The sequence below is a fragment of the Streptomyces sp. NPDC047971 genome (assembly GCF_040653355.1).
GTDB lineage: Bacteria > Actinomycetota > Actinomycetes > Streptomycetales > Streptomycetaceae > Streptomyces.
On sequence record NZ_JBEZNW010000048.1, the window covers coordinates 1 to 46,848 of the forward strand.

The window sequence follows — 46,848 nt, forward strand, 5'->3', positions numbered from 1 at the left end:
GGCGGGGGCGGCCGGGCCCGCCCCCCGCGCCGGGCCCCCCCCGACGCGCCGCGCCTGAGCCGCGCGCCCCCCCCGGCCCGCTACGGCCCCGCCGGGCGATGCCGTGCTGCGCCTTCGCGCGTCAGGAGCGACAATCACCGCGTGCACCCGAAGCCGCCGACGCCCGGCGTCACCGAAGAACCCGCCCGGAGCCCCGATGCGGCCGCCGAGGCCGCCCGGCCCGTCGCGGGCACCGTGCCCGGCACGGCGAGCCCGCCCGCGGCACCCGCCCACCCGGAGCGCGCGGGGGCGTCCCCCACGGCGATGTGGCCCCCCGGCCCCGCGGCCCCCTCGCCCCGGCCCCGGTCGCTCGCCCGGCGGCTTCTCGCCCCCCTCGGCACCCTCGTCGGGGTCGGCGCCGCGTTCGCCTACGTCGGCAGCGTCGATCCCAACGAGCCCGGGCACTATCCGGTCTGCCCGATGCTGCGCTTCACCGGGATCTTCTGCCCCGGCTGTGGCGGGCTCCGCAGCGCCCACGCCTTCGTGCACGGCGAACTCGGCACCGCCCTCGGAGCCAACGCGCTCGCCGTCGTCGGCTACGGGATCTTCGCCGTCGTGATGGCCCTCTGGCTGATTCGCGCCGTCCGTGGCGTCCCCATGCGGATCGCTATCGCCCCCGTCTGGTGGTGGGGGATCGGGGCCGTCCTCGCCCTCTTCACGCTGGTGCGGAACCTGCCGTTCGGCTCCGCGCTGGCCCCGTGACGGCTTCCGGGAAGTCCCAGCAGGTGGGACGCATGTCGGGTGGATGCGAGTCCGGCGCCCTCCTGCGGATACCATCGACATGGCTGAACCTGGTTCATCTTCACGAACGTCACCATCACCGTCCCGGAAGGGGGCCTCTCGCGTGAGTGTGCTCGACGAGATCATCGAAGGCGTGCGCGCCGACCTCGCAGAGCGGCAGGCGCGGGTCTCCCTCGACGAGCTCAAGGAGCGCGCCGCCAAGGCGCCGCAGGCCAAGGACGGCGTCGCCGCGCTGCGCGGCGAGGGCGTCACGGTGATCTGCGAGGTCAAGCGCTCCAGCCCGTCCAAGGGCGCGCTCGCCGCCATCGCCGACCCGGCCGGCCTCGCCGCCGACTACGAGGCGGGCGGCGCCGCCGTCATCTCCGTGCTCACCGAGGAGCGCCGCTTCGGCGGCTCCCTCGCCGACCTGGAGGCCGTCCGCGCCCGGGTCGACATCCCCGTCCTGCGCAAGGACTTCATCGTCACGGCCTACCAGCTGTGGGAGGCCCGGGCCTACGGGGCCGACCTCGCCCTCCTGATCGTCGCCGCCCTGGAGCAGGAGGCCCTGGTCTCCCTCATCGAGCGCGCCGAGTCCATCGGCCTGACGCCGCTGGTCGAGGTCCACGACGAAGAGGAGGTCGAGCGCGCCGTCGACGCCGGCGCCCGGATCATCGGCGTGAACGCGCGGAACCTCAAGACCCTCAAGGTCGACCGCTCCACCTTCGAGCGCGTCGCCCCGGAGATCCCGGCCGGCATCGTCAAGGTCGCCGAGTCCGGCGTCCGCGGGCCGCACGACCTCATCGCGTACGCCAACGCCGGCGCCGACGCGGTCCTGGTCGGCGAGTCCCTCGTGACCGGCCGCGACCCGAAGGCCGCCGTCGCCGACCTCGTCGCCGCCGGCGCCCACCCGGCCCTGCGCCACGGGCGGGGCTGACCCCCACCGTGACCTCGTACCGCGTCACCACGCCGATCACCCAGGGCCCCGCGGCCCCGGGTGCCTTCGGCGCGGCCGCGGTGACCCGCGCGATGCGCACCCGGCTCCGTACCGCCGCCGCCCCCGCGCACGCCCCGCTGGCCCGGGGCTGCCGCCCGCGCGGTTGCCGGGCGCCCGCTCGGCGTGTCCACGGGCGTCGGGTCCGGTACGTGATCGGCAGCGAGCCCGGCCAGGTCAACGGGATGCGATGGCGCCCGCGCCCCGCGCGCACCCTCACGACGACCGCCGCCTGACGGCCCGGCCGCCCCGGCCCCGTGCGGGCCATCGTCCCGCTGGGCGGGACGGGACGGCGCCCCTGCGGGCGCGTCCGCTCCCTGTGCCCGGCCACCACGCGTCGCCGCACCCGTGGGCGCCGGAGGGACCGGGAGACCGGCCCGGCAAGGGTGCCGTTCCGTTGTGCCCACCCTCCCCCGGACTCCGTCCGGGGGACGCCGGCCCGGCGGAGCGGGCGGGCACAACGGAGTGAGTTCGTCGCGCGCACAACGTGACCACCAGACCGCATGTCACACGGGGCGTCCGCCCCGCGAGGAGCAGCCGCATGTCCAGCGAGTTCTTCATCCCGGACCCGGAGGGTCAGGTTCCGAACGCCGAGGGTTACTTCGGCGCTTTCGGCGGCAAGTTCATCCCGGAGGCGCTCGTCGCCGCCGTGGACGAGGTCGCCGTCGAGTACGACAAGGCCAAGGCGGACCCCGAGTTCGCCCGTGAGCTCAACGACCTCATGGTCGACTACACCGGCCGCCCGAGCGCCCTCACCGAGGTCCCCCGGTTCGCCGAGCACGCCGGCGGCGCCCGGGTCTTCCTCAAGCGCGAGGACCTCAACCACACCGGCTCGCACAAGATCAACAATGTCCTCGGCCAGGCCCTGCTCACCAAGCGCATGGGCAAGACCCGGGTCATCGCCGAGACCGGTGCCGGTCAGCACGGCGTCGCCACCGCCACCGCCTGCGCCCTCTTCGGGCTCGAATGCACCATCTACATGGGCGAGATCGACACCCAGCGCCAGGCGCTGAACGTCGCCCGGATGCGCATCCTCGGTGCCGAGGTCATCCCGGTGAAGTCCGGCAGCCGCACCCTCAAGGACGCCATCAACGAGGCGTTCCGCGACTGGGTGGCCAACGTCGACCGGACCCACTACCTCTTCGGGACCGTCGCCGGACCGCACCCGTTCCCCGCCATGGTCCGCGACTTCCACCGCGTCATCGGCGTCGAGGCCCGCCGCCAGATCCTGGAGCGCGCCGGCCGCCTCCCCGACGCGGCCATCGCCTGCGTCGGCGGCGGATCCAACGCCATCGGCCTCTTCCACGCCTTCATCCCCGACACCGACGTGCGCCTCATCGGCTGCGAGCCGGCCGGACACGGCGTCGAGACCGGCGAGCACGCCGCCACCCTCACCGCCGGTGAGCCCGGCATCCTGCACGGTTCGCGGTCGTACGTCCTCCAGGACGACGAGGGCCAGATCACCGAGCCGTACTCCATCTCGGCCGGCCTGGACTACCCCGGCATCGGCCCGGAGCACTCGTACCTCAAGGACACCGGCCGCGGCGAGTACCGCGCCGTCACCGACGACGCGGCCATGCAGGCGTTGCGGCTGCTCTCGCGTACCGAGGGCATCATCCCGGCCATCGAGTCGGCACACGCCCTCGCGGGCGCGCTGGAGGTCGGCAAGGAGCTGGGGCCCGAGGGCCTGCTCGTCGTCAACCTCTCCGGCCGCGGCGACAAGGACATGGACACCGCCGCCCGCTACTTCGGGCTCTACGACACCGACGCGGCCCCCGTCGAGGCCGACGCCGCCGCCGAGGACGGCGCGGGCGAGATCCGGAGGGACACCAAGTGAGCGGCAACATCCAGCTCCTCAGCGACACCCTGGCCAAGGCGAAGGCCGAGAACCGCGCGGCCCTCATCGCCTACCTCCCGGCCGGGTTCCCGACCGTGGACGGCGGCATCGAGGCGATCAAGGCCGTCTTCGACGGCGGCGCCGACATCGTCGAGGTCGGGCTCCCGCACAGCGACCCGGTCCTGGACGGCCCCGTCATCCAGACGGCCGACGACATCGCCCTGCGCGGCGGCGTCCGGATCGCCGACGTCATGCGCACGGTCCGCGAGGCGTCCGCCGCCACCGGCAAGCCGGTGCTGGTCATGACCTACTGGAACCCGATCGACCGCTACGGCGTCGAGCGGTTCACCGAGGAGCTGGCCGCGGCCGGCGGCGCGGGCTGCATCCTGCCCGACCTGCCGGTCCAGGAGTCCGCGAGCTGGCGCGAGCACGCCGAGAAGCACGGTCTCGCCACCGTCTTCGTCGTCGCTCCGAGCAGCAAGGACGAGCGGCTCGCCACCATCACGGCCGCCGGCTCCGGCTTCGTCTACGCCGCCTCGCTGATGGGGGTCACCGGCACCCGCGAGTCGGTGGGCGCCGAGGCCGCCGACCTCGTCCGCCGCACCCGCGCCACCTCCGACCTGCCGGTCTGCGTCGGACTCGGCGTCTCCAACGCCGAGCAGGCCAACGAGGTCGCCGCCTTCGCCGACGGCGTCATCGTCGGATCGGCGTTCGTCAAGCGGATGCTCGACGCCGACGACGAGGCCGCGGGACTCGCCGCCGTAAGGGAACTGGCTGGCGAACTCGCCGAGGGCGTGCGCCGCGTTTCGTAACCCGAATGGGTGGATCTGTGACCGGGGAGGCGCGTACGCGCCTCCCCGGTTCGTTGCTGAGGGCGTGAGCCAGAAGAACAGTGACGGAAAAGGGAGCGCGCGGGAGCGCCTCCAGCAGCAGCGCGAGCGAGAGAAGGCCCGGGAGAAGCAGCGGCGCGTCCTGATCGTGTCGGCCGCGGTCGTCGGCGTCCTCGGCCTGGCCGCGGTCGTCGGAGTGATCGCCGCCAACAGCGGGGACAAGGACAGCGGCTCGGACAAGGCGGGACCGGTCGTCGCCCCGACCGGCGCGACCGACGGCGACAAGCCGGCCATCCCGACGGGGAAGACGGACGCCCCCTCGACCCTGGCGATCTGGGAGGACTTCCGCTGCCCGGCCTGCGCGTCCTTCGAGAACGCCTTCCGGGACACCATCCACGAGCTGGAGGCCTCCGGCGCGCTGAAGACGGAGTACCACCTCGCCACCCTCATCGACGGGAACATGGGCGGCAGCGGCTCCCTGCGCGCGGCGAACGCCGCCGCGTGCGCCCAGGACGCGGGAAAGTTCACCCCGTACCACGACGTCCTGTACATCAACCAGCCGCAGGAGACCGACGACGCCTTCGGCTCGAACGACAAGCTGATCGAGCTCGCCGCGAAGGTGCCCGGGCTCGACACGCCGGCCTTCCGCAGCTGTGTCGAGGACGGCACGCACGACAGCTGGGTGGGCAAGTCGAACGACGCCTTCCGCAACAGCGACTTCCGGGGCACGCCGTCCGTCCTGCTCAACGGAGAATCGATCTTCCCGAACAAGGGGGAGGAGCAGATCTCCCCGGAGAACCTGAAGAAGTGGGTCGCCGAGGCGAACGCGGGCAAGAAGCCGGGCACGGCCTCGCCCACCGGCTGACGCCCTCCGGCGTGCCGCCGATCGGAGCCTTAGTTACGCAGACGTTGTCGGGTGGGCTGCCGCGTCACCCGCCCGGCAAGGTAGCGTCGGTTCTGCCATGGACCTTGCCTACATTCCCAGCCCGTCGACCGGAGTCCTGAACCTCGGACCGGTTCCGCTGCGCGGCTATGCCTTCTGCATCATCATCGGTGTCTTCGTCGCCGTCTGGTACGGCAACAAGCGCTGGATCGCCCGGGGCGGCAAAGCCGGCACCGTGGCCGACATCGCCGTCTGGGCGGTGCCCTTCGGCCTCGTCGGCGGCCGGCTCTACCACGTGATCACCGACTACCAGCTGTACTTCAGCGAGGGTGAGAACTGGGTCGACGCCTTCAAGATCTGGGAGGGCGGCCTCGGCATCTGGGGTGCCATCGCGTTCGGCGCGGTGGGTGCCTGGATCGGCTGCCGCAGGCGCGGCATCCCGCTGCCGGCCTACGCGGACGCCATCGCGCCCGGCATCGCCTTCGCCCAGGCCATCGGCCGCTGGGGCAACTGGTTCAACCAGGAGCTGTACGGCAAGCCGACCACCCTGCCCTGGGGCCTGGAGATCTCCGCCGGAGCCAACCGCGAGGAAGGGATCTACCACCCGACCTTCCTGTACGAGTCGCTGTGGTGCGTCGGCGTCGCGTTCCTGGTCATCTGGGCGGACCGCCGCTTCAAGCTGGGCCACGGACGCGCCTTCGCCCTGTACGTCGCCGCGTACTGCACCGGCCGCGCGTGGATCGAGTACATGCGGGTCGACGAGGCGCACCACGTCCTCGGCCTGCGGCTGAACGTCTGGACCGCGATCGTCGTCTTCGTCCTGGCCGTCGCCTACATCGTGATCTCGTCGCGGGTCCGCCCGGGACGGGAGGAGATCGTGGAGCCGGACCGGGACAAGGCCGCCGTCGTGAAGCGCGGGACCGAGGAGGACGGTGACGGCTCCGAGGCCGACGCCGTCTCGGAGGAGCCCGAGGACGCTCCCGGGACCCTCACCGGGGAATCGACCGACGAGCCGGCCGGGAACGGCGCGGGCAAGGGCTGACCGGCCCGCCGGCATCGCACACACCAGGGGGCCGCCCCGGACCGAGTGTCCGGGGCGGCCCCCTGGCGTTGCGCCGCCCCTCAGGCCCTGGCCGCCAGGGTCAGGACGCGGCGGGCGCCCTCCACGACCGCGGCGTCGATGAAGCGGCCGTCCGGGAGGGCGAGGGCGCCCTCCGTCGTCTCCGCGGCCTTGACGACCTCCTCGGCCGCGGCGACCTCGTCGGGGTTCGGCAGGTACGCCTGCTCGATGACCGGGAGCTGGCGGGGGTGGATCGCCGCGCGGCCCATGAACCCCAGGGCACGGCCGCGCGCGCAGCTCGCCGCCAGGCTGTCCAGGTCGCGGATGTCGGGGTGGACCGACTGGGCGGGGGGCGGGAGGGCCGCCGCCCGGGCGGCGACCACCAGACGGCTGCGCGGCCAGTCGAGGCCGCATTCGTCCCGTACCCCCAGATCGGCGCGGAGGTCCGCCTCGCCGAGGGCGATGCCGCGGACGGCGGGGTCGGCCGACGCGATGGCGTAGGCGTGTTCGAGCGCCAGGGCGTTCTCCAGCAGCGGGAAGAGGGGGATGCCGGGGACCGCCTCGGCGATCCGGTGGATGTCGGTGGCGTGTGTCACCTTGGGAACACGGAAGCCGCTGAGCCCGGGAAGGGGCGCCAGAGGGGGGATGTCGTCGTGCGCGTGGATGCGGACATGCACCGGGACGGGGTGCGGGTCCGTCAGCAGGTCGACGGTGGCGTCCAGGGCGTACGCCTTGCGTTCGGGAGCGACCGCGTCCTCCAGATCGACGATCACCACGTCGGCGCCCGAGGCCAGGGCCTTCTGGACGACGGCCGGGCGGTCACCGGGGACGTACAGCCAGGTGAGGGGGAAGGCCGTACCGCTCATACGGCTCCTTCCCTGCGCAGGGCGCCGATCTCGGCCGGGGAGAGACCGAGCTCGGCGAGGACCTCCGCCGTGTCCGCGCCGTGCGGCCGGCCGGCCCAGCGGATCCCCCCGGGAGTCTCGGAGAGCCGGAAGAGGACGTTCTGCATACGGATCGGGCCCAGCTCGGGGTCCGGGACCTCGGTGACGGTGTCCAGGGCGCGGTACTGCGGATCCTCCATCACGTCCCGGATGTCGTAGACGGGCGCGATCGCCGCCTCCGCCTTCTCGAAGGCGGCCATGGCCTCCTCGCGGGTGTGGCGGGCGATCCAGGAGCCGACCGCCTCGTCGAGCACCTCCGCGTGTTCGGCGCGGCTCGCGCCGTCGCCGAACCAGGGCTCGTCGATCAGCTCGGGGCGGCCGACGAGCCGCATCACGCGTTCGGCGATCGACTGGGCGGAGGTGGAGACGGCGACCCAGGAGTCGTCGCGGGTGCGGTAGGTGTTGCGCGGGGCGTTGTTGCGGGAGCGGTTGCCGGTGCGGGGCTGGACGTAGCCGAGCTGGTCGTACCAGAGGGGGTGGGGTCCGATGACGGAGAGCATCGGTTCGATGATCGCCATGTCGACGACCTGGCCGCGGCCGGTCGCGGCCCTGGCGGTGAGCGCGGTCATCACCGCGTACGCCGTGGCCAGGGCGGCGATCGAGTCGGCCAGACCGAAGGGGGGAAGGGTGGGCGGGCCGTCCGGCTCGCCGGTGATCGAGGCGAAGCCGCTCATCGCCTCGGCGAGGGTGCCGAAGCCGGGGCGGTGGGAGTACGGCCCGAACTGGCCGAAGCCGGTGACCCGGGCCAGGATCAACTCCGGTTTGACGGCGGACAGTTCCTCCCAGCCCAGACCCCAGCGCTCCAGGGTGCCGGGGCGGAAGTTCTCGATGATCACGTCGGCGTCGGCGGCGAGTCTGAGGAGGGTGTCACGGCCACCGGGGGAGGAGAGATCGAGGGTGACGGTCCGCTTGTTGCGGCCGAGGACCTTCCACCACAGACCGATGCCGTCCTTGGCCGGGCCGTGACCACGGGAGGGATCGGGCTTGCGGGGGTGCTCGATCTTGATGACGTCCGCGCCGAAGTCGCCGAGCATCATCGCCGCGAGAGGCCCGGCGAAGAGGGTGGCGAGGTCGAGGACCCGCAGGCCCTGCAGCGGGGGAGGGGTGGCGGAGCCGGTCATACGGCGTCGACCTCCTGGCCGGTGAGAGTGCCGTGCGCCGCGTCGATCTCGGAGCGGTACGGCATCGAGGACGAGGCGCCTTCGTGCTGGACCGAGAGCGCGGCGGCGCTCGACGCCCAGGCCAGCGCCTCGCGCACCGCGCGTCCCTCGCCGAGGGCGACGGCGAGCGCGCCGACGAAGGTGTCCCCGGCGGCGGTCGTGTCCACGGCTCGGACCCGGGGGGCGGGCACGGTGAAGGGCTTGCTGTCACGAGCGGCATGCAGGCTGCCGGCCGCGCCCAGGGTGATGACCACCTCGGGGACGAGGGTGAGCAGCGCCGCGGCGGCCGCATGCGGGTCCGCGACCCCGGTGAGAGCGGCGGCCTCGTGCTCGTTGGGGACCAAAAGGTCGGTGACGGCGAGGAGTTCGGGGGGCAGAGGCTGGGCGGGAGCGGGGGTGAGGACGGTGCGCACGCCGAGCCGGCGGGCGGTGGTGGCGCCCTCCGTCACGACGGAGAGGGGGAGTTCGAGCTGGAGGAGCAGGGCGTCGGCGGTGGCGATGAGCGCCTCGTCGCCGTGGTCGAGGGAGGTGACCGTGCCGTTGGCGCCGGGGACGACGACGATCGCGTTGCCGCCCTCGTCGTCGACGACGATGTGGGCCGTGCCGGAGGCGCCCTCGACGGTCCTGAGCAGGTCGGTGTCGACCCCGGACGCTTCCAGCGCGGCCCGGAGCCGTGGACCGAAGTCGTCGGCGCCGACCGCGCCGATCATCGACACGTCGGCGCCGGCCCGGGCGGCGGCGACGGCCTGGTTGGCGCCCTTGCCGCCGGGGATCGTCCGGAACTCCCGGCCGGTGACGGTCTCTCCGCGGGCGGGGGCCTTCGGGACGAAGGCGACGAGGTCCATGTTGGTGCTGCCGAGCACCACGATGCTGGTCATGGGCGTACTGCCTCCAGACAGGTCAGTTCGGCCAGGGCGTCGAAACCGATGCCGTCGAAGGACGGGACCGAGGTCGAGAGCCGGTTCTTGAGGGGGGAGGTCCAGCGCTCGGGCAGCCGGTCGGGGTGGCCGGCGAGCAGACCGGCGACGGAACCGGCGGTGGCGCCGTTCGAGTCGGTGTCCCAGCCGCCGGAGACCGCCGCGCAGATGGAGCGCGAGAAGTCGCCGTCGGCGTGGGTGAGCGCGGCGGCGAGCAGGGCGGCGTTGGGCACGGCATGGACCCAGTGATACCCGCCGAGGGTGGTGTGGAGTCGGTCCACCACGGCGTCGAAGTCAGGTGTGTCGCGGGCGGATTCGATGCCGAGGCGGACGGCCGCGGCGAGCCGGGAGCGGGGCGGGACGACGGACAGACCGTCGGCGAGTGCCCGGTGGACGTCGGCCGTGCCGGTGGCGGCGGTGGCCATCGTCGCGGCGACGAACATCGCGCCGTAGATCCCGTTGCCGGTGTGGGTGAGCGCCGCGTCCCGGTACGCCTGGGCGGCGGCGCCGACCGGGTCGCCGGGGTGTGTCCAGCCGTGCACGTCGGCCCGGATCTGGGCGCCGATCCACTCGCGGAAGGGGTTGCGGTGGACGGCGGTCAGCGGGGGTTCGACGCCGTCGAGGAGGTTGCGGTAGGCGACGCGCTCGGCCGTGAAGGTGCGGCCGGCGGGGAGTTCGTCGAGCCAGAGGCGGGCGACGTCGGCGGTGGTGAAGTCGCGGCCGTACCGCTGGAGGAGGAGCAGGTCGAGCAGGGGGTAGTTGAGGTCGTCGTCCTCGGGCATTCCGTCGATGTTCTCGGCGAGGGAGGTCGCGGCGGAACGACGGTTCCAGGGGTGGGCGGCGAGGAGGTCGCGGGGGACGCCGACTTCGGTGAACCAGGTGGTGAGGGGCCAGTTGCCGGCGGCGCGGGCGAGGGCGCGGACGGCGTGGAGCGGGAGCTTCTCCACGGGCTTGCCGAGCAGGCATCCGGCGGCCCGGCCGAGCCAGGAGGCGTGGAGCCGGTCGCGCAGCGGGTCGTCCTCCCCCGGGGCCGCCGGCGCCGCGCACCGGGGAGGCGTGTGCGGGGTCAGTGCCCGGATGGCCGTCAGGGGGGTCGGTTCGGTCGTGGAGAGCGGGCTCGGGAGCCTGGACAGTTCGTCCAGGAGCCGCTCCGCGAGCGGGCGGAGGTCCGGGCGGGGAGTGGGGGAGGCGCCCGCCGCGGGCGGGGCGGGCGGGCCGCCGGCCGCGTACCAGCGGGAGGCGATCGCGGAGGCGTCCCGGCCGTCCTCCGCGGCCTGCCGGAGTTCATGGCCGACGAGGTCCTCCGGCTGCACCCAGGTGACGCGCAGGTTCATCGGGCCGTGCTCGTCAGCGCCGCGTACGCCGACTCGTGAGCCCGGCGGCGTGCCGTGTCGCGGGCGAAGACCTCGCGCGCGACCGCCGCCAGCGCCTGCGCCGGAGCGTGCAGATCCAGCCGGCTCGCCTCCGCCACCTGCTTGGACCAGTCGGACGGCACGGCCGACTCTCCCCGCAGGGCGCCGACGACCGCACCCGCCATCGTGGCGATCGAGTCGCAGTCGCGGCCGTAGTTGACCGAGCCCAGGACCGTACGGCGATAGTCGCCCTCCCCGACCAGCAGCATCCCCAGCGCGATCGGGAGTTCCTCGATCGCGTGGAGCCGCGACGGGCGGCGCGCGCCCAGTGACGGCGCCCGGTACTCCGGGCCCACCGTGTCGAAGGGCGCCACCGCCTTGCGGAGGGGGACGAGAGCCGTCTCGAAGTCCGTGTGCCGGGACGCGACTTCGCACACCGCCTCGATGGCCGCTCGGGTGCCGTCCTTCGCCAGGGAGAGCGCGGCGCTCACGACCGACTCCGGGGTCGCGCCCGGCAGGCAGGCCGCCGCCACGGAGGCGGCGAACACGCCCGCCGCCTCCCGTCCGTACGACGACTGGTGCGGTGCGGAGACGTCGAGCGCCTCCGCGTACGCGCCCGTCGGGTTCGCGGCGTTGACCAGGCCGACCGGCGCCATGTACATCGCGGCACCGCAGTTGACGATGTTTCCGCTGCCGGCCTCGCGCGGGTCGACATGGCCGTAGTGGAGACGTGCCACGAGCCACTTCTCGGCGAGGAAGATCCGCTGGAGCGGCAGGGCCTCGGCCTCCAGCTCCGGGATCCAGCGCGGGGTGGTGAGCAGATCGGGGACCAGGTGCTCGGCGACGGCGTAGGCGTCGAGGTGGTCGCGGACCTTCTCGTACACCCTGATGAGGGCGTGGGTCATCAAGGTGTCGTCGGTGACGTGCCCGTCGCCCTTGTGGTACGGCGCGATGGGCCGTGCCGTGCGCCAGGCGTCGCCGTTCCAGGGGCCGACGATGCCGGCGACCCGGCCGCCGTGACGCTCCAGGATCTGTTCGGGGGTGTAGCCCTCGACGGGGCCACCGAGGGCGTCGCCGACGGCGGCCCCGAGGAGACTTCCGGTGATCCGGTCATCCAGTGTGGGTGTCATGTCGGAATTGTCCACCCGGGGTGGCCAGTTCCGTGTCTCCCAGCAGCCCGGCGAGTTCGACGAGGTCCGTACCGGCGAGGCGGGGGAGCGCACAGCCCGCGAGGGTGCGGCAGGCGTCGCGCCAGGCGGCGGGGAGGGAGGCGGCGCCGCCGAGGGTGCCGGTGAGGGCGCCCACCAGTGCCGGGGCGGAGTCCGCGACACGCGAGAGGCAGGCGGCGGCGGGGATCGCCGCTGCCGCCTCGCCGCGCGCCGCGACGGTGAGGGCGAGGGCGACCGGGACGGTCTCGGCGGCGGCGATCCCGTAGCTGTAGACGTGGTCGACGATCTGGTGCTCCAGCAGGGGGACGAGGGCGAAGGCGCTCGTCGCGTCCTGAGCCATCCTCACGGCCTGCTGGGCGTTGCGGCCGATCTCGGTGGCGGGCGGCAGCTGGGCGAGGGCGGCCGCCACCGCCTCGTCGAAGCCGGCGCCACCGAGGGCGGCGGCGATCGCCGCCGCCATCGCACGGGCGCCGTGAACGCCGTCGCCGTCCTGGGTGTACCGGGCGTCGAACTCGGCGAGTTCGGCGGCGGCGGCCGGATCCCCGGGGTGGACGAGGGCGAGCACGGCTGCGCGGACGCAGGCGGCGTCGTCGAAGTAGTGCGGGTTGTCGTGGCCGGTGGCGGGCGGGCGCAGTCCGGTGGCGAGGTTGCCGAGGCCGGCGCGGACGGAGATCCGGGCGCGGAGGGGCAGGACGGCGGACTCGACCTCGGGGGCGCGGTCGGCGGCGGCGGCGACCTGGCTCGCCAGGGAGTTCCAGGCGAGGTCGACGGCGGCGCGGAGGCGGCGCTCCGGGGGGAGGGTGGTGAAGAGGGGGCCGCCGGCGGCGAGGACGGCCTCGGCGGTGAAGACCGCCCACTCGGCGTCGTCGGAGGGGCCGAGGCGGAGGGGCTCGGGGGGCTGGTTGAGGGCGATGGGGACGGGGAGGGTGGTGGTGGCGTTCTGTTCGGCGAAGGTGTCGAGTTCGCGGGTCAGGCGGCGCGTCCACTCGGGCATGCGGGCGGCGCGGTGTCGGGCGGCGGGCCAGCCCGCCGCGTCACCGGCGGCCAGGCCGAGCAGAAGCCCCTCGATCACCTCGCGCCGGACGGGCCCGGCGCCCCCGTGGGCGGCGTGCCCCTCCGGGGTGTCCGGACCGCTGGAGCGTGACCGGCCTTCCCCGAAGCCGCGGAGAGGAACCGCGTCCTGCCCGACAGGGCGATCGCCCACCGCTGTGGTGACCACGCTGCCCAGGGTGGTGGGGCCCGCCGCGCCCAGAACGGTGGTGGCGACCGACCCCCCGACCGCCCCCCCGGCCGACCACACGGCCGAGCCTCGGGTCGACCACGTGGCCGAGCCCCCTGCCGACCCCGCAGGCGACCACGTGGCCGAGCCGGCGGCCGAGGCCCCGGCCGACTCCGCGCCCGTCCCGCCGGCCGAGCCCGCGGTCGGCTCCCCGCCCGACTCCCCGCCCGACCCCACGGCGCTGTCCGTGGCGGGGGTGGCGGAGGCCGTCGGCGCGGGGGCGCCCGAGCCGTAGGCGTGGTGGGTCTCCGTCATGCCGCTTCCTCCTCGTCCGCCGTCAGGAGGTCCGCGATGTCCAGCACGTGGTAGCCGCGCATCGAGGGGAGGCAGCTGCCGGTCACCGGGGCGATCGCCGTCGCCCACTCCTCCGGGATCGCCGACACGCCCGAGGCCGCGCCCGCGAGCGCGCCCGCGACCGCCGCCGTGGTGTCCGCGTCCCGTCCCATGTTGACCGCCGTGAGGACCGCCGTACGGAAGTCGCCACGAGCCGCGGCGAAGGCGCCGAAGGCCAGCCCGACCGCCTCCGGGGCCAGGTCCGTCCACGGGTAGCCACCGATGACGACCGCCGAGCGGACCGTCCGTTCGCGTACGAGCGGGTCCGGTTCGAGGCGCTGTGCGGCGACGACGGCGCGGCGCATCGAGCGGGCGGTCCACGAGTCCATCGGGACGACCGAGAGCGCCGCCGCGATGACGGAGGTCACCGACGCGCCGCCCATCGCCGCCGCGACGCCCGCCGCGACGGCCTGGCCGCCGTAGATCCCCTCGCCGTCGTGGCTGACCGTGCCGTCGATGGCGACCAGCCGGGCGGCCTCCGCCGGGCGGCCGGCCGCGAAGACGCCGAACGGCGCGGCTCGCATGGCCAGTCCGTCCGACCAGGCGTGGCGGTGCTGGGCGGAGATCGGGGCCGCCAGGCCCCGGCGGAGGTTCTCCAGCGTGCCCCGCTCGCTGAACCCCGCGCCGCGGAAGGGGCCTTCGTCGAGGTCGGCGATCCAGTGGTGCCAGGCCCGTTCGACATGCTGGACGGTCAGCGCCGAGCCGTGCCGGGCGAGCAGCAGGCCCGAGAAGATCGCGTACTCGGTGTCGTCCGTGCCGGCCGGACTGTCCGTCACGAAGCCCTCGATCCGGCCCCATCGGCGACGGATCTCCGAGGGGCGCAGGTTCTCGGCGGGTGCGCCGAGCGCGTCACCGACCGCGAGGCCGAGCAGCGCGCCTCTCGCGCGCTCGCGCGTGTCGCATCCCGTCGTTCTTGTCCGGCTCACCATCTCGCACCCCTTTCACGTTCCTGGATCTGTGCCACGCGGGGGAGGTGATGACGTCGCAGAAACGTCTCTGTCACCCGGCTGACACCACGGAAAGGTGCGGCCGAAACGGTGAGGTGGGCCTTACTAAGTACGGCCTGCCTTGCTGGCGAGCCCCTTACATCGCGCGTATTTTCGAGGTGTTGGGGGCGGCGGGTGCAACCCGGCCCGCCGCGGAGAACAGGGGAGAAGCATGTCCATCATCGAAGTCCAGGCACCGCTGCACGAGGCCCACCGCGACAACCACACCCACCGTGATGTGAACGGCGGCTGGTTGCGTCCGGCGGTCTTCGGCGCGATGGACGGACTGGTCTCCAACCTCGCCCTGATGACCGGTGTCGCCGGCGGCGCGGTCTCCCAGCAGACCATCGTCATCACCGGGCTCGCCGGACTCGCCGCGGGCGCCTTCTCCATGGCGGCGGGCGAGTACACCTCCGTCGCCTCGCAGCGCGAACTCGTCCAGGCGGAACTGGACGTCGAGCGCCGCCAGTTGCGCAAGCACCCCGTCGACGAGATGGAGGAGCTCGCCGCGCTGTACGTCTCCCGGGGCGTCGAGCCCGCGCTCGCCCGCGAGGTCGCCATGCAGCTCTCCCGCGACCCGGAGCAGGCGCTGGAGATCCACGCCCGCGAGGAGCTGGGCATCGACCCCGACGACCTGCCGTCGCCGACGATCGCCGCGGTGTCCTCCTTCGCCTCCTTCGCGCTCGGCGCGCTGCTCCCCGTCCTGCCGTATCTGCTCGGCGCGACCGCGCTGTGGCCGGCCGTGCTGCTCGCGCTCGTCGGTCTCTTCGCCTGCGGGGCGCTGGTGGCCCGGGTGACGGCTCGCAGCTGGTGGTTCAGCGGGCTGCGCCAGCTCGTTCTCGGCGGTGCGGCCGCGGCGGTCACGTACGGACTCGGCATGGCCTTCGGCGCCGCGCTCTGACCGCGCGGCCGGACCCCGGGCCGCCGGCGCCGACGGCCGCCGCGCCCGCGCTCTGACCTGGTGGTCGTCCCCGGGAAGGCCCTCGCCCTGCGGCGAGGGCCTTCCGCGTGCATGCTGGCTGTGACGTATATCCCCTGGGCGGATCCGCCGCCCCGATGAGACACTATGCACAGCGCGACATACCTAGCCGTTACTCGGCGGTTTCGAATCCATGACCACCGGGCATGAGGCGTAAGCGCCGCGGGCAATGAGGCCCGCTCTGCGACGGGTCGCCGGAGACCCCCGGAAGATCGATCCGTCCCCTTGGGGCACTCGCTGTCCCCATGCCACACAGGTGAACCATCGGCACCGCTCCGTGTCAGCGGTGTCCGCATGTTGGAATGAGCTATCCACTTTCCGAGAAGCCAGCCATCATGTAACCTGCACGAAATTTCGCGGAGGGCCAACGTCGTCCCTCGGCTGCTGCATATGCCACGACGACGACGGGAGAGCCGATGCGTTCCGACGCCTGGTCGCCCATGGACGGTCGCCCCGCTCCGCAGGGGATGTACGACCCCCGTAACGAACACGACGCCTGTGGTGTCGGGTTCGTGGCCACCCTCACCGGTGTAGCCAGCCACGCGCTGGTCGAGCAGGCGCTGACCGTACTGCGCAATCTCGAGCACCGAGGCGCCACCGGCTCCGAGCCCGACTCCGGAGACGGCGCCGGCATCCTGTTCCAGGTCCCGGACGCGTTCCTGCGCGAGGTCACCGACTTCGACCTTCCCGCCGCCGGCGCCTACGCCGTCGGTATCGCCTTCCTCCCTGCCGACGGCTCCGCACAGGCCGTCTCGCAGATCGAGACGATCGCGTCCGAGGAGGGTCTGAACGTCCTCGGCTGGCGCGAGGTCCCCGTCGCCCCCGAGCTGCTCGGCGCCTCCGCCCGCTCCACCATGCCGGTCTTCCGTCAGCTCTTCGTCGCCGACGGCGGCAGCGAGGGCATCGTCCTCGACCGCAAGGCGTTCGTGCTGCGCAAGCGCGCCGAGCGCGAGGCCGGGACGTACTTCCCTTCGCTCTCCGCCCGCACCATCGTCTACAAGGGAATGCTGACCACCGGCCAGCTGGAGCCCTTCTTCCCGGACCTGTCGGACCGCCGCTGCGCCAGCGCCGTGGCCCTCGTCCACTCCCGGTTCTCCACCAACACCTTCCCGAGCTGGCCGCTCGCCCACCCGTACCGCTTCGTCGCGCACAACGGTGAGATCAACACCGTCAAGGGCAACCGCAACTGGATGACGGCCCGCGAGTCCCAGCTCGCCTCCGAGCTCTTCGGCGAGGCCACGCTCGACCGCATCTTCCCGGTCTGCACCCCGGACGCCTCCGACTCGGCCTCCTTCGACGAGGTGCTCGAACTGCTCCACCTCGGTGGCCGTTCCCTCCCGCACAGCGTCCTGATGATGGTCCCCGAGGCGTGGGAGAACCACGAGTCCATGGACCCGGCGCGGCGCGCCTTCTACCAGTACCACTCCACCCTGATGGAGCCCTGGGACGGCCCGGCCTGCGTCACCTTCACCGACGGCGTCCAGGTCGGCGCGGTCCTCGACCGCAACGGTCTGCGTCCCGGCCGCTACTGGGTCACCGACGAGGGCCTCGTCGTGCTCTCCTCCGAGGTCGGCGTCCTCGACATCGACCCCGCCAAGGTGGTCCGCAAGGGCCGCCTGCAGCCCGGCAAGATGTTCCTCGTCGACACCGCCGAGCACCGGATCATCGAGGACGACGAGATCAAGGCCGGTCTCGCCGCCGAGCACCCGTACGCCGACTGGCTGGAGAGCGGCGAGATCGAGCTCTCCGACCTGCCCGAGCGCGAGCACATCGTGCACACCCACGCCTCGGTCACCCGCCGCCAGCAGACCTTCGGCTACACCGAGGAAGAGCTGCGCGTCATCCTCGCCCCGATGGCCCGCACCGGCGGCGAGCCGCTCGGCTCCATGGGCACGGACTCGCCCATCGCGGCCCTGTCCGAGCGCCCCCGGCTGCTCTTCGACTACTTCACCCAGCTCTTCGCGCAGGTCACCAACCCGCCGCTGGACGCGATCCGCGAGGAGCTCGTCACCTCGCTGCGCTCCTCGCTCGGCCCGGGCAGCAACCTGCTCGACCCGACCGCGGCCTCCTGCCGCAGCGTCACGCTGCCCTTCCCGGTGATCGACAACGACGAGCTGGCCAAGCTCATCCACATCAACGCCGACGGCGACATGCCCGGCATGAAGGCCGCGACCCTGTCCGGCCTGTACCGGGTCTCCGGCGGCGGCGACGCGCTCGCCGCCCGCATCGAGGAGATCTGCGCCGAGACCGACGCGGCGATCGAGGCCGGCGCGCACCTGCTCGTCCTCTCGGACCGGCACTCCGACGCCGAGCACGCGCCGATCCCGTCGCTGCTGCTCACCGCGGCCGTCCACCACCACCTCATCCGTACCAAGCAGCGCACCAAGGTGGGTCTGCTGGTCGAGGCCGGCGACGTCCGCGAGGTCCACCACGTGGCCCTCCTGATCGGCTACGGCGCCGCCGCGGTCAACCCGTACCTGGCGATGGAGTCCGTCGAGGACCTGGTCCGCGCCGGCACCTTCATCGAGGGCCTGGAGCCCGAGCAGGCCATCCGGAACCTGATCTACGCCCTCGGCAAGGGCGTCCTCAAGGTCATGTCCAAGATGGGCATCTCGACCGTCGCCTCCTACCGCGGCGCCCAGGTCTTCGAGGCCGTCGGCCTCGACACGGCCTTCGTCGAGAAGTACTTCAACGGCACGGCCACCAAGATCGGCGGCGCCGGCCTCGACGTCGTCGCCAAGGAGGTCGCCGCCCGCCACGCCAAGGCGTACCCCGCCTCCGGCGTTCCCTCCGCGCACCGCGCGCTGGAGATCGGCGGCGAGTACCAGTGGCGCCGCGAGGGCGAGCCGCACCTGTTCGACCCGGAGACCGTCTTCCGCCTCCAGCACGCCACGCGCAACAAGCGGTACGACATCTTCAAGAAGTACACGGACCGGGTGAACGAGCAGTCCGAGCGCCTGATGACGCTCCGCGGCCTGTTCGGCTTCACCTCGGACCGCCCGTCGATCTCCATCGACGAGGTCGAGCCGGTCTCCGAGATCGTCAAGCGGTTCTCCACCGGCGCCATGTCGTACGGCTCCATCTCCCGCGAGGCGCACGAGACCCTCGCCATCGCCATGAACCAGCTGGGCGGCAAGTCCAACACCGGCGAGGGCGGCGAGGACCCCGAGCGCCTGTACGACCCGGCGCGCCGCTCCTCCATCAAGCAGGTCGCCTCCGGCCGCTTCGGTGTGACGAGCGAGTACCTGGTCAACGCGGACGACATCCAGATCAAGATGGCCCAGGGCGCCAAGCCCGGCGAGGGCGGCCAGCTGCCCGGCCACAAGGTCTACCCGTGGGTCGCCAAGACCCGGCACTCCACCCCGGGCGTCGGTCTGATCTCCCCGCCGCCGCACCACGACATCTACTCCATCGAGGACCTGGCTCAGCTGATCCACGACCTCAAGAACGCCAACCCGGTCGCGCGCATCCACGTGAAGCTGGTGTCGGAGGTCGGTGTCGGCACGGTCGCCGCCGGTGTCTCCAAGGCGCACGCGGACGTCGTCCTCATCTCCGGCCACGACGGCGGTACGGGCGCCTCGCCGCTCACGTCGCTGAAGCACGCGGGCGGCCCCTGGGAGCTCGGCCTCGCCGAGACCCAGCAGACGCTGCTGCTCAACGGCCTGCGCGACCGCATCGTCGTGCAGACCGACGGCCAGCTCAAGACCGGCCGTGACGTCGTCATCGCCGCGCTGCTCGGCGCCGAGGAGTTCGGTTTCGCGACCGCGCCGCTCGTCGTCTCCGGCTGCGTCATGATGCGCGTCTGCCACCTGGACACCTGCCCGGTCGGCATCGCCACGCAGAACCCGGTCCTGCGCGACCGGTTCTCCGGCAAGGCCGAGTTCGTCGTCAACTTCTTCGAGTTCATCGCCCAGGAGGTCCGTGAGCTCCTCGCCGAGCTGGGCTTCCGCACCCTGGAAGAGGCCGTCGGCCACGCCGAGCTGCTCGACACCAGCCGCGCCGTGACGCACTGGAAGGCGCAGGGCCTGGACCTGGCCCCGCTCTTCCACGTGCCCGAGCTGCCCGAGGGCGCGGTCCGCCACGCCCTGGTCGAGCAGGACCACGGTCTGGAGAAGGCCCTCGACAACGAGCTGATCGAGCTCGCCGCCGAGGCGCTGCGCGCCGCGAGCGCCGAGGAGGCGCAGCCGGTCCGCGCCCAGGTCGCGATCCGCAACATCAACCGGACGGTCGGCACCATGCTCGGCCACGAGGTGACCAAGCGGTTCGGCGGCGCGGGTCTGCCCGCCGACACCATCGACATCACCTTCACCGGCTCCGCCGGCCAGTCGTTCGGCGCCTTCCTGCCGGCCGGTGTCACGCTCCGTCTGGAGGGCGACGCCAACGACTACGTCGGCAAGGGCCTCTCCGGCGGCCGGGTCGTCGTCCGCCCGGACCGCGGCGCCGACCACCTGGCCGAGTACTCGACCATCGCGGGCAACACCATCGCCTACGGCGCGACCGGCGGCGAGCTGTTCCTGCGCGGCCGCACCGGTGAGCGCTTCTGCGTCCGCAACTCCGGCGCGCTGGTCGTCTCGGAGGGCGTGGGCGACCACGGCTGCGAGTACATGACCGGCGGCAGCGCGGTCGTCCTCGGCGAGACGGGCCGCAACTTCGCGGCCGGCATGTCGGGCGGCGTCGCGTACGTCGTCGACCTCGACCGGGACAACGTCAACTCCGGCAACATCTCCGCCGTCGAGGCGCTGACGGACTCCGACAAGCAGTGGCTGCACGACGTCGTGCGCCGCCACCATGAGGAGACCGGCTCGACGGTGGCGGAGAAGCTCCTCGCCGACTGGACCGTCAACGCGGACCGTTTCAGCAAGATCATCCCGTCCACGTACAAGGCAGTGCTCGCCGCCAAGGACGCCGCTGAGCTCGCCGGTCTCTCCGAGGCCGAGACCACCGAGAAGATGATGGAGGCGGCGACCAATGGCTGACCCCAAGGGCTTCCTGACCACCGGGCGCGAAGTCGCCAAGACCCGCCCGGTGGGCGAGCGCGTCAAGGACTTCAACGAGGTCTACGTCCCCGGCTCCCTGCTGCCGATCATCAGCAAGCAGGCCGGCCGCTGCATGGACTGCGGCATCCCGTTCTGCCACAACGGCTGCCCGCTCGGGAACCTGATCCCCGAGTGGAACGACTACGCCTACCGCGAGGACTGGGGCGCGGCCTCCGAGCGCCTCCACGCCACGAACAACTTCCCGGAGTTCACCGGCCGTCTGTGCCCGGCTCCGTGCGAGGCGGCGTGTGTGCTCGGCATCAACCAGCCGGCCGTCACCATCAAGAACGTCGAAGTCTCGATCATCGACAAGGCGTGGGACAGCAACGACGTCAAGCCGCAGGCGCCCGAGCGCCTCTCCGGCAAGACCGTCGCCGTCGTCGGCTCGGGCCCGGCGGGCCTCGCCGCCGCCCAGCAGCTGACCCGGGCCGGTCACACGGTCGCCGTCTTCGAGCGCGCCGACCGGATCGGCGGACTGCTGCGGTACGGCATCCCCGAGTTCAAGATGGAGAAGCGGCACATCAACCGCCGCATCGAGCAGATGCGCGCGGAGGGCACCAAGTTCCGCACGGGCGTCGAGATCGGCCGCGACATCACGGCGACGGACCTGCGCAAGCGGTACGACGCCGTGGTCATCGCCGCGGGCGCCACGACCGCGCGCGACCTGCCGGTCCCGGGCCGCGAGCTGTCCGGCATCCACCAGGCGATGGAGTACCTGCCGCTCGCCAACAAGGTCGTCGAGGGCGACTTCGTGACCGCGCCGATCACGGCCGAGGGCAAGCACGTGGTCGTCATCGGCGGCGGCGACACCGGCGCGGACTGCGTGGGCACCGCCCACCGCCAGGGGGCGGCCTCGGTCACGCAGCTGGAGATCATGCCGCGACCGGGCGAGGAGCGGGCGGCCGGCCAGCCGTGGCCGACCTTCCCGATGCTGTACAAGGTCACCTCGGCGCACGAGGAGGGCGGCGAGCGGGTCTACTCCGTCTCCACCACCCACTTCGAGGGCGACGAGGACGGCAACGTCCAGTTCCTGCACCTGGTCGAGGTCGAGTTCGTCGAGGGCAAGCTGACCCAGAAGCCGGGCACGGAGCGGAAGATCCCGGCGCAGCTGGTGACGCTCGCGATGGGCTTCACGGGCACGGACGTCGAGAACGGCCTGGTCGGACAGTTTGGTCTAGACCTCGATGAGCGGGGTAACATCGCTCGTGACGCGGACTTCGCCACCAACGTCGGTGGTGTGTTCGTGGCCGGTGACGCCGGCCGCGGCCAGTCGCTGATCGTCTGGGCGATCGCCGAGGGCCGCTCGGCCGCCCGCGGAGTCGACCGCTTCCTGACGGGCGCGAGCGACCTCCCGGCCCCGATCCGCCCGACGGACCGCGCCCTGACGGTCTGACCCGCGACGGCCCCCGAGGGGGCCGTCCCCCGAATGTCCCGTACAACGACGTACGGAACTGCACGGCGCTCGCCCTGTCCCCGACCGGACTCTGGGTGGGCGCCGTGGCGTTTCCCCTCTACTGCATGCTCATGCGGTGGGGGTGCGCCGGGTCGGCGGGGCAGACGAAGGCGCGGTACTCGCCGTCACGGCCGACCTTGATCCCGGTGGACGGCGCGACCAGCGGGTAGGGCCCCCAGCTGCCCCCGGAGTCGTACGAGTCGACGGTCAGCAGCAGGCGCATCTCCGTCCCGCACGCGTCGCAGTACACGCGGACCAGGTCGGTCTTGTGCCAGGAGTCCCAGCCGCCGATCTTCCAGCCGGGGGCCAGGGACAGGTCGTACTGGTACCCGGGCGCCGCCTCCCCGAGCCGCTCCTGGAACGCGTCCTCCCAGCCATCGATCCGCGCGGCCAGCTCCTCCGGGAGATAGTCCGCGAAGGGGTACTCGACGACCCGCTCGGGGGAGAGCTCGCAGGGCTCGGGCAGGTACCGGCCCTCGACGAGGGGCAGTTCGGGCCGGGCGGCGAGCGGCTCGGCGACATCGGCGGCCCGCCGCCAGTACAGCCGGGTGTACGGGCCGAATTCGTTGAAGGGCCCGTCCTCGTGGTCGGAGAACGGGCACCACAACACCTGGAGCAGGTCCGCGCCCGCCGGGGCGAACCGTGCGAGGTCCGGCACGTCACGGACGAAGAACTGGGCCAGGGCGAGAAGAGGCAGCGGCCCGCCGCCGTGCCGGTCGGGCCGGTGCCAGGGCGCGGCGGACAGCGCGTCGAGCTCGGCCCGCTCCTCCGCGCTGTAGGCGAGCCCGCCGTCCGGCGTGCGCGGCCGGTCGTACACCTCCCGCACGAGGCGGCGGTAGCGCCGCTCGCGCTCCGGCGCTATGCCCGGAGTCCCCGCGGCGTGCGCCCCGCACTCCGGCCACGCCTCGTCCGCCGGCCAGAGCAGCGGGCCGCCCACCGAACTGTCGGCCGTGCCGGGAGCGCCCGCGCGAGGGTGCAGGCGCGTCGCGGTGCGGGCCCAGCCCTTCAGCTCGGGGAACGGGACGGTGATGTCCAACGGGCGGTACGGCGTGCTCGGTCTCACTCGTACAGGCTAGCGAGCCACGGCCGGCGGCACGGAGCAAAACCCCCTGTGGGCAGGCCCCTTGCCGAGCGGCGGGCCGCCTGCGACGGGTGATCACGTACTCTCGACAGCAGTCCGTGCGGGAGGGGTCCGTACGGGAATCGGGGAGGGGAGCAGTCCGTGGCGATGAGTCTGCGCAAGGTCGAGGAGACCGCGCCCGCGCTGGTGAGTCTCTACAAGTCGGCGGGGGTCTCGCTCCAGAAGCACGGGATGGCCGGACAGCGCGTCGCCGTCTATCTCGTCGTGGACTACTCGGGCTCGATGAAGCCGTACTACCGGGACGGCAGCGTGCAGGCCCTGGCCGACCGGGTATTGGGGCTCTCCGCCAACCTCGACGACGACGGGCGGGTGCCGGTGGTCTTCTTCTCCACCGACATCGACGCCGAGACCGACATCGCGCTCGCCGATCACCAGGGGCGGATCGACCGGATCGTCGCCGGACTCGGCCACATGGGCAAGACCAGCTACCACCTGGCGATGGACGCGGTCATCGACCACTACCTCGACAGCGGCGCCACGGCCCCCGCCCTCGTCGTCTTCCAGACCGACGGCGGGCCGATCAACAAGCTCGCCGCCGAACGGTACTTGTGCAAGGCGGCGAAGCTGCCGATCTTCTGGCAGTTCATCGGCTTCGGCGACCCGGGCAGCCGACAGTTCGAATTCCTGCGGAAACTCGACGAGTTGGCCGTGCCGGACAAGCGGCCGGTGGACAACGCCGGCTTCTTCCACGCGGGGAAGGACCCGCGGAGGGTCCCGGACGCGGAGTTGTACGACCGGATCGTCGCCGAATTCCCCACCTGGCTCGCCGCCGCTCGGGCGCAGGCCATCGTCCGGCCGTGAGGTGGCGGAAAGCCGCTGGCCGGAGGGGTGTTGACCGGGTGATAGTGATCCCATGGCATCTCTTGTGCGACATGTGACGATCGATTGCGCCGACGCGTACACCCTGGCGAACTTCTGGGCCGGCGTGGTGGACGGGAAGCTGGGCGAGGGCGACGATGCGAGCGAGGTACTGGTCCTCACCGAGGGGGCGAACCTGCTCTTCATCGAGGTGCCGGAGAAGAAGTCGGTCAAGAACAGGGTTCATCTCGACATCCAGCCGCAGGACCGCAGCCGCGACGAGGAGGTCGAGCGCCTGCTCGCGCTCGGCGCGACGCTGGTCGGAGACCACCGGAACGCGGACGGGACCGGCTGGGCGACCCTGGCCGACCCCGAGGGCAACGAGTTCTGCGTGGAGCGCTCCAAGGCCGAGCGCACCACCCCGAGCACGGAGTAATCCAGACAGAAGATGTCGGGTATCCGGTGTTCCCTGGAGCCATGGGACACACCGGAACCGTCACCTGGGCCGCCTTCGAGGCCGCCGAACCCGAGTTCGCGACGACCGTGCGGGAGCGCTTCGGGGCGTTCACGCACCACGCGCTCGCCACCCTGAGGCGGGACGGCTCGCCCCGCCTCAGCGGGATCGAGGCGGACTTCCGCTTCGGCGAGCTGTGGCTCGGCATGATGCCGAACTCCCTCAAAGCGCTGGACCTGCGGCGCGACCCGCGCTTCTCGCTGCTCGCCAACCCGGGCGCGGGGACCGACATGGGGGGCGGCGACGTACGGATCTCCGGGCGGGCGGTCGAGGTCACGGACGCCGAGACGGTCGACCGGGTCGCGGAGGCGGCCGGCGCGCCGCTGCCGTTCCATCTCTTCCGGGTGGAGCCGGCGGAGGTCGTACGGACCTTCGTCGAGGGCGATGACCTGGTCGTCCGCGTCTGGGGGCCGGGGCGACCGGTGCGGACGATCCGGCGCGGCACCGACGACGCGCCGCCACGCGAGGAGCGGGAACCGGGCCGGTCCGGAGGATAGGACCCGGACGGACCCGGTGGCGTTCCACCGGGCCCGGAAGGACCCGGTGGCTTGCAAGGCCCGGACGGACCGGTGGCTTCCGCCGGGGTCCGGACGGGCCCGCGACGCCGTCCTCCTCCGGCCCGACCCGGAGGAGACCGTCAGCCGGTGACGCGCTGGGACTCGCGCAGCACGGACTTCACGTAGGCCTGCGTCTCGCGGTACGGCGGGACTCCGCCGTACCGCTTCACCGCCCCGACGCCGGCGTTCCACGCCGCCAGCATGTGGTCGTTCCTGGAGCCCACCTGCCGCTTGATCCCGGCCAGGTGCTTGGCCGCGGAGTTGGTCTGCGTCGTGGCGTTGCGGAAGTCGGCGCCGGTCGCCGGGAGCATCTGGAACAGTCCGCGTCCGCCGGTCGAGGACCGGACCGAGGTGCTGCACCCGGACTCCTGCCGCGCCATGGCGGAGAGCAGCTTCCACGGGACACCGTAGGTGCGGCCGGCCGCCTTGAAGGTGGAGACGTACTGCGGGCACCCGCCCGAGGCCGCCGGGGCGGCCGTGGCCGTTCCGGTCTGCGTCGCACCGGCGGCGGCGAGCGCCAGCGCGATCGCGCCCGTACGTACGGCCCAGCGGGAACCGAGGGGGGAGAGGGACATGAGGACACCCTTCTTCAGGAACCGATCATGAGGGTCGAGGTGTTTCAAGTCCCCCATGGTTGCCTGGGTTTGGGTGTGTGTGACCGAGCTCATGGACGAGCGCGCCGGCGTGTCGCACTCCTGGCAGGACCTGCCCCGGCAGGCCGGAGGGCCCCCGCTCCGACGACGTCAGGCCCTCCGCGGGCCGTCCGCCGTCGGCAGACGGCCCGCGGAGGACCAGAATGGACGTGTGCCGAACACTGCCAGCAAGAAGAAGACCCCGGCGGCCGCCTCGCCCGAGCGGCGCCGCGAGCTCCTCGACACCGCAGCCGAGGTGTTCGCGGCCCAGGGCTACAACGCCACGACCGTACGCAAGATCGCCGACGCCGCCGGAATGCTCGCCGGCAGCCTCTACTACCACTTCGACTCCAAGGAGTCGATGCTCGACGAGATCCTCTCGTCCTTCCTGACGGAGCTGTGGGAGGGGTACGACGCCGTCCTCGACTCCGGCCTCGGCCCCAGGGAGACCATCGAGGCCCTCGTCACCGAGTCCTTCCGGGAGATCGACCGGCACCGCTCCGCCGTCGCGATCTACCAGAAGGAGTCCCGGCACCTCAGCTCCCAGCAGCGCTTCCACTACCTCTCGGACTCGCAGGTGAAGTTCGAGAAGGCGTGGCTCGGCACGCTGGAGCGCGGGGTCGAGGCGGGGGTCTTCCGCGCCGACCTCGACATCCGGCTCACCTACCGCTTCGTGCGCGACACCGTGTGGGTCGCCGCCTCCTGGTACCGCCCGGGCGGTCGGCACAGCCCGGAGGAGATCGCCCGCCAGTACCTGTCGATGGTCCTGGACGGCATCGCCGTACGCGCCTAGGGAGCGGTCATCGCCGAGGCCCGGGGCGGAGGGTCCGGTCCGCTTCCCGGTGTGACGCTCGTCGCCGCCCCGCCCCTCCGGCGGGGCGGCGTGCTAAGGTTCCGGAGTTGCTAGTTTTGGTACCCATGAACTTTATGTGCGCCTGACGGGAATGCTCCTCAGGCGCGATTTTGTTTTCCGGAGTCTCCGGGATGGGACCCTTACCTATTCAGGAGAAATCATGGCCACCGGAACCGTGAAGTGGTTCAACTCGGAAAAGGGCTTCGGCTTCATCGAGCAGGACGGCGGCGGCGCCGACGTCTTCGCCCACTACTCCAACATCGCGACCTCCGGCTTCCGTGAGCTGCAGGAAGGCCAGAAGGTCACCTTCGACGTCACGCAGGGCCAGAAGGGCCCGCAGGCGGAGAACATCCTCCCGGCCTAATTGCCGGACGCGTTTCTCGCAGCCGGGGCCCGCACCGCGCAGGTGCGGGTCCCGGCTCGTGCTGTGCTCAGGCCAGGAAGGCATTTCCCATGACCCGCTCCGAAAGGCGGCCCCGTCGGGCCGCGGAATCCAGTTCCGGCACCCCGTCCGGAAACACCCGCCGCGGCTCCGCCGCCCCCCGGGGCAAGGCCAAGGGAGCCGGCCGCCGCGGACCGGCCACGCCTCCGCCGCCGCGTGAGTTCACCCTGCCCGAGACGCTGACGCCCGCGCTCCCGTCCGTCGAGTCCTTCGACGCTCTCGACATGCCCGCGGCCCTGGTCAAGACGCTGGGCGCCCAGGGCGTCACCGAGCCGTTCCCGATCCAGGGCGCCACGCTGCCGAACTCGCTGGCGGGCCGGGACATCCTCGGCCGCGGTCGCACCGGCTCCGGCAAGACGCTCGCCTTCGGCCTCGCGCTGCTCGCCCGCACCGCGGGCCGCCGCGCCGAGCCCAAGGCCCCGCTCGCCCTGGTCCTCGTGCCCACGCGTGAGCTCGCCCAGCAGGTGACCGACGCCCTCGCGCCGTACGCCACCTCGGTGCAGCTGCGGCTCGCCACCGTCGTCGGCGGCCTGTCGATCACCAAGCAGGCGAACTCGCTGCGCCGCGGCGCCGAGGTCCTCGTGGCCACGCCCGGACGCCTCAAGGACCTCATCGAGCGCGGTGACTGCCGACTCGACCAGGTCGCGATCACGGTCCTCGACGAGGCCGACCAGATGGCCGACATGGGCTTCATGCCGCAGGTCACGGCGCTGCTGAAGCAGGTCGAGCCGGACGGCCAGCGGATGCTGTTCTCGGCGACCCTCGACCAGAACATCGACCGGCTGGTGAAGATGTTCCTCACCGACCCGGTCGTGCACTCCGTCGACCCCTCGGCCGGAGCGGTCACGACGATGGAGCACCACCTGCTCTACATCGCCGACGAGACCGACAAGAAGGCCGTCACGATGAAGATCGCGGCCCGCGACGGCCGCACGATCCTCTTCCTGGACACCAAGCGGTCCGTGGACCGGCTGGTCAAGCGGCTGCTCGCCAACGGCGTACGGGCCTCGGGGCTGCACGGCGGCCGTTCGCAGCCGCAGCGCAACCGCACCCTGGACCAGTTCAAGAACGGCCAGGTCACCGCGCTCGTGGCGACCAATGTGGCGGCCCGCGGCATCCACGTCGACGACCTCGACCTCGTCGTCAACGTCGACCCGCCGATCGACCACAAGGACTATCTGCACCGGGGCGGCCGCACGGCGCGCGCCGGCGAGTCCGGCAGTGTCGTCACGCTCGTGCTGCCCGAGGAGAAGCGGGACATGAGCCGGCTGATGTCGAACGCCGGGATCACGCCCCGTACGGCACAGGTCAAGTCCAGCGACGAGGAGCTGACGCGGCTCACCGGCGCCCGGGAGCCCTCGGGCATACCGGTCGTCATCGAGGTCCCGCAGCCGACCCAGCCCGCGACGGCCCGCAACGGCGGTCAGCGCTCGCGCCGCGGTGGCGGCGGCCGTTCCCGTGCCCAGGCCAACAGCCGTACGGGAGCGTCCGGTTCGGCCGCGCCTCGCGCCGGAGCGGGCGGTTCGACCGCGCGCACCGGCGGAGCTTCGACCGCGCGTACGGGGACGGGCGGTTCCTCCGCGCGTACGGGTACGGGCGGTTCGGCCACCCGTACCCGCGGCGGTGGCGGTTCCGGCGGCAGGGGCCGCCGGGGCGGCGCAGCCTAGTCGACGAGCCGGTCCTGGAGCCGCGACAGCGTGCGCAGCTCCAGGCCCAGGCCGTCCGTGAGGTACCGGAAGAGACTGCCGTACGCGGCCCTCGCCTCGTCGAGCGCGGTGTTCAGGTACGCGGTCCGTACCTCCTGGAGGGGGATGATCAGGTCCGGGTTCTGCATGAGCCCGCCCTGCTTCAGCCCCTCCCGCACCTTCGCGTCGTACGCGGCACGGAAGGTGTTGGAGGCGAGATAGTCACCGACGGCCGTCGCCTCCGGCACGCCCAGGGCCGTCAGCAGGAGATAGCTCGTCCAGCCCGTGCGGTCCTTGCCCGAGGTGCAGTGGTACAGCGAGGGCGTCGAGCCGAGGCCGGCCAGCTCGCGCAGCGTGAGACCGAGTTGAGCGCGGTTGTCCGCGCTGGTGACGAACGAGCGGTACACCTCGGTCATGAACGCGGCCGCCCGCCCGCCGCCGAGCATCTGCTCCTGGAGCACGGGATCGCGGGAGCCGATCGCCGCCATCAGTCGGCCGAACAGGCCGTTGTCCGTGATCGGCCGCGACACCGCGGCGACCCCGGCCGGGAGCCGGTCCGCGCCGTCGTACTGGACCTCCAGCGGTATCCGGAAGTCGACGGCCCGCCCCAGGCGCAGCCCGGCGAGGGTCGTCACATCGGCGTCGGTGAGCTTGGCGAGCGCGTCGGCCCGGTACACCAGACCGTGCCGCACCCGGCCACCGGCGTAGGTGCGGTACCCGCCCAGATCACGGACGTTGACCGCGCCCTGGAGCGGGATGTGGCGGACGGACGTGGGGCGGATGCGGCGCCCGGTCGCCGCCACGGCCGGAGCGGTGGCCGCCGTGAAGGCCGCGGCGGTGGCGGTGCTCAGCAGTGCGCGTCTCGACAGTGGCATGGGGACTCCCGTGCGGGGATGAGGGTTTCACCCTGGTGTCGGCAGGGTGCGGAGCGCGTGCTCGGCCTCGGACCCGACCGAGGGACGCGGCCCCCGATCGGCGGTGAGGTGGTCCGGACGTCCATGGCGACGGAGGCGGTGCGGCCCTCGGTCATGGGCGCCGTGCGGAGCCGGCGGTTCTCGGCATGCCGGACCTGGTTCCACGGCAGGTCCGTGCCGTGGCCTGCCCGGGGTCGGGGCGGCGGCCATCTCGGGCGGGATGCCCTGGCCCGGGGTTGAGGCCGGGACACCCGTGAGCGGGAACAGCCCGCTTCCACCAAACGTTTGTTAGGTGGCGCTTGAGGGGGAAAGATAGCAGCCGACGGGGCCCGGCGGGAGGGTTGCCGTCGTCACCGACGGCATGCGCGGATCGGGAACGTGCCCACGGCGCCTCGTCTCAGGAGGCCGGCCTCGGGGAGATCTGGCCCGCGGCGATCGCGGCGAGCGCGAGGGCGAATCCGATCAGCTGGACCGGGCCGAGCGACTGGCCGAGCAGCAGCGCCCCCAGCAGGGCGGCCACGATCGGCGACAGCAGGACGAGGACGGCGACGGAGGTGACCGGCAGCGTGGTCACGCCGCGGACCCAGAGGACGTACGAGAGCAGGCCGCCGACCAGGCCCAGCCAGAGATAGCCGAGCACGGCGCTCGCGTCGACGGCGGGCGGGGCGCCCTCGAACAGGAGCGTCACCGGCACCAGGAACAGGCCGCCCGCGGCGAGTTGCCAGCCCGCGAACGCCGTCGGGCCCACGCCGTCCGGGAGTCCCCAGCGCTTGGTGAGCGTCACCCCGAGCGCCATCGAACCGGCGCCGCCGAGCCCGGCCAGCACCCCGACCGGGTCGAATCCCGCCTCGGGGCCGACCACCACGAGCGCCACGCCCACGATGCCGACGACCCCCCACAGGAAACTCCGCGGCGACGGGGGCTGGCGCAGCACCACCACCGCAAGGACCGCGACGATCAGGGGCTGTGCGGCGCTCAGCGGGGCGGCCACACCGCCGGGGAGGCGTTCGGCGGCCACGAACAGCAGCGGGAAGAGGGCGCCGATGTTGAGCACACCCAACGCGGCGGCCCTCGGCCACCACGCCCCGCGGGGCAGCGTGCGGGTGATCGCCAGCGCGATCAGGCCCGCCGGCAGGGCGCGGAGGAGCCCCGCGAACAACGGGTGGCCCGGCGGCAGGAGTTCGGTGGTGACCACGAACGTGGTCCCCCAGACCATGGGGGCGGACGCGGTCAGGGCGGTGCCGGCGACACCCGCCGGGCTCGATGACGTCACCAGGTTCTTCACGCGATCCAGCTTCCGCGTCGGTGATCAATGAGTCCAACACATGTTTGTCACGGCATCGATCGTGATTCACGATGGATCGATGGAGCTTCAGCAGATGCGGTACGTGATCGCCGTCGCGGAGACGAGCAGCTTCACCCGCGCCGCCGAGCGGTGCCTCGTGGTCCAGTCCGCCCTCAGCCATCAGATCGCCCGCCTGGAACGAGAGCTCGGCGCCCGGCTCTTCGACCGCACCAGCCGCCGTGTGCGGCCGACTCCGGCCGGCGAGGCGTTCCTGCCGGCGGCCCGGCAGGCCGTCAACGCCGCCGAGCGCGCCGCAGCCGAGGTCGCCGCGGCCGTCGGCGAGATCCGCGGCCGGCTCGCCATCGGCGTGATCCCCACCGTCGCGGCCTTCGACATCCCGGCCGCCCTGCACGCCTTTCGCCGGCGCCACCCCCAGGTCCGCGTCCGTCTGCACGTCGGCGCCAGCGAGACCCTCGTCGAGCTCGTGAAGGAAGGGGCGCTGGAGATCGCCTTCCTCGGACTGCCGTCGACGGCCACGCTCGAAGGGGTCGGATCCCGGCTGCTGGCCGACGACCGGCTGGTCGCCGTGGTGGCCCCCGACCATCCGCTCGCGGGGGAGGCCGAGGTCGACCTCGCCCGGCTCTCCTCGGAGGTGTTCGTGGACAAGCCGGCGGGATCGGCGGGCCGCCTCCAGTCCGACCGGGCGTTCGCCGCCGCGGGCGTCCCCCGCGAGGTCGCCTTCGAGGTGACGGACGCCGGGTTCGTGACACGGCTCATCCGCCAGAACCTCTGCGTCGCCCTCCTTCCCTCGGCCTACACCCCGCACCTCACGGGTGTCGCGACGGTCCCGGTCCGGGACGCGCCGACCCGGACCGAACACCTCGTCTGGAACCGCTCGACCCTCACCCCCGCGGCGACGGCCTTCCTCGCGGAACTCGACATCGTGATCGACCAGGAGACGGAGGGTTCCTGACCAGGTGACGGGTGGTCGCGACCGCCGCACCGCCGGCCCCCTGGCGGAGCGGCTGTTGGGCTGTCCGTAACCCCTCGGCCACCCGCGGCTGCGACCCTCCAGCAGAACGGAAGTTGTCTGTACAACTTGGAGATCCTTCGATGGTGTCACTCACCTCCGCACCGCCGTTCTGGCTGCGCGACAACTGCCCCTGCCCGGACTGCCGCGACCCCCGCAACGGCCAGAAGCTGTTCCAGATCACCGAACTCCCCGCCGCGCTCGCCGTCGACGCCGTCCACGACACCCGCACCCCCGACGGCGCCCCGGCCCGCGAGGTCGTCTGGGCCCCCGACGGCCACCGGTCCGTCTACCCCGAGACCTGGCTGGGCGCCCACCTCCCCGGCACCGGTACGGCACCCGGCGACGGCCGCACCGAGGACGACAAGGAACCGTGGGCCGCGAGCCGCTTCGACGGCGGGCTCCCCGAGGCCGACTGGGACGCGTACACCACCGACCCCGCCGTCCGCGCCGACACCCTCGAAGCCGTCCTCCGCCTCGGCTTCGCCCTGCTCCGGAACGTGCCCGTCCGCGACCGCCAGGTCCTCGCCGTGGCCCGTACCTTCGGCCACGTACGGGAGACCAACTACGGCGAGCTCTTCGAGGTACGGGTCGAGGCCGACCCCAACAACCTCGCCTTCACCGGCGCCCGCATCACCCCCCACACCGACAACCCCTACCGCGACCCCGTCCCCACCCTCCAGCTGCTGCACTGCCTCGCCAACGCGGCCCGCGGCGGCGACTCCGGCCTCGTCGACGGCTTCCACGCGGCGGCGCGGCTGCGCGCCGAGGCCCCGGAGGCGTACGAGATCCTCAGCCGCGTCCCCGTGCCCTTCGCCTTCTCCGACGAGCGCACCGAACTCCACGCCCACCGGCCGCTCATCGGCGTCGACCCGGCCGGCCGCATCCGAGAGATCCGCTTCAACAACCGGTCCATCGGCACGCTCCGGCAGCCCGCCGACCTTCTCGAAACCTTCTACGCCGCCTACCGGCGCTTCGCGGACCTGCTGCTGCGAACGGAGCTCCGCCTCGACTTCCGGCTCGCCCCCGGCGACTGCCTGATCTTCGACAACACCCGGCTGCTGCACGCCCGGACGGCCTTCGCCGAGTCCGGCGACCGCCACCTCCAAGGGGCCTACGCCGACATCGACGGCCTCGCCTCCACCCTGGCCGTCCTGCGCCGCGAGGTGAGCGCGAGGTGAACCCGCTCGACATCCTCGCCGCCCTCTTCGACGGCGAAGGCAGCGCCGCATACCTCGGCGAGGCCGTCACCCAGGCCCAGCACATGCTCCAGGCCGGCGCGCTCGCCGAGACCGCCGGCGCCCCGCCGCACCTGATCGCCGCCGCCCTGCTGCACGACGTCGGCCACTTCCGGGGCACGGTCACCGGCCGCGACCTGATGGAGCACGGCACCGACAACCGGCACAGCCACACCGGTGCCGACTGGCTCGGCCAGTGGTTCGGTCCCGAGGTCACCGAGCCCGTACGCCTGCACGTCGCCGCCAAGCGCTACCTCTGCGCCGTCGAGCCCGGCTACGCCGACCTGCTCTCCGAAGCGTCCGTGCACACCCTCGCCGTCCAGGGCGGCCCGATGACCGACGCGCAGGCGCGCGCCTTCGCGGCGCACCCCGGAGCGGGCGACGCCGTCGCCGTGCGCCGCTGGGACGAGCAGGCGAAGGACCCGGACCTGCCGACCCCGGACTTCGACCACTTCCGGTCCCTGCTGGCCGGGCTGCTCCTCACGGGCCGAGCACTCAGGAACCCAGCCTCCGGCCCAGGGCGCTCGTCGCCGTCGAGCTCTGCATCGTGAACGCCACCGTTCCCGGCAGATAGCGGTCCTGCGACCACTCCACCGGCGCCCCCGTCGGGTCGGTGGAGTGCCGTCGCTCCCGCAGCAACGACTCCCCGGTCCGGCAGCCGAGCAGTTCCGCGTCGTCGGCGTCCGCCGGCACCAGGTCGATGGTGTGCCGCGCGTCGGCGAACAGCACCCCGTGCAGCGCCAGTCGCTCCGAGTGCGAGACCGTGTCCGGCGGCATCCCGGCCACCAGCTCCCCGATCCGCTCCGGATACGTCGTGCGCTCCACCATGACCGGCGTGCCCGCGAGCGTCCGCAGCCGCCTCACCCGGTAGACCGGCGCGCCCTCCTCGACCCGCAGCTTCTCGGCCTCCTCCGCGTCGGCGGGGACCCGGTCCACGGCCACGATCCGGCCCCCGGGCTCCTCGCCGAGCGACCGCGCCCAGCGCGTGAACGAACGCAGCTCGCCGAAGCTGTGCAGCCGCGGCCCGCCCAGGACCACCCGGCGCGAACCGCGCCGCGAGGTGATGAGCCCGTCCGTGCGCAGCGCGGCGAGCGCCTGGCGGACCGTACCCCTGGACACGCCGTAACGGCGGGCCAGTTCGTCCTCGGCGGGAAGCTTGGCCCCCGAACCGTACTCGCCCGCCGTGATGGCGGTCCGCAGATCGGCGGCGACCTTCAGATACAGCGGGGTCCTGGCCCGTTCCTCACTCACACGCCCACCCTGTCACGCGCTCCGCTCACCCGACCAGGGAGTCCAGCAGCTCCGGATCGACCTCGGCCAACGAGTCCGCGAGCGTGACGCCCTCGGTCCCGGCGAAGCCCTCCAGCGGCTCCGTCGAGGGCACGGCGAGCACCCGGCAGCCCGCGGCGACCGCGGAGGTGACGCCCGTCGGACTGTCCTCGACGGCCACGCACCGCGCCGGCTCGGCACCGAGCGCCACCGCCGCCGCGAGATAGGGGTCGGGCTCCGGCTTCGTCCGCGCGGTGTCCTCGGCGCCGAACAGGGCGTCGAAGCGGTGCCCGTCCAGGGTGCTCGCGACCTGGGCGACGACGGCCCGCGGCGAGGCGGACACCAGAGCCGTCGGCACCCGGCGCGCACGCAACGCCGCCAGCAGCCGCAGCGCGCCCGGCCGGGGCGCGGCGGCCACCGCGAGCCGCGCGGCGAAGTCCGCTCCCAGCTCGGCCGCGAGCTCGGCGGCCGGCGCGTCCAGGTACTCCTGGAGCATGGCCGCCGTGTCCTCCACCGAGCGTCCCGTCACCGCCGTACGGCGCCCGGCGTCGAGGCGGCGGCCCCGGCGCACGGCCGCCGCCTCCACCACGTCCAGCCAGACGCCCTCGGTGTCGACGAGCGTTCCGTCCATGTCGAAGAGGACCGCCTGCAGCCGGGTCACGCCGCACCGTCCCAGGAGGCGAGGAGCACGGGCCGCCGCCGCGGTGTGACGGTGACGGCCGAGCCGGGCGTCAGCTCGGCCGCCGCGTGCGTGGGGACGTCCGCCTTGAGGTCCGTGCCGTCGGGCAGGGCGACGCGCAGCCGGGTCGTCGGACCGTGGAACGCGGACCCGGTGACCCGGGCGGAGCCGCCCGCCGTCACCTCCAGCGCCTCCGGCCTCAGCAGCACCCGTACGTCCCCCGTACCGCCCGGTCCCTCGACCGGCAGCCGGGTGCCGAGCACCTCCACCAGGCCGTCGCCCGCGACCCTGCCGGGGACCCTGTTCATGGTGCCGACGAACTCGGCGACGAAACCGGTCGCGGGACGCTCGTACAGCTCCGTGGGGGAGGCGCACTGCTCCAGCCGGCCGCCGTTCATCACCGCGACCCGGTCGGCCATCGACAACGCCTCCTCCTGGTCGTGGGTGACGAAGACGGTGGTGATGCCCAACTCCAGCTGGAGCCGGCGGATCTCCTCCCGCAGGGTGAGGCGTACCCGCGCGTCGAGCGCCGAAAGCGGCTCGTCGAGCAGCAGCAGCCGGGGCCGGAGGGCGAGCGCGCGGGCCAGCGCGACGCGCTGCTGCTGGCCGCCGGAGAGCTGGTGGGGGAAGCGGTCGCCGTGGCCGGACAGGCCGACGAGTTCCAGCAGTTCGGCGGCGCGGGCCCGCCGCGCGGCCGTCCGCACCTTGCGCATCCGCAGCCCGAAGGCCACGTTGTCGGCGGCGGTGAGGTGCGGGAAGAGGCTGTACGACTGGAAGACCATCGCCGTGTCACGCCGGTCGGCGGGCACCGGCACGATGTCCTCGCCGTCGAGCAGCACCTGGCCCCGGTCGGGCCGCTCGAAGCCCGCCAGCACGCGCAGCGCGGTCGTCTTGCCGCAGCCGGACGGGCCGAGCAGCGCGAGGAGTTCGCCGGGGGCGACATCGAGGTCGAGTCCGTCGAGCGCGACGGCGGAGCCGAAGGACCGGCGCAGTCCACGGATCGTGAGGGCGGCGCCGGTGCGTACCGGCTGGTCGAGCACGGTCATCGGGAGGTCTTTCGTTCGGGAGTACGGGAGGGGCGCGGTGTGCGGCGGCGGTTGCCCACGGTCGTCAGGGCCAGCAGCAGGACCCAGGTCAGCAGCAGGCTCAGCAGTGACACGGCCACCGAGAGCCGGGCGTCGGAGCCCGACGCCTGCACGATCCACACCGCGAAGGGCTGGAAGCCGAGCAGCGAGGCGACCGTGAACTCGCCGAGCACCAGCGCCAGCGTCAGGAACGAGGCGTTCAGGATCGCGCCGCGCAGATGGGGCAGGACGGCCGAGAGGAGCGCCCGCGGCCAGGACGCGCCGCAGTCCCGCGCGGCCTCCACCAGGGTGCGGACGTCCACGGAGCGCAGACCCGCGTCGAGGGCCCGGTGGACGAAGGGCAGCGCCATCACGGCGTACGCGAGGACGAGGACCACGGGGAAGTCCGGGTTCTGCACGGCCACGAAGGTCTGGTACAGCGGGGTCGTGGACAGCTTCTCCGGGCCCCAGCGCAGCACGGTCCCGAGACCGGCGGTCAGCGCCACCGGCGGCACGACCAGCGGCAGCGTGCACACGACCTCCAGGACCGGCCGCAGCCGGGGTGTCGAGAGCCGGGCCGCGACCGCCGCGGGGATGGCGACGAGGAGCACGAGCGCGACCGTCGCCGCCGCGAGTCCGAGCGACAGCAGCAGACTGCCGGTGAAGCCGGGCGCCGTGAAGATCCGGGTGTACGAGGAGAGGGTGAGCCCCTGCCCGGGGATGTCCACGGTGAACACGGCGGAGGCGAGCAGCGGGACGAGGAAGTAGACCCCGGCGAGCAGCAGCACCAGGGGACGCCCTACGCGAGCCAACGGGTGCTCCTTCGCTGGAGGGGGAGGTGGACGGCCATCACGAGGGCCGCGACCAGGACCATGTCGAGGCTGAGGGCGAGGGCGACGTTCTCCTGGCCGACCAGGACGTTGCCGGAGAGCGCGTCGGCGATCTGCAGCGTCACCAGCGGCACGGAGCTGCCGACCATCGCGGCGGCCGTCGCGTACGCGGCGAACGCGCTGCCGAAGAGCAGCACGAACCCGCCGAGGAGGGACGGCAGCAGCACCGGCAGGCCGACGTGGCGCCAGTACTGCCAGGCGGAGGCTCCGCAGTCGCGGGCCGCCTCCCGCCATGAGACGCGCAGACCGTCGAGCGCGGGCGCGACGGTCAGCACCATCAGCGGGACGAGGAAGTACAGATAGGTCAGCGCGAGGCCCCAGAAGCCGTACAGCGACCAGCCGTGTTCGTCGAGGCCCAGGCGGGTGGTGAGCACGCCGGCGTTGCCGAGGGTGGCGACGAAGGCGAAGGCGAGCGGGACGCCGCCGAAGTTGGCGAGCACCCCGGAGGCGGTGAGCACGGCCTCGCGCAGGGCCCGGCCCCGGGAGGAGACCACGGCCTGCGCGAGGAGCAGCCCGAAGAGGGTGCCGCCCGCCGCGGTGAGCGCGGACAGTTCGATGCTGCCGAGCAGGGCGGTGCGGTAGGCGCCGTCGACCGACCGGCTCAGGTTGTCGAGGCCGTACCCGCCGTCGGCGACGGTGAAGGCACCGTCGGCCATGGCGAGCGCGGGCAGCCCGAAGGCGACGCCGACGAGGAGGAAGAGGGGCAGGGCGGCGAGCCAGCCGCCGGGGCGCGGGCGGCTGCGGGCCCGGCGCGCGGGGGAGGCGGCGGCCGGGGCCGTGGGGGAGCCGCCGGTCATGGGGGAACCGGCGGCCCCGGCCGGTCCGGGCCCGGCGCCCGCCGGGGCCACCCGCGCGTCCTGCGCGCGGGCGGCCCCGGACGGGGCGGTGGAGGAGTGCGAGGTCATCGACGGGTCACCCGGAGACGGCCGCGGCCCAGCCCTGCGACAGGGTCTCCTTGGCCTTGGACGTCTGCTGCTCGGTGGGGAAGCTCGGCGTGCCCGTGACCTTCGGCAGCGCCGCGGCGGCCGCCTTGTCGAGGGTGCCGTCGGCCTCCATGGCCGGCATCAGGACGGGCCGGGCATACCCCTTCAGCCACAGGTTCTGGCCCTCGGCGCTGTAGAGGTACTCCTGCCAGAGCCGGGCGGCCGCCGGATGCGGGGCGTCCTTGTTGATCGCCTGCGAGTAGAACTGCGCGTAGACGCCGTCGGTGGGCACGGCGACCTTCCAGTCGACGCCCTTGGACGCGAACTGCTTCGCGTAACCGGCGTTCAGGTAGTCCCAGTCGATGGAGATGGGCGTCTCGCCCTTCTCGACCGTGGCGGGGGTGGACTCGACGGGGTTGTAGTTGCCGTTCTTCTTCAGCTTGCCGAAGAAGTCGATGCCCGGCTGGATGTCGTCGAACGAACCGCCGTTGGCCAGTGCCGCCGCGTACACGCCACCGAAGGCGGAGCCCGACTTGGTCGGGTTGCCGTTGAGGGCGACCTTGCCCTTGTACGCGGGCTTGAGCAGATCGGCGAAGGTCTGCGGGCAGACCTCGACCCGCTTGGCGTCGCAGCCGATGGAGACGTAGCCGCCGTAGTCGTTGAACCAGCGGCCCTGCGCGTCGCGCTGGGTCTGGGGGATCCGGTCGAAGGCGGCGACCTTGTACGGCGCGGTCAGCCCCTGCTCGCCGGCGGCCTGGGCGAAGGAGGCGCCGAGGTCGAGGACGTCGGGGGCGCGGTCCTGGCCCTTGCGGGACTTGACCGCGTTGATCTCGTCCTGGCTGGAGCCGTCGGGGTTCTCGACGTTCACCTCGATGCCGTACTTCGCGGTGAAGCCGTCGATGATCGCGCCGTAGTTGGCCCAGTCGCGGGGGATGGCGATCGCGTTGAGCCTGCCCTCCTTCTTCGCGGCGGCGACCAGGGCGTCCATGCCGCCGGCGTCGGCTGCGGAGGTGGCGGTGGCGAGGCTCTTCCCGTCGGCGCCCACGGCGCCGTTCGTCGGGGCGGCGCCGCAGGCGGTGAGGGTCAGGGCGGTGAGACCGAGGGCGCCGGCGAGGGCGGCGGCGCGGGCAGCGGAGGTCACGCGTACTCCATGGGGGAAGGGGAGCGAGGCCAAGCTGTATGGACAACTGTTGTCCATACAGCTTCTGCATTACGGGGGGTCGCGGTGTCCCGTCGGTGAACGCGAGGAGAAGCCCGCCCTGCCATTCCCCGGCGGATCGGCGGTGGCCGACCGCGAGTCCCCGACGCCGTGATCAGCGGCAGCGTGGAGTCGTCCACTCCAGGCGGGTCCTGACCCGGGGGTCCTCGATGTACTCCACGGCGGCGAGAGCGGTGTCGCGGGCCGTCCCCTCCGGGCCCCCCTCCGCCAGGATCCAGGCCAACACCTCGACGGCACGCGGATCCTGTCGGATCGCCAGCCCGCGCGCCGCCTCGGCCACGACGTCCGGATCGTCGTCCTCCAGCCGGGCCGCGAGCGCCTCCCGGAGCACGGCGGTGTCCTCGGGGACCTCCGCGAGCGCGAGCGTGGCCCAGTCCCGCACACCGTGGTCGTGATCGCGGCTCAGGGCGACCAGCCGCCGCACCGCCGCCGCGTCCCCCGCGGGCACGGGCCCGGTGAGCGAGCGCCCGAGGGCCCGCCGCACCTCGATGTCGGGGTGCGAGGCGAACGCCGTCAGGTCGGGCACCGTGACCGGCTCCCCGTACTGCCCGAGCGCGATGACCACGGAGAGCGCGGGCTCCCTCGCACCCTCCCGTACCGTCTGCCCCGCCAACTGCCGGAGCACCGCCACCGCTCCGGCCGTGAAGCCGTCGAGGCCGCCCAGGACGCGCGCGCCCAGGGCTCTGCGCAGCGGCTCCTCGCTCGCACACCACGCGACGGCCGCCGCGAAGGTCTCCTCGTCGCCCCGCTCGGCCAGTGCGCGGACCGTCTCCGTCCAGTCGTCCAGGTCCGGGTCCCCGCACCGCAGGGCCCGCCCGGCGAGCTCCTCGTACGGCGCGCGGATCCCCAGCGCCCGCTCCAGGAGCGTGGCGATCGCCGCGTGGCCGGTCTGCTGCTCGTTGCCGCTGCCCGGGGCGCCGTTCGGACGCAGCAGGTCCACGACGACGGTTACCCCGCCGTCCTCGCGCACGCGGCGCACCACCGCCTCGGCCCGACCGTCGTCCCCGCCCGTCGCGAGCAGCCCGCGCCGCAACTCCTCCGCGATGTCCACGCCGATCCAGCGCCGTGCCTCGCGCAGGGCGTCCTCGGTCGCCCCGGCGCCGCGGTCGAGCAGGGCCCGTACGCTCCCCGTCGAACCGCGCCGCGCCGCCGCGACCAGCGGCACGAGCCCGTCGGGGCCGGGCCGGGCCGGATCGGCGCCGTGCTCCAGGAGGATTCGCGCCGTCTCCACGTGCCCGAGCCGCACGGCCCAGTCCAGGGCCGTGAAGCCGAACGCCTCCGTCTGGTCCGCCCGCGCCCCGCCGGCCAGCAGGGCCCGCACCACCTCGGTGTGTCCGCCGCAGGCCGCCCCGCACAGCGGCAGGTCCCCCGCCTCCTCGCCGCTGCCCCTCGCGGGATCGGCGCCCGCCGCCAGCAGCAGCCGTACGATCCCGGCCTGGTCGGCCACGGCCGCCCGGTACAGCGGGGTCTCGCCCCCCTCATCGGCCTCGGGGGACATTCCGGCCCGGAGGGCGCGCACGACGGCGTCGTCCCCCTCGTGAATCGCGTCGAACAGCGTGCTCATCCGTCGACCCTCACCCGCCGGACACGGACGGCGCAATCGAATTGGCGCCCGAGCGAGACGGCGCCACTTTCGGCACCCGCCCTACGTCTCGCACTCCAGGACCGAGCCGCACACCCCGCACCTCGCCCTGACCCTGCGGCGCGTCGGCACCCGCAGGCGCTGCCGGCAGACCGGGCACGGGAAGGCGACGTGGGCCGAACCGCCCGCCCCCTCGAAGGCGTACGGAGCGTCCGCCGGGGCCCGTCCGTAGCGGCGGTCCTTCGCGTAGCGGTGGCGCGCCGCCCAGCCCGCCGCCGCCAACGGGGGCCGGCGGTTGTCCCGCGCCGCCTCCTCCCGTCCCCGGTTCCACGCCTCGTACGCGCGTGGGCTGGTGAACCACGGCGACGGGTCCTCCCCGAACACCTCGGCCCGCTTCGCCAGGACGTACCCGAACTCCTCCGGCGTCAGATACCCCAGCTTCTGGCTGGACACCCCGTCCTCCCGGAACGCGTCGAGGAGCAGCCATCCGGCCCCCAGATACGCAGTCACCACATCCGTGAGGATCTCGTTCTTCCGGGTGTCGGGGAACCCGAGGTCGAGGCGGTGCAGCAGTACATGGGTGATTTCGTGGGCCAGCGCGGCTCCCACGTCCCTGCGGTGCCGCCGGAAGCGGTCGTTCAGCTCGACGAAGTACTCGGGTCCCGCGGCCAGTTCCACACTCGCCGCGTGGGTCATCTCGCGGAAGCTCACGACCATCCGTGCCTCGGGGAGCTCCAGGTGGTGGACGAGCGCCCTCGCCACCCGCTGCGCCCCGAGATGGAGGTCCTCCTCGTCGCCGAAGGCCACGTCGGCCGCCGGCACGCTCGTCGCGTACCGCCGGACCCCGTCCGCGGACAGCCTGCGGTACAGCGCGGTGATCGAGGCCCGGACCGCGTCCAGGTGCGGGAACCCATGGACGACCTCGTTGCCGTTCGGCACGTCGCACCACCCCCTCACCCTTCACTGTACGGGCGCGCAACGGCACCGTCCGCTGGCCGAAAACGTGTCCTTGTGGCCCCGGTGAGCCCTTGTCCATAATCCGGACCAAGCCTTGACGGGCACATGCCATCAAGGCTCAACCCCCCATGAAAGGCAGACACTTGAAGAAGAACAGGTTCGTCCGCGCCCTTCAGAGAATCGCCGCGACCGGCGCCGTCGTGCTCGCCGCCGTCAGCCTCCAGCCCTCCACCTCCTCCGCCGCGCCCGCCCCGGTCGTCGGCGGAACCCGCGCCGCCCAGGGAGAGTTCCCCTGGATGGTCAGGCTCTCCATGGGCTGCGGCGGCTCGCTCATCACACCGCAGGTCGTCCTCACCGCGGCCCACTGTGTGAGCGGCTCCGGCAACAACACCAGCATCACCGCCACCGCCGGAGTCGTGGACCTCCAGAGCAGCAGCGCCATCAAGGTCCGCTCCACCAAGGTCCTCCAGGCCCCCGGCTACAACGGCAAGGGCAAGGACTGGGCGCTGATCAAGCTCGCCACCCCGATCACCTCGCTGCCCACCCTGAAGATCGCCGAGACCACCGCGTACAACAGCGGCACCTTCACCGTCGCCGGCTGGGGTGCCGCGCGTGAGGGCGGGGCCCAGCAGCGCTACCTGCTCAAGGCCACCGTGCCGTTCGTCTCGGACGCGTCCTGCAAGTCCTCCTACGGCAACGACCTCGTCCCCGCCGAGGAGATCTGCGCCGGCTTCCCGCAGGGCGGCGTCGACACCTGCCAGGGTGACTCCGGCGGCCCGATGTTCCGCCGCGACAACGCCGGCGCCTGGATCCAGGTCGGCATCGTCAGCTGGGGCCAGGGCTGCGCCCGCCCGAACTACCCCGGCGTGTACACCGAGGTCTCGACCTTCGCCGCCCAGATCAAGTCCGCGGCCGCCAGCCTCTAGCACGACCCCGAGCGGCTACGGGGGCTGAGCCGGCACCCCGTGACCCCGAGCGGGACGAGGGCGGGTCACCGTCCCCGTGACACCCGAGCGGGTACGAGGGCGGATCATCGCCCCCGTACCCGCTCACCCTCACCCGAGCCGGACGCTCCCCGCCCCGCCCTCCAGTTCGAGCACCCACACCTCGTTGCCGCCCTCCCGCAGGACCGCGCCCGGCACGAACAGCGAATCCTGCGGCCCCACGGACCAGTACCGGCCCAGGCAGAATCCGTTCACCCAGACGAAGCCCCGCGTGCAGCCCGGCAGCGACAGCGCCGCGTCACCCGGCCCCGGCACGTCCACCACCGCCCGGTGGAGCCCCGGCCCGCTCTCCCCGGCCACCGGACGGAACGGCACCTTCGCCACCGCCCCCGCCTCGAAGGCGTCCAGCCGCAGGCCCCGGGCCCGTACCCCGTGCACGTACTGCCGCTCGTGCCGGACCCCGCCCGTGATCCCCTTCGGCTCCGCCTGCCGCGGCCCGTAGTTGACCCGGCCCAGGGACTCCACCCACAGCTCCACCACCGCGGGCCCCGCGACCGGCTCCGCCAGGACCGTGTCCTCGGCGGTCAGCACCTCGGCCCGCACCCCGTCCACGTACACCACCGCACGGTCCCGCAGCCCGGTCACGGAGAGCGGATACGGCCGCCGCGGCCCGGGGATCTCCAGCCGGTAGCGCACCAGACCGCGGTCCACGTCCGCCTCCTCGAAGGACGGCGGCAGCGGCGTCCTCGTCTCCCGGCCGCCGAGCACGTCGAGGACCGCGTCGAGCGGCGCCCACTCCGCCAGAACACCCTCCGCCGGTGCCGCGATCCTGCGCGGCGGCTCCGGCACCTCGGGCAGCGGGCCCTCCGCGAACTCCGCCAGCACCTCACGGAAGAGCCAGTACTTCTCGGTCGGCAGCCCCGCCTCGTCGACCGGCGCGTCGTAGTCGTACGAGGTCACCGTCGGCCGCAGCCCGCCCTCGTGCAGCTCACCGGCCCGGTTCGCCCCCGCCCAGCCCGCGAAGTTCGTGCCGCCGTGCGCCATGTAGACGTTCACCGACGCCCCGCACTCCAGGATCTCCCGCAGCGCCGCCGCCGCGTCCGCCGCGTCCCGTACGGAGTGCTCCGTGCCCCAGTGGTCGAACCAGCCGCACCAGAACTCCATGCACATCAGCGGCCCCGACGACTGATGCCGCCGCAGCACCGCGAACGCCTCCCGCGCCCCCGAACCGAAATTCGCCGTCGCCAGCACCCCGGGCACGGAACCACCCGTCAGCATGTGGTCCTCGGGCCCGTCCGACGTGAACAGCGGCACCCCCACCCCGCAGTCCACCAGCAGGTCCGCGACCTTCCGCAGATACCCCTGGTCGGAGCCGTAGCTCCCGTACTCGTTCTCCACCTGGACCATGATCACCGGTCCGCCGCGGTCGATCTGCCGCTCCACGACCTGCGGCAGCAGCGCCCGGAACCACCGCTCCACAGGGGCCAGGAACTCCGCGTCGTCCGTCCGCACCCGCCGCCCCAGCCGCCCCGTCAGCCAATGAGGCAGACCGCCGTTCTCCCACTCGGCGCAGATGTACGGCCCCGGCCGCACGATCGCCCACATCCCGGCCGCCGCCACCGCGTCGAGGAAACGCCCCAGCGCCCCCACGTCCCCGAACCGGCCCGGCTCCGGCTCGTGCAGGTTCCACGGAACGTACGTCTCCACACAATTCAGACCCATCGCGCGGAGCATCCCCAGGCGATGACCCCACTGGTCCTCGTGCACCCGGAAGTAGTGCAATGCCCCCGACAGCAGCCGCACCGGCCGCCCGTCCAGCAGAAAGTCCTCGTCACCCACAGCGAACGTGCTCATGGCCTCACCCTCACCTCTGGCGGCGGACGGGTCCATGGACAAAGATCGTCGCTGATTGGACGGAAGAAGGGGCAGGCACGGCGGATGTACCACACCTGGATGCGCTACTTCACACCCAGCCCGATCCATCACCGCCTCGGGCTCGTCTGCCTCGGCGTCGGACTCCAGCACGGCACCCTGCCCACCGTCGGCCCCCGCACCCTCGACCACCACGTGGCCGTGGTCGTCAGCGCCGGCAGCGGCTGGTACCGGGGCCCGGACGGCCGGCGCACCACCATCACCGCGCCCGCCCTGATCTGGCTCACCCCCGGCGTACCGCACCACTACTCCGCCGATCCCGAGACCGGCTGGGACGAGTCCTTCGTCGACTTCGCGGGCCCCGCCACCACCACCTACACCGAACTCGGCTACATCGAACCGGACCGGCCCGTCGTCCCCCTCTCCGACGCCGCCGGGCCCCGCGCCGCCATCGGCCGCATCGCCCGCGCCGCCCGCCGCGGAAACCCCCTCCTCGAGGTCGAGACCGGCGCAGCCGTCCACGAACTCCTCGTCGCCCTGCGCCGCGCCCGCGCCGACACCAACGCCGACGGCGACCCCGTCCTCACCGCCCTCGCCCGCGACGCCTTCCAGCCGCTGTCCGTCGCCGAGCACGCCGCCCGGCACGGCATGACCCCCGCCGAGCTGCGCACCGCCGTACGACGCACCGCCGGCTGCAGCCCCAAGGACTACCTCCTCTCCATACGCCTCGGCCGCGCCAAGGAACTCCTCGCCGCCACCGAACTGCCCGTCGCCGCCGTCGCCCGCCGGGTCGGCTACGACGACCCCGCCTACTTCTCCCGCCTCTTCACCCGAAGGGTCGGCACCGCCCCCGTCCGATTCCGGGAACAGCAGGGGCACACTGTCCCGGGCGGCTGGAGCAACCAGATCCCGGATCCCGAACACCCTCCGACGATCGCCACCCGATCCGTCTAAGCTCGCTGCTCATGAGTGAGATCGACGAGTCCGTCACGGCGGAACTGACCCGGCTGCGCGAAAGCATCGACAACATCGACGCGGCGGTCGTCCACATGCTCGCCGAGCGCTTCAAATGCACCCAGCAGGTAGGTGTCCTCAAGGCCAAGCACCAGCTGCCGCCCGCCGACCCGGCCCGCGAGGCCCGCCAGATCGCCCGGCTGCGCGAACTGGCCGAGAGCGCGAAGCTGGACCCGGCCTTCGCGGAGAAGCTGCTGAACTTCATCATCGCGGAGGTCATCCGCCACCACGAGACGATCGCGGACGGAGCACACTGATGCGCGGAGCCGGCCGATGAGCCGCGTCACGGTCTTCACCCTCGGCGGAACGATCTCCGCGCGCGGCGGAGACGCCTCCCGCCTCACCGGCGCCGAGGTCCTCGCCGGGCTCGGCACCCCCGGCGTCGACGTGGAGCTCCGCGACGTCCGCAGGCTCCCCAGCTCCTCCCTGTCCTTCGAGGACCTCACCGCGCTCGCGCACGAGGTTCGCGGAGCCGTCGCGGGCGGCTCCGGCGTCGTCGTGGTCCAGGGCACCGACACCCTGGAGGAGACCGCCTTCCTCCTCGACCTGCTCTGCGTCACCGGCGAACCGATCGTCGTCACCGGCGCCATGCGCCGCCCCGACCTGCCAGGCGCCGACGGCCCGGCCAACCTGGCCGCCGCGATCGCCGTCGCCGCCGACCCCGGCTGCCGCGACCTCGGCGTCCTCGTCGTCCTCGCCGACGAGATCCACGCCGCCCGACTCGCCCGCAAGACCCACACCACCTCCGTCGCCACCTTCGCCTCCCCGGGCGCCGGCCCGCTCGGTGCGGTCGTCGAGGGCGAGCCGCGCATCTTGCTCCGCCCCACCGGCACCAGCGCGATCCACCCCCTGAGCCTCGACCCGGCGGTACGGGTCGCCCTGGTCACCCTCACCGTCGGAGACCGCGGCGAACTCCTGGACGCCGTCGACTCCCGCTTCGACGGCCTCGTCGTCGCCGCCTTCGGCGCCGGACACGTCCCCACCTGGCTCGTCGAGCCGCTCGCCGAGATCGCCGACCGCATCCCCGTCGTCCTCGCCTCCCGCACCGGCGCCGGCGCCACCCTCACCCACACCTACCGCGGCCCCGGCTCCGAGTACGACCTCCTGCACCGCGGCCTCGTCCCCGCCGGCCCCCTCGACCCGGCCAAGGCCCGCCTCCTCCTGCACGCCCTGCTCTCCTCCGGAGCCAAGGGCCCCGCCGGCTACGACCGCCCCGGCATCACCGCCGCCTTCGCCCACGTGAACGGCACCGGCCTCGCCTAAAGGGTGTTGCAGAAGGCTCGGTTCTGGGCATTTTGCCTGTATGGGTGGGGTGTTGCGGGCTGAGCCGGTGTGGGTGGAGACGTTCACGGGCTTGCGGATGGACCGGTTCGCGAAG

Annotated in this window: 44 protein-coding genes; 24 read left to right on the top strand and 20 right to left on the bottom strand. The window is 73.0% G+C overall.

Annotated features, from left to right (window positions below; genetic code table 11):
* Positions 1–303: 303 nt before the first annotated feature.
* The 7 genes from AB0D99_RS31115 (at position 304) to lgt (ending at position 6,342) form a co-directional block, all read left to right on the top strand.
* Positions 304–741: a DUF2752 domain-containing protein gene (locus tag AB0D99_RS31115; RefSeq protein ID WP_362369914.1), complete on the top strand. Its 438-nt coding sequence runs from the start codon at positions 304–306 to the stop codon at positions 739–741.
* A 142-nt stretch (positions 742–883) separates the two neighbouring features.
* A complete protein-coding gene (gene trpC / locus AB0D99_RS31120) occupies positions 884–1,693 on the top strand; it encodes an indole-3-glycerol phosphate synthase TrpC (RefSeq protein WP_362369798.1) in 810 nt (269 codons plus the stop codon).
* A 92-nt stretch (positions 1,694–1,785) separates the two neighbouring features.
* On the top strand, positions 1,786–1,986 hold the full coding sequence (locus AB0D99_RS31125) for a hypothetical protein (RefSeq protein ID WP_362369917.1): 201 nt from the start codon (positions 1,786–1,788) through the stop codon (positions 1,984–1,986).
* A gap of 305 nt (positions 1,987–2,291) precedes the next feature.
* The gene (trpB, locus tag AB0D99_RS31130; RefSeq protein WP_362369801.1) at positions 2,292–3,587 is read left to right on the top strand and encodes a tryptophan synthase subunit beta; all 1,296 of its coding nucleotides are present in this window, start codon (positions 2,292–2,294) and stop codon (positions 3,585–3,587) included.
* Positions 3,584–4,399, top strand: coding sequence for a tryptophan synthase subunit alpha (gene trpA / locus AB0D99_RS31135; RefSeq protein ID WP_362369804.1), 816 nt, complete (start codon positions 3,584–3,586; stop codon positions 4,397–4,399). Before trpB ends, trpA begins: the two co-directional genes overlap by 4 nt.
* A gap of 64 nt (positions 4,400–4,463) precedes the next feature.
* On the top strand, positions 4,464–5,282 hold the full coding sequence (locus tag AB0D99_RS31140) for a thioredoxin domain-containing protein (RefSeq protein WP_362369807.1): 819 nt from the start codon (positions 4,464–4,466) through the stop codon (positions 5,280–5,282).
* Between the two features lie 97 nt (positions 5,283–5,379).
* Entirely contained in the window at positions 5,380–6,342 is a 963-nt protein-coding gene (gene lgt, locus AB0D99_RS31145) for a prolipoprotein diacylglyceryl transferase (RefSeq protein ID WP_362369810.1), read from the top strand.
* Positions 6,343–6,422: 80 nt separating this feature from the next.
* Here the strand turns inward: lgt and AB0D99_RS31150 are convergent, their stop codons facing one another.
* The 6 genes from AB0D99_RS31150 to AB0D99_RS31175 are packed head-to-tail and all read right to left on the bottom strand — an operon-like array spanning position 6,423 to position 13,121.
* Entirely contained in the window at positions 6,423–7,226 is an 804-nt protein-coding gene (locus AB0D99_RS31150; RefSeq protein WP_362369813.1) for an aldolase/citrate lyase family protein, read from the bottom strand.
* Positions 7,223–8,425 carry a CoA transferase gene (locus AB0D99_RS31155; RefSeq protein ID WP_362369816.1) on the bottom strand — a complete coding sequence of 401 codons (1,203 nt, stop codon included), beginning with the start codon at positions 8,423–8,425 and terminating at the stop codon, positions 7,223–7,225. Before AB0D99_RS31155 ends, AB0D99_RS31150 begins: the two co-directional genes overlap by 4 nt.
* Positions 8,422–9,342 (bottom strand): ribokinase, encoded by a 921-nt coding sequence (gene rbsK / locus AB0D99_RS31160; protein ID WP_362369819.1) that lies wholly within the window; start codon positions 9,340–9,342, stop codon positions 8,422–8,424. The genes AB0D99_RS31155 and rbsK overlap by 4 nt, the downstream gene beginning before the upstream one ends.
* Positions 9,339–10,715, bottom strand: coding sequence for an ADP-ribosylglycohydrolase family protein (locus AB0D99_RS31165; protein ID WP_362369822.1), 1,377 nt, complete (start codon positions 10,713–10,715; stop codon positions 9,339–9,341). Before AB0D99_RS31165 ends, rbsK begins: the two co-directional genes overlap by 4 nt.
* Positions 10,712–11,863, bottom strand: coding sequence for an ADP-ribosylglycohydrolase family protein (locus AB0D99_RS31170; RefSeq protein ID WP_362369825.1), 1,152 nt, complete (start codon positions 11,861–11,863; stop codon positions 10,712–10,714). The genes AB0D99_RS31165 and AB0D99_RS31170 overlap by 4 nt, the downstream gene beginning before the upstream one ends.
* Positions 11,844–13,121, bottom strand: a complete 1,278-nt coding sequence (locus AB0D99_RS31175; RefSeq protein WP_362369828.1) for an ADP-ribosylglycohydrolase family protein — start codon at positions 13,119–13,121, stop codon at positions 11,844–11,846. The genes AB0D99_RS31170 and AB0D99_RS31175 overlap by 20 nt, the downstream gene beginning before the upstream one ends.
* A gap of 103 nt (positions 13,122–13,224) precedes the next feature.
* On the opposite strand from AB0D99_RS31175, the gene AB0D99_RS31180 reads away from it, so the two are divergent.
* Positions 13,225–13,416: a hypothetical protein gene (locus AB0D99_RS31180; protein ID WP_362369831.1), complete on the top strand. Its 192-nt coding sequence runs from the start codon at positions 13,225–13,227 to the stop codon at positions 13,414–13,416.
* A 16-nt stretch (positions 13,417–13,432) separates the two neighbouring features.
* Here AB0D99_RS31180 and AB0D99_RS31185 read toward each other — a convergent pair whose 3' ends face one another.
* Complete coding sequence (locus AB0D99_RS31185) at positions 13,433–14,443, bottom strand: ADP-ribosylglycohydrolase family protein (RefSeq protein WP_362369834.1); 1,011 nt, start codon at positions 14,441–14,443, stop codon at positions 13,433–13,435.
* A 229-nt stretch (positions 14,444–14,672) separates the two neighbouring features.
* Here AB0D99_RS31185 and AB0D99_RS31190 point away from each other — a divergent pair, with 229 nt between their 5' ends.
* The 3 genes from AB0D99_RS31190 (at position 14,673) to AB0D99_RS31200 (ending at position 21,908) form a co-directional block, all read left to right on the top strand.
* Positions 14,673–15,401, top strand: coding sequence for a VIT1/CCC1 transporter family protein (locus AB0D99_RS31190; protein WP_362369837.1), 729 nt, complete (start codon positions 14,673–14,675; stop codon positions 15,399–15,401).
* Positions 15,402–15,895: 494 nt separating this feature from the next.
* On the top strand, positions 15,896–20,455 hold the full coding sequence (gene gltB, locus AB0D99_RS31195) for a glutamate synthase large subunit (RefSeq protein WP_362369840.1): 4,560 nt from the start codon (positions 15,896–15,898) through the stop codon (positions 20,453–20,455).
* The gene (locus AB0D99_RS31200; RefSeq protein ID WP_362369843.1) at positions 20,448–21,908 is read left to right on the top strand and encodes a glutamate synthase subunit beta; all 1,461 of its coding nucleotides are present in this window, start codon (positions 20,448–20,450) and stop codon (positions 21,906–21,908) included. The genes gltB and AB0D99_RS31200 overlap by 8 nt, the downstream gene beginning before the upstream one ends.
* A gap of 118 nt (positions 21,909–22,026) precedes the next feature.
* Here AB0D99_RS31200 and AB0D99_RS31205 read toward each other — a convergent pair whose 3' ends face one another.
* Positions 22,027–23,031 carry a hypothetical protein gene (locus AB0D99_RS31205; RefSeq protein ID WP_362369846.1) on the bottom strand — a complete coding sequence of 335 codons (1,005 nt, stop codon included), beginning with the start codon at positions 23,029–23,031 and terminating at the stop codon, positions 22,027–22,029.
* A gap of 165 nt (positions 23,032–23,196) precedes the next feature.
* On the opposite strand from AB0D99_RS31205, the gene AB0D99_RS31210 reads away from it, so the two are divergent.
* From AB0D99_RS31210 to AB0D99_RS31220, 3 genes are read left to right on the top strand one after another with little or no spacing between them, the layout of a single operon-like run.
* A complete protein-coding gene (locus AB0D99_RS31210) occupies positions 23,197–23,910 on the top strand; it encodes a VWA domain-containing protein (protein WP_362369920.1) in 714 nt (237 codons plus the stop codon).
* Between the two features lie 52 nt (positions 23,911–23,962).
* Positions 23,963–24,343, top strand: a complete 381-nt coding sequence (locus AB0D99_RS31215) for a VOC family protein (RefSeq protein ID WP_362369849.1) — start codon at positions 23,963–23,965, stop codon at positions 24,341–24,343.
* Positions 24,344–24,384: 41 nt separating this feature from the next.
* Complete coding sequence (locus tag AB0D99_RS31220) at positions 24,385–24,918, top strand: pyridoxamine 5'-phosphate oxidase family protein (protein WP_362369853.1); 534 nt, start codon at positions 24,385–24,387, stop codon at positions 24,916–24,918.
* 140 nt (positions 24,919–25,058) lie between these two features.
* Here the strand turns inward: AB0D99_RS31220 and AB0D99_RS31225 are convergent, their stop codons facing one another.
* Positions 25,059–25,553 carry a lytic transglycosylase domain-containing protein gene (locus tag AB0D99_RS31225; protein ID WP_362369856.1) on the bottom strand — a complete coding sequence of 165 codons (495 nt, stop codon included), beginning with the start codon at positions 25,551–25,553 and terminating at the stop codon, positions 25,059–25,061.
* Between the two features lie 229 nt (positions 25,554–25,782).
* Between AB0D99_RS31225 and AB0D99_RS31230 the strand changes: the two genes are divergently transcribed.
* From AB0D99_RS31230 to AB0D99_RS31240, 3 genes are all read left to right on the top strand, one after another.
* Complete coding sequence (locus tag AB0D99_RS31230) at positions 25,783–26,403, top strand: TetR/AcrR family transcriptional regulator (RefSeq protein ID WP_362369859.1); 621 nt, start codon at positions 25,783–25,785, stop codon at positions 26,401–26,403.
* A 220-nt stretch (positions 26,404–26,623) separates the two neighbouring features.
* A complete protein-coding gene (locus AB0D99_RS31235; RefSeq protein ID WP_005318814.1) occupies positions 26,624–26,827 on the top strand; it encodes a cold-shock protein in 204 nt (67 codons plus the stop codon).
* 89 nt (positions 26,828–26,916) lie between these two features.
* The gene (locus AB0D99_RS31240) at positions 26,917–28,572 is read left to right on the top strand and encodes a DEAD/DEAH box helicase (protein ID WP_362369863.1); all 1,656 of its coding nucleotides are present in this window, start codon (positions 26,917–26,919) and stop codon (positions 28,570–28,572) included.
* Here the strand turns inward: AB0D99_RS31240 and AB0D99_RS31245 are convergent.
* Both AB0D99_RS31245 and AB0D99_RS31250 read right to left on the bottom strand, forming a co-directional pair.
* Positions 28,569–29,465, bottom strand: coding sequence for a tyrosine-protein phosphatase (locus tag AB0D99_RS31245; protein WP_362369867.1), 897 nt, complete (start codon positions 29,463–29,465; stop codon positions 28,569–28,571). The two genes, AB0D99_RS31240 and AB0D99_RS31245, sit on opposite strands and share 4 nt — an antisense overlap.
* 436 nt (positions 29,466–29,901) lie before the next feature.
* Entirely contained in the window at positions 29,902–30,720 is an 819-nt protein-coding gene (locus tag AB0D99_RS31250) for an EamA family transporter (RefSeq protein WP_362369923.1), read from the bottom strand.
* 148 nt (positions 30,721–30,868) lie between these two features.
* On the opposite strand from AB0D99_RS31250, the gene AB0D99_RS31255 reads away from it, so the two are divergent.
* From AB0D99_RS31255 to AB0D99_RS31265, 3 genes are all read left to right on the top strand, one after another.
* The gene (locus tag AB0D99_RS31255) at positions 30,869–31,762 is read left to right on the top strand and encodes a LysR family transcriptional regulator (RefSeq protein ID WP_362369870.1); all 894 of its coding nucleotides are present in this window, start codon (positions 30,869–30,871) and stop codon (positions 31,760–31,762) included.
* Positions 31,763–31,902: 140 nt separating this feature from the next.
* A complete protein-coding gene (locus AB0D99_RS31260) occupies positions 31,903–33,000 on the top strand; it encodes a TauD/TfdA family dioxygenase (protein WP_362369873.1) in 1,098 nt (365 codons plus the stop codon).
* Positions 32,997–33,608: a phosphonate degradation HD-domain oxygenase gene (locus tag AB0D99_RS31265; RefSeq protein ID WP_362369876.1), complete on the top strand. Its 612-nt coding sequence runs from the start codon at positions 32,997–32,999 to the stop codon at positions 33,606–33,608. Before AB0D99_RS31260 ends, AB0D99_RS31265 begins: the two co-directional genes overlap by 4 nt.
* On the opposite strand, the gene AB0D99_RS31270 is transcribed toward AB0D99_RS31265, so the two are convergent.
* From AB0D99_RS31270 to AB0D99_RS31305, 8 genes are all read right to left on the bottom strand, one after another.
* A complete protein-coding gene (locus AB0D99_RS31270; RefSeq protein ID WP_362369879.1) occupies positions 33,553–34,308 on the bottom strand; it encodes a GntR family transcriptional regulator in 756 nt (251 codons plus the stop codon). The two genes, AB0D99_RS31265 and AB0D99_RS31270, sit on opposite strands and share 56 nt — an antisense overlap.
* 25 nt (positions 34,309–34,333) lie before the next feature.
* Positions 34,334–34,987 (bottom strand): HAD family phosphatase, encoded by a 654-nt coding sequence (locus tag AB0D99_RS31275; protein WP_362369882.1) that lies wholly within the window; start codon positions 34,985–34,987, stop codon positions 34,334–34,336.
* Positions 34,984–36,051 carry an ABC transporter ATP-binding protein gene (locus tag AB0D99_RS31280; RefSeq protein WP_362369885.1) on the bottom strand — a complete coding sequence of 356 codons (1,068 nt, stop codon included), beginning with the start codon at positions 36,049–36,051 and terminating at the stop codon, positions 34,984–34,986. Before AB0D99_RS31280 ends, AB0D99_RS31275 begins: the two co-directional genes overlap by 4 nt.
* On the bottom strand, positions 36,048–36,881 hold the full coding sequence (locus tag AB0D99_RS31285; protein ID WP_362369888.1) for an ABC transporter permease subunit: 834 nt from the start codon (positions 36,879–36,881) through the stop codon (positions 36,048–36,050). Before AB0D99_RS31285 ends, AB0D99_RS31280 begins: the two co-directional genes overlap by 4 nt.
* Positions 36,869–37,756 (bottom strand): ABC transporter permease subunit, encoded by an 888-nt coding sequence (locus tag AB0D99_RS31290; RefSeq protein ID WP_362369926.1) that lies wholly within the window; start codon positions 37,754–37,756, stop codon positions 36,869–36,871. The genes AB0D99_RS31285 and AB0D99_RS31290 overlap by 13 nt, the downstream gene beginning before the upstream one ends.
* Positions 37,757–37,871: 115 nt before the next feature.
* Positions 37,872–39,023, bottom strand: coding sequence for an extracellular solute-binding protein (locus AB0D99_RS31295; RefSeq protein WP_362369891.1), 1,152 nt, complete (start codon positions 39,021–39,023; stop codon positions 37,872–37,874).
* Positions 39,024–39,195: 172 nt separating this feature from the next.
* A complete protein-coding gene (locus AB0D99_RS31300; RefSeq protein WP_362369894.1) occupies positions 39,196–40,665 on the bottom strand; it encodes an ankyrin repeat domain-containing protein in 1,470 nt (489 codons plus the stop codon).
* 81 nt (positions 40,666–40,746) lie between these two features.
* Entirely contained in the window at positions 40,747–41,622 is an 876-nt protein-coding gene (locus tag AB0D99_RS31305; RefSeq protein ID WP_362369897.1) for a hypothetical protein, read from the bottom strand.
* Positions 41,623–41,768: 146 nt separating this feature from the next.
* Here AB0D99_RS31305 and AB0D99_RS31310 point away from each other — a divergent pair, with 146 nt between their 5' ends.
* The gene (locus AB0D99_RS31310) at positions 41,769–42,566 is read left to right on the top strand and encodes a serine protease (protein ID WP_362369900.1); all 798 of its coding nucleotides are present in this window, start codon (positions 41,769–41,771) and stop codon (positions 42,564–42,566) included.
* Between the two features lie 129 nt (positions 42,567–42,695).
* On the opposite strand, the gene AB0D99_RS31315 is transcribed toward AB0D99_RS31310, so the two are convergent.
* Positions 42,696–44,438, bottom strand: coding sequence for a beta-galactosidase family protein (locus tag AB0D99_RS31315; RefSeq protein WP_362369902.1), 1,743 nt, complete (start codon positions 44,436–44,438; stop codon positions 42,696–42,698).
* 84 nt (positions 44,439–44,522) lie between these two features.
* On the opposite strand from AB0D99_RS31315, the gene AB0D99_RS31320 reads away from it, so the two are divergent.
* Genes AB0D99_RS31320 through AB0D99_RS31330 form a run of 3 tightly spaced genes read left to right on the top strand, consistent with a single transcriptional unit; the run spans position 44,523 to position 46,733 of the window.
* Positions 44,523–45,410 carry an AraC family transcriptional regulator gene (locus tag AB0D99_RS31320; RefSeq protein WP_362369905.1) on the top strand — a complete coding sequence of 296 codons (888 nt, stop codon included), beginning with the start codon at positions 44,523–44,525 and terminating at the stop codon, positions 45,408–45,410.
* An 11-nt stretch (positions 45,411–45,421) separates the two neighbouring features.
* Positions 45,422–45,727 (top strand): chorismate mutase, encoded by a 306-nt coding sequence (locus AB0D99_RS31325; RefSeq protein WP_362369908.1) that lies wholly within the window; start codon positions 45,422–45,424, stop codon positions 45,725–45,727.
* Positions 45,728–45,743: 16 nt separating this feature from the next.
* Positions 45,744–46,733, top strand: coding sequence for an asparaginase (locus tag AB0D99_RS31330; RefSeq protein WP_362369911.1), 990 nt, complete (start codon positions 45,744–45,746; stop codon positions 46,731–46,733).
* Positions 46,734–46,848: the final 115 nt, after the last annotated feature.

Bases quoted from the DNA above. Each gene is read 5' to 3' on its own strand.
- AB0D99_RS31115 (WP_362369914.1), top strand. From the start codon at position 304: ATGTGGCCCCCCGGCCCCGCGGCCCCCTCGCCCCGGCCCCGGTCGCTC.
- AB0D99_RS31125 (WP_362369917.1), top strand. From the start codon at position 1,786: ATGCGCACCCGGCTCCGTACCGCCGCCGCCCCCGCGCACGCCCCGCTG.
- trpB (WP_362369801.1), top strand. From the start codon at position 2,292: ATGTCCAGCGAGTTCTTCATCCCGGACCCGGAGGGTCAGGTTCCGAAC.
- lgt (WP_362369810.1), top strand. From the start codon at position 5,380: ATGGACCTTGCCTACATTCCCAGCCCGTCGACCGGAGTCCTGAACCTC.
- AB0D99_RS31150 (WP_362369813.1), bottom strand. From the start codon at position 7,226: ATGAGCGGTACGGCCTTCCCCCTCACCTGGCTGTACGTCCCCGGTGAC.
- AB0D99_RS31155 (WP_362369816.1), bottom strand. From the start codon at position 8,425: ATGACCGGCTCCGCCACCCCTCCCCCGCTGCAGGGCCTGCGGGTCCTC.
- rbsK (WP_362369819.1), bottom strand. From the start codon at position 9,342: ATGACCAGCATCGTGGTGCTCGGCAGCACCAACATGGACCTCGTCGCC.
- AB0D99_RS31165 (WP_362369822.1), bottom strand. From the start codon at position 10,715: ATGAACCTGCGCGTCACCTGGGTGCAGCCGGAGGACCTCGTCGGCCAT.
- AB0D99_RS31170 (WP_362369825.1), bottom strand. From the start codon at position 11,863: ATGACACCCACACTGGATGACCGGATCACCGGAAGTCTCCTCGGGGCC.
- AB0D99_RS31185 (WP_362369834.1), bottom strand. From the start codon at position 14,443: ATGGTGAGCCGGACAAGAACGACGGGATGCGACACGCGCGAGCGCGCG.
- AB0D99_RS31190 (WP_362369837.1), top strand. From the start codon at position 14,673: ATGTCCATCATCGAAGTCCAGGCACCGCTGCACGAGGCCCACCGCGAC.
- gltB (WP_362369840.1), top strand. From the start codon at position 15,896: ATGCGTTCCGACGCCTGGTCGCCCATGGACGGTCGCCCCGCTCCGCAG.
- AB0D99_RS31200 (WP_362369843.1), top strand. From the start codon at position 20,448: ATGGCTGACCCCAAGGGCTTCCTGACCACCGGGCGCGAAGTCGCCAAG.
- AB0D99_RS31210 (WP_362369920.1), top strand. From the start codon at position 23,197: ATGAGTCTGCGCAAGGTCGAGGAGACCGCGCCCGCGCTGGTGAGTCTC.
- AB0D99_RS31215 (WP_362369849.1), top strand. From the start codon at position 23,963: ATGGCATCTCTTGTGCGACATGTGACGATCGATTGCGCCGACGCGTAC.
- AB0D99_RS31220 (WP_362369853.1), top strand. From the start codon at position 24,385: ATGGGACACACCGGAACCGTCACCTGGGCCGCCTTCGAGGCCGCCGAA.
- AB0D99_RS31225 (WP_362369856.1), bottom strand. From the start codon at position 25,553: ATGTCCCTCTCCCCCCTCGGTTCCCGCTGGGCCGTACGTACGGGCGCG.
- AB0D99_RS31235 (WP_005318814.1), top strand. From the start codon at position 26,624: ATGGCCACCGGAACCGTGAAGTGGTTCAACTCGGAAAAGGGCTTCGGC.
- AB0D99_RS31240 (WP_362369863.1), top strand. From the start codon at position 26,917: ATGACCCGCTCCGAAAGGCGGCCCCGTCGGGCCGCGGAATCCAGTTCC.
- AB0D99_RS31245 (WP_362369867.1), bottom strand. From the start codon at position 29,465: ATGCCACTGTCGAGACGCGCACTGCTGAGCACCGCCACCGCCGCGGCC.
- AB0D99_RS31250 (WP_362369923.1), bottom strand. From the start codon at position 30,720: ATGGTCTGGGGGACCACGTTCGTGGTCACCACCGAACTCCTGCCGCCG.
- AB0D99_RS31255 (WP_362369870.1), top strand. From the start codon at position 30,869: ATGGAGCTTCAGCAGATGCGGTACGTGATCGCCGTCGCGGAGACGAGC.
- AB0D99_RS31260 (WP_362369873.1), top strand. From the start codon at position 31,903: ATGGTGTCACTCACCTCCGCACCGCCGTTCTGGCTGCGCGACAACTGC.
- AB0D99_RS31280 (WP_362369885.1), bottom strand. From the start codon at position 36,051: ATGACCGTGCTCGACCAGCCGGTACGCACCGGCGCCGCCCTCACGATC.
- AB0D99_RS31290 (WP_362369926.1), bottom strand. From the start codon at position 37,756: ATGACCGGCGGCTCCCCCACGGCCCCGGCCGCCGCCTCCCCCGCGCGC.
- AB0D99_RS31300 (WP_362369894.1), bottom strand. From the start codon at position 40,665: ATGAGCACGCTGTTCGACGCGATTCACGAGGGGGACGACGCCGTCGTG.
- AB0D99_RS31310 (WP_362369900.1), top strand. From the start codon at position 41,769: ATGAAAGGCAGACACTTGAAGAAGAACAGGTTCGTCCGCGCCCTTCAG.
- AB0D99_RS31315 (WP_362369902.1), bottom strand. From the start codon at position 44,438: ATGAGCACGTTCGCTGTGGGTGACGAGGACTTTCTGCTGGACGGGCGG.
- AB0D99_RS31320 (WP_362369905.1), top strand. From the start codon at position 44,523: ATGTACCACACCTGGATGCGCTACTTCACACCCAGCCCGATCCATCAC.
- AB0D99_RS31325 (WP_362369908.1), top strand. From the start codon at position 45,422: ATGAGTGAGATCGACGAGTCCGTCACGGCGGAACTGACCCGGCTGCGC.
- AB0D99_RS31330 (WP_362369911.1), top strand. From the start codon at position 45,744: ATGAGCCGCGTCACGGTCTTCACCCTCGGCGGAACGATCTCCGCGCGC.